We start from the raw sequence: 56,260 nt of genomic DNA, 5'->3' as shown, positions 1-56,260 counted from the left end.
ACCGGAGGAGTACGCGGCGCCGGTCACCACGTGGTCGTGGTCGACCCGGTAGCGCCAGAGTTCCCCGGGCAGCGGCGGCATCGCCTGCCCCGCCGGGACGCGCTGCACCAGCCGGACCGCCGCCGACGTGCCGACCGTCACCGCGGCCCGGCCCGGCTCGACGCAGCCCGAGCCGACGTTCGACGCCGCGCCGTCGCCCACCGGGCCGGCCCAGGGTACGTCGGCGAGCTGCGGCCAGCGCCGCGCGTACGCCGGCCGCAGCCGGCCCCGCCACCCGTTCGGCGCCAGCTCGGGCAGCTCGTCGGCGCGGCTGCCGGCCAGCTCGCACGCCTCGGCGTCCCAGTCCAGCGTCCGCAGGTCCAGCAGGCCCGTGCCGGAGGCCTGGGAGATCGACATGGGCGCCGAGTCGAGCAGCTCGCCCAGCACGTACTCGGCCAGGCCCGCGAAGCGGGCGATCCGCCCGCCGGTGTGCTCGCGCAACCAGGGCAGCCGGATCGACCAGTAGCAGCGGTGCCACCACGTGCCGGTGCGCCGGTGGAAGTCGTCCGGGTCCGCCGGGCCGGCCGCCCCCGCGAGGGCCTCGGGGCGGGTGTCCAACCAGGTCAGCACCGACCCGAGGGGCGCGCCGTCGGCGCCGACCGGGACCACCGAGTGCCACTGCGCGGACGTCGCCACCAACGACACGTCGCGCAGGTGCCCGGCGGCGGCCAGCTCGTCCAGGCACGCCGCCAGGCAGGCCAGGTAGCCGGGGCCGTCCAGCGTGCCGGTGCCGTCGTCGTGCACCACGAGGCTCACCTTGCGCCGGGCCAGCGCGCCGGGCAGCGGACGGGCGTCCGTGTCCAGCACGAGTCCGCGTACCGACGAGGTGCCCAGGTCGAGCGCGAGAATGTTCATCGCGGGTCAAGTTACCCGGTGCGCCGCGCCGCGGCGTCCCAGCGGGTGGGCCGTACGCCCGATCGGCTTTCCGGTGCCCGCCCGGGGCCGTAGGGTGATCGCATGCTCGCGCACCTGTCCTGCTGGTGGCCCGCCGACCCGGCGGCCATCCCCCGCGCGTAGCTTCCCACGCGGCCGCCCGACGAGGCGGCCGCCGGTCTCTCCCCAGCCCTCCCGGTCGCCCGCCCGGCGCCGCCCGGCCCGAGGAGACCCCATGACCGACCTGACCGAGCTGCTCGCCACCGCCGTCGGCGGCGGCGAACCCGGCCCGTTCGCGCTCGTCCGCCGCGAGGGCGCCGCGCACCTGGAGCTGTTCACCGGCGCGGTACGCACGGCGGACCGGCTCGCCGACGTCCCCCTGCCCGACGGGCCGCCCGGCCCCCGGACGCTGGCGCTGGTGCCCTACCGGCAGATCACCGAACGGGGCTTCGCCTGCGTCGACGACGGCGTACCGCTGGAGTTCCTCGAGATCGCCCGGCACGAGCGGATCGGGCTGGCCGAGGCGCTCGCCGCGCTGCCCGACGTGCCCGTACGGACCGCCGACGCCGGCTTCGACGTCACCGACGACGAGTACGCCGCCACCGTCGGCCGGGTGCTCGCCGAGGAGATCGGGCGCGGCGAGGGCGCCAACTTCGTCATCCACCGCTGCCTGCGCGCCACCGTGCAGGGCCCGCCGCTGGTCGCCGCGCTGGCCGCGTTGCGCCGGCTGCTGCGGGGCGAGCGGGGGGCGTACTGGACCTTCCTGGTGCACACCGGCACCCGGATCCTGGTCGGGGCCAGCCCGGAACGGCACGTCAGCGTCGACGACGGCCTGGTCATGATGAACCCGATCAGCGGCACCTTCCGGCACACCGGCGCGGGCGCCGACCGGGCCGCGCTGCTGCGCTTCCTCGCCGACCCCAAGGAGGTCGAGGAGCTGTACATGGTGCTCGACGAGGAGCTGAAGATGATGGCCACGGTCGCCGAGCACGGCGGCCAGGTGGTCGGGCCCTACCTCAAGGAGATGTCCCACCTGGCCCACACGGAGTACCTGCTCGCCGGCCGGGGCACGAAGGACGTCCGCGAGGTGCTGCGGGAGACCATGTTCGCGCCCACCGTCACCGGCAGCCCGATGGAGAACGCCTGCCGGGTCATCGCCCGGCACGAGCGCACCGGGCGGCGCTACTACGCCGGGGTGCTGGCGCTGCTCGGCCGCGACGACGCCGGTCGGCAGACCCTGGACGCGCCGATCCTGATCCGGACCGCCGAGATCTCCCCCGCCGGCGAGCTGCGGGTGCCGGTCGGGGCCACCCTGGTGCGGCACTCGACGGCCGAGGGCGAGGTGGCCGAGACGCACGCCAAGGCGGCCGGCGTGCTGGCCGCGCTGGGCCTCGGCCCGCAGGCGCCCGCAGGCGGCCCGGAGCCCGCCGTACGCCTCGCCGACGACCCGGAGGTACGGGCCGCGCTGGCCGCGCGCAACGCGCCGCTGGCCCGGTTCTGGCTGGACCAGCGGTCGCCGGGCGCCGGTGGCCTGCCCGGGCTGGCCGGCCGGCGGGCGCTGATCGTCGACGGCGAGGACACCTTCACCGGCATGCTGGCCCACCAGTTGGGCGCGCTCGGCCTGGCCGTGACGCTGCGACCGTGGCACACCGCCGGCCCGGTGGACGGCCACGACCTGGTGGTGGTCGGCCCCGGTCCGGGCGACCCGGGCAGCGCCACCGAGCCGAAGATGCGCACGATGCGCGGGCTGCTCGCCGGGCTGCTCGCCGAGGGCCGCCCGACCCTGGCCGTCTGCCTGGGCCACCAGTTGCTCGCCGGCCTGCTCGGGCTGGCGCCGCACCGCCGGGACGCGCCCTACCAGGGGCTCCAGCGGGAGGTGGACGTCTTCGGCACGCGCCGCCGGGTCGGCTTCTACTCCACCTTCACCGCGCGCGCCGAGGCCGACCGGCTGGCCACCCCGTACGGCCCCGTGGAGCTGGCCCGGGACGCGGCGGACGGCGCGGTGCACGCGCTGCGCGGGCGGGGGTTCGCGGGGGTGCAGTTCCATCCGGAGTCGGTGCTCAGCCCCGACGGCGTGGCCGTCCTCGCCGACCTGCTGCGCGGGCTGCTGCCGGCGTCGGCGGGACATCCGTCGACGGCGGCCGGAAGGTTGTCGGGTGCGACCGAGCGCGCATAGCCGACCCGATCGGGGGTAGGGGTGCTGCGACCGGCGGCCCGGACGGGTCGAGAGCCCCCGCCCGAGCCGCCGGTCGCGCCGGCTCAGCCGACAGACCGGCAACGCGGACTCAGCCGACCGACCGGCAGCGCCGGCTCAGCCGGCCAGGCCCGCCTTGAGCGCCGCGCCGATCTGCACCGCGCGCCTGGCGGTCAGGGCGCAGGCGCCGAGCGCGATGTCGTCCGGCGCCGTCTCGCCGTTGTTGCTGGTGTGCGAGGCGCCGTAGGGGTTGCCGGCGACGAACTGGCTCGGGTCGGTGTAGCCGGGGGTCACCACGACCCCGCCCCAGTGGTAGAAGACGTTGAACATCGACAGCAGGGTGGCCTCCTGCCCGCCGTGCGAGGTGGCCGTCGAGCAGAACGCGGCGTAGACCTTGTTCGCCAGCGCGCCCTGCGACCACAGCGGCCCGGTGGTGTCCATGAACTGCTTGAGCTGGGCGGCCATCACGCCGTACCGGGTCGGGGTTCCGAAGATCACCACGTCGGCCCACGACAGGTCGTCCAGCTGCACCTCGGGGACGTCCTGGGTCTCCATGTGGTGCGCGTGCCAACCCGAGTTGGAACGGATCGCCTCGTCGGGCGCCAGCTCGCGCACCTTGCGCAGCCGCACCTCGGCGCCCGCCTCGCCGGCGGCTTCGCACGCCGCCTGCGCCATCTGGTACGTGATGCCGGTGGCGCTGTAGTAGATCACCGCGACCTTGGTCTGGGCAGCCATCGGGTGTTCCCTCCTCATGTCGGGTCAGCTCCGGCGACTACCCGATGTTTGCGCCGTCAAACGGTCATCCGGGGATCGCGCGCCCGGCCCGCCCGCCGCGGGCGATGCTGGGAGCATGGAGATCAGAGCCGCGACGACCGACGACTGGCCGCTCATCTGGCCCTTCCTGCGGGAGATCGTGGCGGCCGGCGAGACGTACACCTGGCCCCGGGACGTCGACGAGGAGCGGGCCCGGGTGATGTGGCTGGTGCCGCCGCCGGGCCGCACGGTCGTCGCGGTGGACCCGGACGGCACGGTGCTCGGCTCGGCCAAGCTGGCGCCCAACCAGCTCGGACCGGGCGACCACGTCGCCAACGCCAGCTTCATGGTCGCCCCGGCCGCCGGCGGGCGCGGGGTGGGGCGGGCCCTCGGCGAGCACGTGCTGGGGCTCGCCCGCGCCGACGGTTACCGGGCCATGCAGTTCAACGCCGTCGTGGCGACCAACACCCGCGCGGTGGCGCTCTGGCGGTCCCTCGGCTTCGAGGTGGTCGGGCGGGTCCCGGAGGCGTTCCGGCACCCCGTCCAGGGCTTCGTGGACCTGCTCGTCATGCACCGCCGACTGTGACGTCCCGCTGCCCCGACGGGGACGGTCCCGCCGCCGGCGGTAGCTCAAGATGTCCGCAAGTTTCGATGCGTTCCGGTGCCGGCCGACCGTCGGCCCGGGGATGCTGGTCCCACGGCGCCGGCGGACCGGCAACCGCCCGGCACCGGCCACCCTGAACGGGGGATCGCGCTGCGCCGGCAGCGTCGCCGGCGAAGCGCGATCAGGAAGGCCGGATCAGCGCACCAGCGCCTCCATCAGCCGCTCCAGCTCGGCCGGCGGATCGGCGGTCAGCCCGGTGTGCACCGGCCCGGTCTGGATCATCGTGCTGCGTGGGGCGGCCAGCCAGCGGAACCGCTCCCCCAGTCGCATGCCGCCCGACGGGCCGTCGCCGGCGCAGGTCCGGTCCCAGGAGTCCAGCACGGCCGCCACCGCGGCGAGGTCGACCTGCGGGGCCAGCGCCCGCACCCGGCCGGCGTCCAGATGGGTACGCACACCGAGGAAGTCCCGCCGCTGGCAGTAGAGCAGCACGCCGACGTTGACCTGCTCGCCGCGTTCCACCCGGGGCACCAGCCGCACGACGGCGTACTCGAAGGGTTCCCTCACGCCGCGCTCCCCTGCGGCAGCCAGTCCTCCCGGCGCGCGACCCGGCGGGCCAGATGGTCCACGTACGCCGCGCGGGCCGCGTCGGCGGAGTCGAAGTCGGCGCCGGCCAGCCAGCCGTCGGGCACCAGCGCCAGCACCTCGCCCAGCACGTCCCGGGTCACCCGCGGGGCCAACTCGGCATCCGCCTCGGCCACCCGGGTCGCGTAGGACGCCAGCACGTGGTCGTCGGCCCGGTACGGCCGGTGCACCGCCGCCTCGGCGCGGGGCCAGTTGTGGTGGAAGTACAGGCAGGCACCGTGGTCGATCAGCCAGAGTTCGCGGTGCCAGACGAGCAGGTTGGGGTTGCGCCAGCTGCGGTCGACGTTCTCCACGTACGCGTCGAACCAGAGCACCCGGGAGGCGAGCGCCGGCTCGACGGGGTGCGCGATCGGGTCGTAGCCCAGCGCCCCGGGCAGGAAGTCCATGCCCAGGTTGGCGCCGCCACTGTTGCGCAGCAGCTCCTGCACCTCCTGGTCGGGCTCCGCGCGCCCGATCACCGGGTCGATGTCGAGCACCACCAGCGGCGGCACCGCCAGGCCCAGCCGACGGGCCAGCTCGCCGCAGACCACCTCGGCGACCAGCGCCTTGGGCCCCTGCCCGGCGCCCCGGAACTTCGCCACGTACGTGCCGAGGTCGTCGGCCTCCACCACGCCGGGCAGCGAGCCGCCCTCGCGCAGCGGGGTGACGTACCGGATCCCGCAGACCTCTCGGAGCACGGGACCACCCTAGTCGGGCGCACGTGCCCGCACCGCGCGCCCCGGCCTGCCGCGGCAGGGGCCGCCGGGTCAGTTGTCGAGGCGGTCGCGCAGGTCGTCGACCTCCTGCTGGATCCGGTTCACGCCGCCCTCGTCGTTGAGGAAGGTGGTGACCCCGGCGGCGAAGGCCAGCCCGATCAGCACCGCCAGGGCGCTGAGCACCAGGCCGCCGATCGCGACGCCCCGGCCGGTCACCCCGGGCCGACCGGCCATCTTGAGCCCGACGATGCCCAGGATCACCCCGATGATGCCGAGCAGCAGGCCGATCCAGGACAGGATCACGGTCAGCACGCTGATCAGCGCGGCCACCCCGAAGACCAGGGCGAAGGCGGCGGCGGCGCTGGTCTTGGCGGCCGGGCCGCCCCGGCCGGCACGGGTCGGTACGCCGGCACCCCGGGCCGGCTCGCTGGACGCGGTCATGTCGCTCCCTCCGGGCGCGCGGACGGCGCGCCTGCTGGCCGGCCGCTTTCCCGCTGTGGCGGCGGTCATGCGTCGGATGTCGGGGGTGGGCCCTAGGCTGGTGCCCCACCCGAGCGGAGGAGCCTGATGCCAGCGGAGCTGACCGGGCGCCAGGCGCTCGCGCTGCGGATGACCGGCCTGCTGCTGCGCCCGCATCCCACGGTGCGCCCCGCCGGGGTGGCGGACGTGGTGGAGTGGTTCGGGGCCATGCAGGCGCAGGACCTGGCCAGCGGCATGTGGTCGCTCGGGGTGCGGCTGCCCGCGCTCGGCCACGCCGACGTGCACGCCGCGCTGGAGCGCCGGGAGGCGCTGCGCACCTGGCCGATGCGGGGCACCGTGCACCTCGTGCCGCCGGGCGACGCCCGCTGGATGCTGGAGCTCACCGGCGTACGCTCGCTGGCCGGCGCCGCCACCCGCCGCGCGCAGCTCGGGCTGACCGAGACCGACGCCGACCGCGCGCTCGACGTGCTCGGCGCCGCGCTGGCCGGCGGCGGCCGGCTCACCCGGGCCCGGTGCCTGGCCGCGCTCGAGGCCGCCGGCATCGACACCGGCGAGCAGCGCGGCTACCACCTGCTCTGGTACGCCAGCGTCCGCGGCGTCACCTGCCTCGCGCCCAACGTCGGCACCGAGCAGACCTTCGCCCTGCTCGACGAGTGGGCGCCCGACGCGCGCCGACCGGAGCGGGACGAGGCCCTCGCGATCCTCGCCCGCCGTTACGTGCGTGGGCACGGGCCCGTCACCGATCGGGAGTTCGCCGGCTGGACGGGGCTGACGCTCACCGACGCGCGCCGGGGCTTCGCGGCGGCCGGCGACGCCCTCACGACGGTGCGGGTGGACGGGCAGGAGGCGCTCGTCGACGCGGCCCTGCTCGACGCGCCCCGCGCGCCGGTCGACGACCTGCTGGTGCTGCCCGGCTTCGACGAGTACCTGCTGGGCTTCAGGGACCGCTCGCTGATGCTGGATCCCGCCCACGCCGACGCGATCGTGCCGGGGCGCAACGGCGTCTTCCAGCCCACGGTCGTCCACGACGGACGGGTCGTGGGCACGTGGAAGCGCGCGGTCGGCAGGACCCGGGTGACGGTCACGGTGTTCCCGCTGGTGCCCCTCGACGAGCCGACCCGGGCCCGCGTGGCGGAAGCGCTGGGCCGCTACGCCGACTTCCTGGGCCTGCCGCTCCGCGTCGACTGGCCCGCTTGAGCGGAGAGCCGGCAACGGCTGCTCCCACCTCCGGGCGTCTGTCACCGGGTCCCCGCCCACTCGGCGGGGCCTGCACTCGTACAGCGTCCTGGCCTGAGCCGGGGAACCCGGTGACACGCGCGCCCGGATCAGTCGCCGCGTCAGACCCAGGTCAGTTAAGGCGGGAGGATGTCCCCCATCGCAGTCGCGTCCGGTTCAGCACCGCATTGACGGCAGCCTCCGGGGACTCCTGCACCGTCCTCGCGCGCAACTGTTCGTACAACTGGGTCGGCGGGTTCAAGCGTGACTCGGACAGCCGGCCGGACTCGTCGATGACCTCCCCACCGCCACATTCTGCGAACGCCAGGGTCGCGGCGATACCCAACACCATTGACGCCGACGTCCGCCACGGGGTCACCCACGCGAACATGCCCGTCTCCGGGTCCTCCGTCCGTAGCCCGAACTGGCTGACGCTGACGAGAACCGCAGCCTCCCAGTCCGAAACCTCGAAGCACACGTCAACGACCTCGGTCAGGGCATCAGGTTGTGCCGGCTGCACAAGATCGGGATCAATTCGCCGATTTAGCACCGCCTCCCCAACCGGCTTGCTCGGACCACCATGGAGGCGGGCCCTAGTGGCATCGCACGCTTCGACGCGCCCACGGGCGTCCGGCCAGCCGGTCAGACCGGCCAACCGGACGCCCGTAAGATCGAGCGCGTCGCGAAGGAGGAATCCACGGTTCACTCGGCTAAGCCACTCGATCGACATGAACGAAGCCTAGCTGCAGGTACCAGCAACACAACGGATCCAGCCCTGGCTGGTCTTGATGTGGATCTCCTTGACCCAACCCTGGGTGGTAATTGCTTTTATAGCGTGGGCGCCCTGCGCGATGAAGTCACGCATCCTCGCCTCGTCCAGATTGTTGGCCCGGACATAGACAATCGCATCCCTGTACTGCCCATCATTGATCAACTTCTTCTCGGCCTCGACGACGTACGTCTGGACTGCAGCCGGGCTACGGGAAGTGGTGTTCTTGAGTTGGATGGGGACGCCGTCCAACCAGCCGTCGATGGCCGGGTACTTCGAGCGAGGCGGACCCTTGAATTCCTTGCCACCGAGGTGATCACCAATTTCGTGGGCCTGTGCGCGCTCGATGTCGTCCAGGTGCTCGTCATTGATCACCTTGCAGGCGCTGGTGTTGTGGACCAGCGCCGACGCGCCCGGTACGGCGATGTAGTAGGTGTGCAGGTCGGCGACGGTGAGATTGTGGACCCGGGTCACCGCCGTCTGCCGGGCGACCGCTGCCACCTGGACCTTCGTTCCCGACGACGTACGCAGCCACTGTCCCGCTCGCAACTCACCGGCGGGTAGCCACCTGGCGAGCTCCGGCACCCAGAACGGGTGGTTTTCGGTCGCCGTCACCGTGGCGGTCGCCTCACCAGCAGAGCCATCGGTGTCCACGCTGACCTTGACGAGCTTCTTCTCACCCTCGCTGTTGATGGTCCGGACGACCGGGCGTCCGACCGTCACGTCGTTGACCGGGTCCGTGGCGAGCACCTCGTCACCGATCCGCAACTGCTCGATCGGCCGCGTCGTGCCGTCAGCTAGGACCACCGGGGTGCCGGGGAGGAAGCTGCTGGCCTTCTTGCACGACTTGCTGCCGAACTTGTACAGCTCGCGCAGCAGGTCGACGCCGCGTTTGCCACCCCCGATCCAGCCGACGATGGGAACCATCGCGGCAAGTGAGGTCAACGCTCCCTCGGTATCCCCTTCCAGATAGGCGATCAGCGCGTCGACCGCGTCGCACGGCTCCCCCACCACGGGAATGAACCCGCAGATGGTCAGCAGGAGCTGGCCGACGATCTTCCCTTCCGCCGCGTTCTTCTCGTCGTAGTACTTGACCACCCCGTCACAGAGCGGCCCGTGTCCCCACTGGATGGTGCACCAGTTGTCGCCCCGCTCGATCGCGCCGAGGAGCGGATTCTTGCAGATGCCGTGCAGGTGCAGGCGAATATCGCACTCCGCGCTACCGGTGTCCGGCTGGCCGGCCTGTCGGCGGGCCTCGGCCTCCCGACGCTGCAGGTCGATGGCGGCCTGCAGCGCCTCCGTGGCGAACTGCCGGGCCTCCGCCGCGCTCTTGCCGGCCTCCTCCGCCGAGGCGCGGGCCCGCTCGGCCGAGCGTTGCGCGTCCACCGCGTAGTTCGCCGCCCGGGAGGCCGACGTCGTCGCCTGGGCCGCGGAGGTCTCGGCGGCCCTGGCCGAGGAGCGGGCTCGGGCAGCAGCGTCCTTCGCCGTCTGGGCGGATGCTGCGGCTTCCGCCGCCGACTGTTGAGCGTCCTGCGCGGACTGCCGTGCCTGCGACGCGAACTGCTGCGCAGCCTGGGACGAAACCTCCGCCTGGCGGGCGTACTCCTCTGCTTCCGCCGCTGCCGCACGGGCCCGCGCGGCAGCCTCCGCCGCCCGGGCTGCGTCGACCCGGGCCAGCGCCGCAACGCGCGCCGCGTCCGCCACCAAGGCACGCACCTTCGCCACGTGGGCGGTGGTCTCGCCGTCACGCTGCCGTGCCTTGTACTGACCCGCGTCCAGGAAGTGCCGCAGCGCCGTCCGCGGGCCGGCCAGGGCGATCGTCGCCGCCGCCTTCACCTCCGGTCCACCGTCGGTCATGATCTGCCCGACCTTGATCCGGTCGTCCGCCTCCGCCGCCGCGTACCGCCCGACCCTGAGGAATTCGTGCCGGTCCTGGTCGGTGCCGTTGAGCGCAGCCTGTCCCGCCGTCCTCATGGTCGGCCCGCCCGCGGTGATGAGTTGGCCGATCAGGATGCGGTCGTCGTCAGCCTTGCCCGGGTAGCTGTGCGTGCGGAGGAATTCCCGTACCTCCGCGTCCGTGCCGGAGAGCGCGGCCTCTGCTGCGGCCTTGAACGCCGGCTTGGGGGCGGTGTCCGCCAGATGGGTCAGCACGGCCCGGTCGTCCTGGGCCGCTGCCAGCGGCAGTTCGTGCTGCAGGAAGGCCCGGATGTCGAGCTCGGAGCCGGTCAGCGCCCTCTCGGCCGCCGTCCGGGTCCACACCCCGCCCGTCTGCGTCAAACGCGCGGCGACCCGGCGCCCGTTGGTGAGCACCACGTCGGCCGGAGCCCCTGGTGCGGTCGCTTCGGCGAGCAGCCGACGCGTCTCCTCGTCCCGCTGCTTCTCCTGGGCCTCGTCCCACGCAGCCTGGGCTAGCCGCGCCTCCTCCTCCTTGCGTTCCACCTCAGCGGCCATGACACCCTCGGCGATGATGGCCTTCAGTCTCTCGGCGTCCGCCGCGCGGGCGTCCGCCTCCACCTCGCGGGCCTGCTCAGCCGCGGTTGCTGCGGCGTCCGCCGCAGCGAGGGCGTTCGTGGCGTGTTGGGACGCCTTCTGCGCCGCGTACGCGGCGTCTCCGGCGTGCGCGGCCGCCTCCTCCGCGGCAGCGGCCGCGTTGTCGGCATGGGTCGCCGAGGCTCTCGCCGCGGTCGTCGCCTGCCCCGCCGCAACCGCCGCCCGGCGAGCCTCGGCGGCGGCCGCGTTGGCTGCCCGCTGTGACTCCTCCGCCTTTGCCCGTGCCCGTGCGGCAGCCTCCCGGGCCTTGGCCGCTTCGGCCGCCGACACATTGGACTGCGCCGCCGCCTCATCAGCGGCGTTCGCCGCCGCGATCGAGTTGGCCGCGGCGCTCGCCGCCGCGACTCCGGCCTTGTCCGCCGCCGCTGAGGCACGCTGTGACGCCGCGGACGCGTCGGCGGCCCGGCGAGCCTGCTTCGCGGCGTCCCTGGCCACCTTCGCGGCATCGCGGGCCTGCTGAGCCTTGGTCGCGTCGGACGCGGCGTTCGACGCGGCCGTGTACGCCTTCGAGGCCGCAGACCCGGCCAGGGCGGCGGCCTGCGCGGCGCGCGCCGCGGAGGCCGAGGCTACCCGGGCCGCGGAACTCGCGGCATTGGCCGCGCCGATGGCGCGCTTGGCAGCGTCCGCGGCCCGGCCGGCCGCTGCCGCGGCCCGGGCAGCGGCAGCGGCGGCGTCCTTGGCCGAGTCCTTCGCCGCGATGGTCTCGGCGGCGGCCCGCTGCGCCGCTTCCTTGGCACGACGGGCCGACTCGACGGCACGGTCCGCCGCCTGCTCGGCGTGCAGGGTCTCCTGCGCCGCGAGCTGTCCGGCCTCCCGGGACAGGTCGGCCAGCTGCGTGACGGTCAGCATCTCCTGGTCCCGCGCCCGCGCCACGTGCTGGCCGTGGAGCAGGAACTCGCGGAGATCGTCGGCGGTGCCGTTCAGCGCCGCCTGGGCGGCGGCCTTCACGTAGGGACCACCGCCGAAGAGGATCTGCCCGACCCGGATCCGGTCGTCGATTTCGCGGGCCGCGTACTGGCCGGTGGAGAGGAACTCGGTGACGGCGTCGTCGCCGCTGGCCAGGGCCGCCTGGCCCGCGCGCTTCACCTCGTTGCCCCCGGCGTCGATGACCTGGGCGAGGCGGATCCGCTCGTCGACGGCGAACGCCGCCTCCCAACCGCCGTTGAGGAAGGCACGCCGATCCGCGACGGATCCGTTGAGGGCGTTCTCGGCGGCCTGCTTCATGGTGGTACCGCCGAGACCGGCGTACTCCTCCACCTTGACCAGGTCGTCCTGTTGCCGGGCATCGAAGTAGCCCGTATCGAGGAAGGTCGTGACAGCTTGGTCGGAGCCGACGAGGGCGTCCTCCGCCGCCCGGGCGACGTTCGCACCCCCCGTCTTCAACAGCAGGACAGCCGCATAACGGTTGTCGAGAACATCGAGCGCCTCGTCGGCTCTGGCCGGTACGCCGGCCAGGCCCGCGGTAAGGGCCACAACCAGCCCGGTCACCGTCGCGCGTCTGAACCACGACGCGGTCGCCCGCGCCTTTCGTCGGTGAATCATGCAAGCCTTCCCTGGTAAGGACGGCTCAGTTCGACCACACAGAATCGAACTGCCCCGAAAACAAAGCCGGAACTCCCACAGGTGGGCACGACGAATAACGCCGCGGTCGGCGGCGCACATCATGCGGACACGAGAGTTACCGGTGCACGTCCGTGCACCGGTGACTCGGGTGACAGATCAGGAGGTGAAGGGGAACCGCAACTCGAGGACGGTGGCCTCGCCGCGCGACTGTCCCTCGCCGACCGGCTGCCACTCGCCCGGGTCGACCTGCTCGACCTCGACCACCGTCGGGTCGTCCTTGACCTCGAGCTTGGCGGACACCGTGTTGGTGTTGTCCCCCCGGACGAAGTAGACCTTCGGGATCTCCATGGTCAGATAGCCCGAGGTCCCCTTCGGACGGAAGCAGAAGTTCCGGCCGGCCGGCAGGGTGAGGTCACTGCTCTGGACGAGAATCAGGTCGTTGGGCGGAGTGTTCGGCGTCGGCCCACAATCGGTGAGCGTCAGGTGGCCGTCACCCTTGATGAGCTTGATACCCTTTTCCGCCAACACCTTCTCGGCAGCCGGGTAGCTGTAGTCCTCTTCGATACCAGGCGGCGTGTCCTCCGCCGCCGATGGAAGCTGTCCCGCGACGACCGCCGCCGCGCTGGCAAGGAGCACCGCTCCACCACCGGCGAGAGCCGCCTTCCACGACCGAACGTTCACTGACATTGCACCCCGTTCCCCGTTGTCCCTGCCACCCGACTCGGCGGCAGGAAAGGCGCGGTACCGCCACACTCGACGTCACCGCTCACATCGGCCGCCATCGTGCCACAGGCCGCCATTACGTGGGGGGCACGTCGATGTCGGTACGGGCCGGAACCGCCGTGACCCGGCGGATCGTGCCCTGCCACAACCGTCACAGCGGCCCCACCGGTCCCTGCGTGACCTGCGGCTGCCGGCGCTGCTCCTATTCGCCGTGCCGTCGACGAATCCGGGCCGGCCGGCCGGGTATCCGGGCCGTGAACCGAGAGGGAGGAATGACGACCATGAGGCTCAACGAACAGCAGGCCAACTCGCTGTACGGGCAGGACGTCAAGGACCGCTCGGGGTCGAAGATCGGAAGCGTGGGCCAGATCTGGGCCGACGCCGCCGGTGAGCCGACCTGGGTCAGTGTGAAGACCGGCCTGATGGGCCACAAGGAGTCGATGGCTCCGCTGGAGAAGGCCCGGATCACCGACAGCGGTCTCGCGGTCGACTACGACAAGTCCACCGTGAAGAACGCCCCGGCCGTGGACGCCGGCACCGACCAGCCGCTGGACACGGATCAGATCGAGCAGCTCTACGCCCACTACCGCCTGACGCCGCAGGCTCCGCCGACGGCTGGTCGAGGACGGGCGCCGGCAGCGGGCGAGGACCTGATCCGGTCCGAGGAACGGCTGCGGGTCGGCACGGAGAGCCAGCCCGCCGGTGCCGCGCGACTGCGCAAGTACGTGGTCACCGAGGACGTGCACGCCACCGTGCCCGTCGAGCACGACGAGGTGCGCGTGGAGCGGGAGCCCATCGCCGCCCGCGACGCGCGTGGCATGCGCGCCGACATCGGCGAGGCCGAGCAGGAGATGACCCTGCGGGCCGAGCGGCCGGTGGTCGCCAAGGAGACGGTGCCCGTCGAGCGGGTCCACCTGGCCAAGGAGGAGGTCGTCGAGGAGCAGCCCATCGACGACCAGATCCGTCGGGAGCGGGTGGACGCGGACATCCCGGAGCGCAGCCGGCGACGCCGCTGACCGCTGGCACGGCAGCGGGCGGGTGGGTCGGTTCGACCCACCCGCCCGTCGCGGCGTACGTCAGTCGGCGAGCGCGCCGGCTGCCCGTCCCTCGTGCAGCGTCAGGTTGCGCCCGTTGGACGGGTCGAACAGGTGGATCTTCTCCAGGTTGAACCAGACGCGCCGGGTCTGCCCCTCCTCGACCGGGGACTCGGCCGACAGCCGGGTCACCAGGCTGGTCCCCCCGCCGCTGAAGTCGGCGCCCGCGTCGGCCGCCAGTTCCTCCAGTTCGGCGGCGCTGGCCCGCTCCCCCTCGACGCTGAAGTAGACGTACTTGTCGGAGCCCATGGACTCGACGATGTCGACCGGCGCCTCGAACTCCGTGCCCCGGCGGCGGGTGTCGTCGTCGACCAGCGCGGCGTCCTCGAAGTGCTCCGGTCGGATGCCGAGGATCAGCTCGCGCGGGGCGTCCGCACTCTCCAGCTCGCGGCGGATCCGCTCGCCGATCGGCACGTCGCCCAGCGCCGTACGCAGCTTGCCGTCCTCGACGGCGGCGTGCAGGAAGTTCATCGACGGCGAGCCGATGAAGCCGGCGACGAAGAGGTTGCGCGGGTGGTCGTACAGCTCCTGCGGCGGGCCGACCTGCTGCACCGCGCCGCCTCGCATGATCACCACGCGGTCGCCGAGGGTCATCGCCTCGGTCTGGTCGTGGGTCACGTAGACGGTGGTGGTGCCCAGCTTCTTCTGCAGGCGCGACACGACGGTGCGCATCTGCACCCGCAGCTTGGCGTCCAGGTTGGACAGCGGCTCGTCCATCAGGAACGCCTTGGGCTGCCGGACGATCGCGCGGCCCATCGCGACCCGCTGACGCTGGCCGCCGGAGAGGTTGGCCGGCTTGCGGTCCAGCAGGGCGGACAGCTCCAGGACCTTGGCCGCCTCCTCGACCTTCTGGTTGATCGTCTCCTTGTCCAGCTTCGCCAGCCGCAGCGGGAACGCCATGTTCTCCCGGACGGTCATGTTCGGGTAGAGGGCGTAGGACTGGAACACCATCGCGATGTCGCGGTCGCGGGGGGCCTTGTCGTTGACCCGCTGGCCGCCGATGCGCAGCTCGCCGGAGCTGATGTCCTCCAGGCCCGCGATCATGTTGAGGGTGGTGGACTTCCCGCAGCCGGACGGGCCGACCAGGATGACGAACTCGCCGTCGGCGATCTCCAGGTCGACGTCGGCCACCGCGACGGTCCCGTCCGGGAACTTCTTGCTCACCTTGTCGAGCACGATGTCAGCCATGAGTACCACCTATCCCTTGACTGCGCCGGAGGTCAGGCCGGAGACGATGCGGCGCTGGAAGAAGAGGACGAACAGGATGATCGGAACGGTGATCACCACGGCGGCGGCGCAGATCGCCCCGGTCGGGTCCTCGAACTGCGACTCGCCGGTGAAGAACGACAGCGCCACCGGCACCGTGCGCGCCCGCTCGGTGGAGGTCAGCGTGATGGCGAAGAGGAAGTCGTTCCAGCAGAAGATGAAGACCAGGATCGCCGTGGTGAACAGCCCCGGCGCGGCCAGCGGGGCGATGACCCGCCGGAACGCCTGGGCCTGCGTCGCGCCGTCCATCTTCGCCGCCTTCTCCAGGTCCCACGGGATCTGCTTGAAGAACGCCGACAGCGTGTAGATCGCCAGCGGCAGCGCGAAGGTGATGTACGGCAGGATCAGGCCGGGCCAGGTGTCGAAGAGGCCGAGCTGCCGCTCGATCTCGAACAGCGGCGACACCAGGGACACCTGCGGGAACATCGCGATCAGCAGGGACACCCCGACCAGCAGGCGCTTGCCGGGGAAGTCCAGCCGGGAGATCGCGTACGCGGCCATGGCGCCGAGCACCACGGCGATCACGGTGGCGATCAGCGCGATGCCGATCGAGTTGACCAGGGCCCGGACGAACTGGTCGGTCTGGAAGATCGTCCGGTAGTTGTCCAGCGTCCACTCCTGCGGGATGAAATTCCCGTCGGTCAGGGTCGCCGGCGTCTTGAACGACAGCGACATGATCCAGAGCACCGGCACCAGCGCGAAGACGACCACGATGGCGTCCAGCAGGCCCCAGCGCAGCTTGGCCCGGGTGGTGGTGTCAGCCATCTCAACGCCTCTCCCCGTCGTCGCTGCCGGGGGCAGCGGTACCGAACAGCTTCACGAAGACGAAGGCGATGATCGCCACGGTGAGGAAGATCAGCACCGACATCGTCGATCCGATGCCGAGGTTCAGGCCCCGGATCAGGTTGTTGTAGGCGAGCATCGACACCGACGAGGTCTCGTTGCCGCCCGCGGTCAGCACGAAGATGTTGTCGAACACCCGGAACGCGTCCAGGGTGCGGAACAGCAGCGCGACCAGGATCGCCGGCTTCATCACCGGCAGCATCACCTTCGTGAACCGCTGCCAGGAGGTGGCGCCGTCGGTGGAGGCAGCCTTGAGCAGGTCCTCCGGCACCAGGGCGAGGCCGGCCATGAGCAGCAGCGCCATGAACGGCGTGGTCTTCCAGATCTCGGCCAGCATGATGATCGCCAGCGAGCTGGCCCGCTCGGTCAGCGGCGCGCCGTCGCTGAACAGGTTGGCCAGGTAGCCCGTGCCCGGCGTCCACGCGTACCGCCAGGAGAAGGCGGCCACGACCGTGACGATGCCGTACGGGATCAGCGCGGCGGTCCGCACGATGCCCCGGCCGACCAGCGTACGGTGCATGATCAGCGCCAGTCCCATGCCGAGCACCAGTTCGACGGCGACGGTGACCACCGTGATCAGCGCGGTGACGCCGAACGCCGTCCACCAGAACTCGTTGGTCAGCACGGTGGCGTAGTTCTCCAGCCCCACGAACTCGCGTTCGGCGGGGAAGCGCAGGTCGTAGCGCTGCAAGGACAGCCAGACCGAGTAGATGATCGGGTACGCGGTCACCAGCACCATGACCAGCGCGGCGGGCGCGCAGAGCAGCCAGCCCAGCCGGCGCTCGGCCTTCTTGTTCTCGCTCAGCGGGGCCTTGCGGCCCCGGCCGGCGCGCTGGGCCGGCACCCTGGCGTCCCGGCCGGGCCGGGTGGCCGTCTCGTCGGCGGCCACGTCGGCGCCCGCCGGCGTGGCGTTGACGCTCATGCCGCCACCTCCGGGCGGTCGGCGTCGAGTCGCCGGATGCGCTCGATCACGGCAGGACCCCCTTCGATTCGAGGGCGTCGGCGATGGCGTCGCGCAGCTCGTCGGCGGTCTGCTCGGGCCGGATCGCCGACGGCGGCGACAGGATCGCCGACATGACGGTGGAGATGCTCTGGTACGCCGGGGTCAGCGGCCGGACCGCCGGCTCCTTGAGCTCTTCGAGGATGGTGTCCCGCATCGGGTACGCCTCGGCCATCTCCGGGTCGTCGTAGACCTTCTCGATGGTCGGCGGCACGCCGTCGTTGACGGCGGAGAACTTCTGGTTCTTCTCGTTGCGGATGCAGCGGGCCGCCTCGAAGGACTCCTCGGGGTGCTTCGAGTAGGCGCTGACCGCCATGTTGATCCCGCCGATGGTGACCTTGCTCGGCGTGTTCTCGTCGACGCCCGGGATCCGGGCCCAGCCGACCTGCTTGGCCAGCTCCGGGTTGGCCTCCTGCATCGCCGGGTAGACGAACGGCCAGTTGACCTGGAACGCGCCGTCGCCGGCCTGGAACTCCAGCCGGACCGGGTCCTCGGTGGCGTTGCTGAACGACGGCGACGTCACGCCCGACGTGGCGAAGCGCTGGAGCTGCTCCAGCGCCCGGACGGTGCCCGCGTCCATCACGGCCTGCTTGCCGTCGTCGCTGAGGATCTTGCCGCCGGCGCTCTCGGCGAGGGTGTTGTAGAGGACCACGAGGCCCTCGTACTGGGCGCCCATGGTGAGCACCTGGTACGGCTTGCCCTGCTGCTTCAGCTGCTGGGCGGTGGAGATCATCTGGTCCCACGTCTTCGGCGGCTGCGGCACCAGGTCCTTGCGGTACCAGAGCAGCTGGACGTTGGTGTTCTTCGGCGCGCCGTAGAGCTTGTCCTCGTAGCGGGCGGTCTCCAGCGGGCCGGCGAGGGTGCCCTGCTCGACCTCCGCCCGGTCCTGCCCGGTCCACTCCCTGATCCAGTCGGCGCTGGCGAACTCCTGGGTCCAGGTGACGTCGAGGCCGAGGACGTCCATCCCGCTGTCCTGCGCCGCCAGCCGGCGGACCATCTGCACCCGCTGGTCGTCGGCCTGCCGGGGCAGCACCCGGTAGACGATCTTGTAGCGCCCCTGGGCCTGCGCGTTGCAGTCGTCGACGACCTTCTGCAGGTTCTGCTCCGGCGGGTAGTACAGGTTGATCGTGGGCGTACCGCCGTCCCCGCCGGAACCGCAGGCGGCCGCCATCGGCGCCACCAGCGTCAACGCCGCGGCGGCAGCCACCGCGCGCACGCGTGGCCGCCGTCGGCGTCGGGCCTTGTCAGGGTCGCTCATCACCCCTCCCCTCGTGTCGGCCAAAGGCCGGGGTGAGGCTCCGCGCCCCGGCGCACGGCGAGCCGTCCGGGCCGTCTGACCAGCGGTTCCGTCGTCCCGGACGTTTCGTGGCCCCAACACTGCCCGACCTGCGAAGTTGCGAAACCTGACGCTGGCGGGACGGCGCCGACATCACGGGGTGTGGCGCGGATCACCGCCGTGCGGATCGACCCGGCCGCCCGTAGGCTCGGCCGATGGACGCCACCTTCTTCCTCGACCCCGCCTGCCCGTGGACCTGGCGCACCTCCCGCTGGCTCGTCGCGGTCGCCGACGCCCGGGGCCTGCACATCGAGTGGCGGGCGTTCAGCCTGGCCATCCTGAACTCGGGGCGGGTGCCGCCGGAGTACGCCGACGCCATGACCGCCTCCAGCCGCGCGCTGCGGTTGGTGGAGGCGCTGCGCGCCGAGGGCCGCCACGACGACGCCGCCCGGTTCTACGCCGAGATCGGCGCCCGCAGCCACGACGCGGGCAACCCGCTGTCGGCGAAGATCGTGGACGCGGCCGTCGAGGCGGCGGGCCTGGGTGCCGCCGCGCCGGCTCTCGACGACGACCGCTGGGACCAGGCGGTACGCGAGTCGCACGCCCTGGCGTACGCCTCGGCCGGCCCGGACATCGGCGCGCCGGTGCTCATGGTCCCGGGCGCCGAGCGGGGCATCCACGGCCCGATCCTGACCGAGGTCCCCGGCACCGACGACGCCCTGACGATCTGGGACTCCCTGCTACCCCTGATCCGGATGCCCGCGTTCCACGAGGTCAAGCGCGCCCGCCACTGACCCGCGACCGCCACCTTTCTGGTTCCTCCCGGGCTGCTCGCCCGCCCGGCCCGGGGGGTGAGCGGCTCGCCCTGTCATCACCCGACCCGGCGCCGGTTGAGCATCGCGCGTACCAGCATGACCACCCAGCCGATCGCGGCGAGCGCGCCGGCCACCGCGAGCCCGGAGAAGATCAGCCAGGTGTCGCCGCCCCGGGCGGCGAAGACACCCCTGCGGGCGCCGGTGTCGCGGGCCGCCACGGTGGCGCCCGAGGTCAACCTGTCCGGCCCGTCGTAGACGATGACGTCGTGACGCGGCGTCCCGCCCCCGTCGGGGACGAAGTCGCCGTGCCAGACGCAGTTGCGGCTGCACTCCTCGCGCAGTGCGATGAAGGTGCCCGCCGTGCCGCCACCGGACTTCGCCCGCCAGGCGGCGGCGACGTCGGGCACGGCGAGGGACAGCCCGAGGAGGGCGAGGAACGGAAGCCCGGCCCAGAGCAGCACCTTCATCCCCCAGCCAGCCGTCCCATCCGCCACGACCACACGGTAACAAGATCGGCTCTCGCGTCGTCGATCATGAGGTTGGCGTCGCGCCTCGTCCGTTTCGTCGCGGCCAACCTCATGATCGACGGGGGCGGGGGCGGGAGGGCCGGGGCGGGGGGTGGTTGCCCCTATCGGTGGGTTTGTTGTGGGAATCTCTCTTCGGCGTCGGGCAGGTTGGGCAGGATCGGTCCCAACGAGGAGGTGCCGTCGTGCAGGACACCCGCGCTCTCGCCCTGACGTTCGAGGTGAGCGGCCTGCCACCGGTCAAGACCGAGGCGCTGTCCGTCTTCGCCGCCGGGCACCGGCAGGCGACGAGGGTCCGCGCCCTGCTCGATGCGGCCTGCGCCGCGGCCCAGCGCACCGGCTGGACCCCGCTGTCCGGGCCGATCGAGGTGGACCTCGTGCTGCGCTGCCCGCCGGGGCACCGCACCTCCGACGCCAGCACCCTGCTCGGCGGGGTGTGCGCGGTGCTCCAGGACAAGAAGCGGGTGACCAGCATCGGCCTGGCGCACCTCGGCGTCCTGGTGGACGTCGCCCTCTACGACGACGACCGGCAGATCCGGCGACTGTCGTACGCGGAGAAGCCGGCGGAGGACTTCTCGTACCAGGTCCGGGTCGCCGCCGTACCGCACGTGGTTTGACCGACGGCCGCGGTGGGGTACCGCGGACGCCGACGAAGGGAGCGCCGATGTCGGAGCCACATGTCACGCTGGACCCTCGCGGGCTCGATCCCGTGCAGCAGAAGCTGCAGGGCCCGCTGGAGGACCAGCTGACCTCGGCGCTGCAGGCCGCCACGGAGCGGATCAGCGCCAGCTACGCCGGCGAGCCGGTGGAGCAGATCTGCCAGCGGCTGCTCGACGAGACGCGCTCGGGGCTGCACCCCGACATCGCCGCCGGCTTCAACCCGGACATGGACGAGTTCTGCCGGGTGGCGGTGGCGATCGTGCGCGGCGAGGTCTCCTGAGCCACGCGACATCCGACCTCGCCGGCTCCTGGGCCGACGCGGTCGACGTGTCAGCTCCGGACCCGTCCACCGAGGTGACGCGCACGCTGGCATGTTCTGGGCCCTGGCCGGGGCCGCACGCCCCCCGGGCGCACCCCCTCAGGCGGCTCGCGGGTCGACCCGCGGCGTCGGGTCTCGCGCCGAGCAGAGCGAGGAGCCGACCGCGCCGCCTCGTCGTCGGCCCGGACGGCGGCGATGTCCAGGCGGGCCCGCACCGACAGGTCCTCGTAGTCCAGCAGCTCCCGCCGGGTGGAGACGATTGCCCGGGCGGTCAGGACCGGGGCCGCAACTCCCCGATCCTGCCCCCAGCCGTCCGGCGTGGTAGCGGGCGTCGCCGGATGAGCGCGCGGGCGCGGCACGCCGCCCACGCCGGGCTCAACACGACGGGCCTGCCGCCTGCACTCAGCTCCATGGTGCCCACCTACCGGACTTCGGCGCGCCCCCGCCTCACCCCGAAGAGCCGTGAGCGCCGGATCAGGTTAGGCGCGCGTCCGTGGGCCGGACAAGGACGAACCGGGGCCGACCGGCCGTGATTGATGTCAAGGTGGAAAAGCGGCATGTCGACGTAACACGGCCCCGCGGATCGACGCTGTTTCCCGTCGGGGCGACCAGTTTCCTGCCGCCTGGACGGGTGGCCGAGCGACGATTGGCGTTCGTGGTGGCCAGGGGACTCGGTGTGCGAAGGGTATCGCTCCGAAGCTGCTCTCCGGCGAGCTGACGCGCTTTCGCGCCACGTACACGATCCGTTCCCTGCCGGGCGACCACAGGAAGGTCAATGAAGAGGGCTGCGAGTCACCGTTGATCGCGTGATCGTCTACTCTGCGCCCGTCACCTCCAACCGCCTTCCTGGACGGTCACCCATGGCATGCCAGACCTGCGGGGACGCCACGTCTCCGGCCTTCAACGAGTGCCAGCGCTGCGGCACCCCGCTCGGCCAGCCGGCGATCGCTCCGGGAGTGCCGACCTACCGGGTCCGGAGCCTGGGCACGGCCGCCGGGATCGCGGTCGGCGCGGCGAGCCTGCTGTACGTGCCGAGCGGGCTGTTCCCCGTGCTCGGCGTACGGATGGCCCGCGCGGCCGCTGAGCGGAGTGACCGGGATCTGCTGCTGGGCGCGGCGGCCGCCGAGGTGCTGCTCACCCTGCTCCACGTGCTGGCGATCCTGACCGCCGCGGTGCTGGTGATCATCTGGACGTGGCGGGTGCGGAAGAACCTGGAGGCGTTTCCAGGAGCCCTGCCGACGCTGAGCCCGGCCTGGGCCATCGCCGGGTGGCTGGTCCCGTTCGCCAACCTCGTCGTGCCCGCGCGGGTAGTGGCCAACGTGGCCCGGGACAGCCTCTGGCGTCGCACCACGCCGGCACTGGTCGGGCTCTGGTGGACGGCCTGGCTGGTGTTCAGCGTCGGGGACCGGATTGTCGCTCGTCTCGAGGAACAGCGGTACGGCCGGCTGACCGAGTGGCCCCGCAGCGAGACGGAGTTCGCCACGTACGTCCGCTTCTATCAGGACGCGCTCGGCCCCCGGCTCATCCCCACAGTCGCCTGCCTGGTTGCCGGCGCCTCGTTCGTCGTGCTGATCCGCCGGATCTCCGCGGCCCAGGAGAGCCGGATCGCGAAGGCGGCTCCGCTCTGGCCGGGGCACCCGGGCGGGATCGTGGCGGGTGCGCCCTACCCGCCGCCCCGGAGCGCGTCGGCGTACCCGGTGGACCCGGCAGGCTCGATTCCCGACCTGCCGGTCGCGCCAGGTCCGGCTTCAGCGCCGCCACCGGCCCCGCCGGTGGTGGGTGGCACGACCGGGGCATGACGCAACCGGGCCGCAACGCGCCGATCGGGCGTGGGTGAGGGACCGTCATGCGGTGGCGAAGGAGACGACCTGGGCGACCTCGCGCATTCGCAGCCCCTCGTAGAGCCGGCGCGGCACCGGGTATCCGCCGTCGCCGCGCGGGCCGACAACCGCTTGGGTGGCGCCGAGGTCACGTGCCGCCCGCATGATCTCGGCGCACAGGGCGCGCCCCAGTCCACGCCTGGCGTGGTGTGGCCCGGTCCCGACCGGCTCGAACAGGACCGACCCCGACTCCGGGTCGAACCATCCCAGCCCGAAGGCGGCCAGTGATCCGTCGGCCGCCTCGGCGACCAGGTCCAGTTCCCCGCGGTATACCGGCGTGGCCATGACCGCCAGATGTTTGTCGACCGAATAGCTCGATCCGGCCTCGTCGCCGGTCACCGGCAGATCGAGCATGCGCTTGATGCGTGCCGGGTCCCAGCAGCGGCGGTGCACCTCGACCCGCTCCGCCAGCTCGTCAGGGCGGGCTGGGCGAATCGAGTAGCCGTCGGGAGTGGGGTGCGCGTCCAGGTCGGACAGATCGGCGAGGCTCCGCCACAGCTGCGCGAACCACGGCCCACCGGACTCCCGGAAGCCCCGAGCCGTCAGCGCGTCGACGAGCTCGGCCTGCTGTAGCGGCACCTCCACCGTGACGCGGGATGCGACCCGCAGTAGCTCGTCGACCGCACCCGCCAGTTGGTGGGGGGTCGTGGTCTGCGGTGCCAGGTGCAGTGACGCCGTCGCGGGCTCCACAGTCGACGCCGGCAGCCAAACGTCGGCGAAGCCCAGGAGGGGATCGCCCCAGGCGACGGTGACGTCGGGGGCCGGGCTGCCGTCCCCGTGGGTGTGGGCCCAGGCGACGTTGCCGACGTGCAACCGCTGCTGCGGGGTCCAGGTTCGCCCGACGCAGGCCAGGCGCGCGGCGAGATCAGTGGTCCGCACCACTGCGCCTCAGAAGTGGCGCAGCAGGTCGGTGAAGGCGGACAGCCGCAGCACGCCCGGGTCGGCCGGGTCCAGCTCGTCGTGCTCCAGCACCCAGGTGTTCTCGTTGGGGATGAACACGGCATTCAGCCCGGCGGCGCGGGCGGGCCGGATGTCGGACTTCGGGGAGTTGCCGATCATCCAGGTGACGGCGGGGTCGACGCCGTGCTCCCGGACCAGCCACCGGTAGGTGTCCACGTCCTTCTCCCGCACGATGTGCGCGGCCCGGAAGTGGTGCAGCAGCCCGGAGGCGTCGAGCTTGCGCTGCTGCTCTTCGCGTTCGCCCTTGGTCAGCAGCAGCAGCTCGTGCCGGGCGGCCAGGGCGTCCAGCGCCTCGGCCACCCCCGGCATCAGCTCGACCCGGTGCGCGACCAGGGCGGCGGCCAGCTCCTCGATCTCGCGCCGCTCCGCCTCGGTCGCGGGCCGCTGCCGCAACCGCTCCAGGCACTCCCCCAGGCTGCGCAGGAACACCTTGCTGCCGTAGCCGTGCGCGACCGCGTTGGCCCGCTCGATGTCGTCCAGGATGGCCCGGGTCTCGGCCCGATCGAGGGTCGGATGGTCCAGCCACTCCAGGAAGTCGTCGATCACCCGCTCGAACAGGACGTTGTTCTCCCAGAGCGTGTCGTCGGCGTCGAAGACGAGCACCTGCCCGTCGCGCCGGCGCGGCGTGTCTCCCATGCCTCCCCTCCCCGCGATGCGGCTCCGAGCCAAGCTGGCGGGGGCGCACCCATCTGATCTTGGACAGTTCCCGTGCGGTGCGCACCGTAACTGTCCAAGATTCCGCGCGGCAAGCGGGTTGTGGGGCCGCGGGTCACGGGCCGGCGAGCAGCCCCGCCATGATCATTTCCTCGCGCTGTTCCTGCACGTCCGGGCGCAGCCGCCCACCCCGGGTCAGCATGACCGTACCGTGCAGCAGCGCCCACCCGACCTCGGCGAGGGTGTCGGGGTCGCGGCCGGCAGCCAATGGCGTCAGGGCCGCACGCAGCTCGGCGAAGGCCGCCCGGGGCGCCCCGGGCCCCGGGTCGCGGCCCAGGGTGAGGTCCGAGGTGTGGGCGAGCATCGCGTCGTAGACCTCGGGACTGGCGTACGCGAAGTCCAGGTAGGCCGTCACCACGGCCGGCCACTCCCCGCGCTCGCCCCCGGTGGCGGCGGCCCGGGCGGCGGCGAGCGCGGCGGCCAGATCAGCGAAGCCGAGCACCGCCACGGCGGACATCAACGCGGCCGGGTCCGGGAACCGGCGGTAGACGACCTCGATGTCGATCCCGATCCGCTCGGCCAGCCGGCGGTGGGTCACCGCCCCCCACCCCTCGGCCTCGGCCAACTGGCGAGCGGCCAGGACGACGCGCTCCCGTTCGGCCGGCGCGGCGTCTGCTCCCTCTGCTGACGACACGCCGCCGATGCTAACGACCGTCACCACCAGTGAAGGACTCGTGACGGATTGACGACTCTGCGCCTGGCGGGCCACCGAGGAGCGGGCCGGACGAGCCGCGCCAGGACGAGCCGAAAGCGGTGGGACGCGCGCGGCGGGACGGGCGGGACGGGACGGGACGGGGCGAGGGCGGCGGGACGGGCACGGTGGGACGGGACAGGGTGGCGGGACGGGCCGTCAGCGGCGCAGGGTGAGGATCAGGTCGGCGACCAGGGCCGTCCAGCCGGTCTGGTGCCAGGCGCCCAGCCCGGCGCCGTTGTCACCGTGGAAGTACTCGGGGAAGCAGATCAGGTCCCGCCAGTCCGGGTGGGTCTGGAAGAGCTGGGCGGCGCCGTAGATCGGCCGCCGGCCCCAGCCGTCGCGGGTGAACAGCGAGATCAGCCGCGCGGAGAGGTCGTCGGCGATCTCGTCGAGGGTCCGCTTCACCCCGGAGCGCGTCGGATACTCCACCTGGAGGTCGTCGCCGAAGAAGGCGGCATAGTCGCGCAGCGCGCTGATCAGCAGGAAGTTGGTCGGCATCCAGATCGGGCCGCGCCAGTTCGAGTTGCCCCCGAACAGGCCGCTGGTCGACTCGGCCGGTTCGTAGCCGACGCTGAACTCCTGCCCGCCGAGGGTCACCGAGAACGGCTTGTCGAGGTGGGCCCGCGACAGCGTGCGCAGGCCGTACTCGGAGAGGAACTCGTCGGTGTCGAGCATCCGGGCGAGCAGCCGGACGATCTGCTCCGGGCCGACCATGGACAGCAGCCGGTGCTGGCGGCCGTCGGGGCCGAGCCGCCGGGCGCCGATGACGTCGGCGTACTCGGGGCGGTTGGCGAGGAACCAGCGCAACCGGGCGTGCAGCTCGGGCAGCCGGTGCAGCGTGTGGGCGGTGAGCCGGGTCGTCGCGGCCAGGGGCAGCAGGCCGACGACCGAGCGGACCCTCAGGGGGACCTTCGAGCCGTCGGCGAGGCGCAGCACGTCGTAGAAGAACTCGTCCTCGGCGTCCCACAGGCCCTGCTCGTACGCGGCGGCGGCGATGTAGGCGAAGTGCTCGAAGAACTTGGTGGCGGTGTCGACCCACGTGCGGTCGTGCTCGGCCAGCACGACGGCGATGTCCAGCAGGTTCAGCGCGTACATGGCCATCCAGGCCGTGCCGTCGGACTGCTCCAGCACGCCGGCCACCGGCAGCGCCGCCGAGCGGTCGAACGGGCCGACGTTGTCCAGCCCGAGGAAGCCGCCCTCGAAGACGTTGTTGCCGACGGTGTCCTTGCGGTTGACCCACCAGGTGAAGTTGAGCAGCAGCTTGTGCATCACCCGGGCCAGGAAGTCGTGGTCCCGGCTGCCGTCGATCTCGAAGACCTTCAGCGCCGCCCACGCGTGCACCGGCGGGTTCACGTCGCCGAACGCCCACTCGTACGCGGGGATCTGGCCGTTGGGGTGCAGGTACCACTCGCGGAGCAGGAGCAGCAGCTGCTCCTTGGCGAAGCCGGGGTCGACCCGGGCGATGCTGACGCAGTGGAAGGCCAGGTCCCAGGCCGCGTACCAGGGGTACTCCCACGGGTCCGGCATGGAGATCACGTCGAAGCTCGTCATGTGCCACCAGGCGCTGTTGCGCCCGTGCCGGCGCCCGGACGGCGGCGGCGACGAGCCGGGATCGCCCTCCAGCCAGCGCTTGACGTCGAAGTGGTAGAACTGCTTGCCCCACATCAGCCCGGCGATCGCCTGCCGGGCGATCAGGGCCTCGTCCGGTGTCGCGGCGGCCGGGACGACCCCGGCGAAGAACCGGTTCGCCTCGGCCCGCCGGGCCCACACCACCGCGTCGAAGCCGTCGCCGAGGTCGGCCGGCGGTGGCGGGGTGCCGCCGGGCGGCGGGGCGGTACGGGTCAGCCGCAGCCGGATGCGCCGCTGCGCGCCGGCCGGCACGTCCAGCACGTAGTGCAGCGCGCCCTTGGTGCCCTCCCGGGCCGGGTTGACCGTCGGGGCCCCGTCGACCACGTGGTCGTTGATGCCGTCCTTCGGGTACGGGGAGCGGCCGGGCAGCCCCCAGAGCCGCTCGGCGTTGGTGTCGTTGTCGCAGAGCAGCGGCGTGGGCTCGCCGTCGCCCTCGAGCAGCAGCTGGCCGAGCACCCGGTGCTCGCCGACGAGCCGCGATCCCTCGCCGACCAGCCGGGGCACCCGGTCACCGCCGGGCAGCCCCCACGCCCAGGTGTTGCGGAACCAGAGGGTGGGCAGCACGTGCAGGGTGGCCGCCCGGTCGCCCCGGTTGGCGACGGTGACGACAATGCACAGGTCCGTCGGCGTGGCCTTGGCGTAGTCGACCGTCACCGCCCAGTACCGGTCGTCGTCGAAGATGCCGGTGTCGACCAGCTCGTACTCGGTGTCGTCCCGGCCGCGCAGCGCGTTGACCGCGACCAGCTCGTCGTACGGGAAGGCGGCCTGCGGGTAGTGGTAGCGCCAGCGCATCCACGAGTGGGTGGGGGTGGAGTCCTCGTACCACCAGTACTCCTTGGCGTCCTCGCCGTGGTTGCCGCCGTCGCCGCCGAGGCCGAACATCCGCTCCTTGAGGATCGGGTCCCTGCCGTTCCACAGGGCGAGGGCGAAGCAGAACGTCTGCCGGTCGTCGCAGACGCCCGCCATGCCGTCCTCGCTCCACCGGTAGGCTCTGGACCGCGCGTGGTCGTGCGGGAAGTAGTCCCAGGCCGTACCGTGCTCGCTGTAGTCCTCCCGTACCGTCCCCCACGCCCGCTCGGACAGATAGGGACCCCATGCGCGCCAGTCCTGCTCCCCGGCGTCGGCCTGAGCCAGCCGGAGCCGTTCGGGGTCGGGCGCGGAGTCGTCGGGGGTCGGCACGTCGGTGATCACTCGCACATCTTCGACGCCGACGGGGGACTTCACCACAGGAGCCATTCTCGTCGTGGTGTGTTGCACCCCGCCGCCGGTGGAGGAAAGTTGATCGACATTCGCTTCGGCCCGCAGGTCTGCGGCGACCCGACCGGCGGCGCCGCCCGGGAGTGGCTGGTCACCGACGGTCTCGGTGGCTACGCCACCGGCACGGTGAGCGGGCTGCGCACCCGCCGGTACCACGGACTGCTCGTGGTGGCCGGCGAGACGCCGGCGTCCCGCCGTGTGGGACTGGTCGGCCTGGACCCGGCCGTGCTGTTCCCCTCCGGCGCCCGGGTCCGTCTGGGCGCGCACGAGTGGGCCTCCGGCGACGTCGACCCGCGCGGCTTCGAGCTGCTGGAGCGCTTCGACCTGACCGACGGCCTGCCCCGGTGGCGCTGGCGCATCGGCGACGTGGTGATCGAGCGGGAGCTGGCGATGACGCACGGCCGCTCCTGCGTCGCCGTCGTGCACCGGCTGGTCTCCGGCGGGCCGGTGCGCCTCGACCTGGCGGCGGTCTGCACCTGGCGGGACGCGCACGGCGAGCGCCGCGCGGACGGCCCCGATCCACGGGTGGAGCCGGTGCCGGGCGGGGCCGTGGTCGAGGGCGCGTTCCGGCTCGCCGGGCCGGACTGGACCCCGCAGGGCCAGTGGTGGCTCGGCGCGCACCACCGGGAGGAGGCGGCGCGGGGCCTGAACCCCGACGAGGACCTCTGGTACGCGGGCCGGTTCTCGGGCGGGCTGGAGCGCCCGGGCGACACGGTGTCGGTGCTCGCCTGGGCCGGCGAGCTGGCCGAGGAGCCGCCACCGGCGACCGAGGTGGTCGCGGCGGCCCGGGTCCGCAACCGGCGGGTGGTGGCCGCGGCGAAGCCGGCCGACCCGGTCGAGGCGACGCTCACGCTGGCCGCCGACGCGTTCGTGGTCCGCACCTCCACCGGTCCGGACGTGGTGGCCGGCTACCCGTGGTTCGGCGCCTGGTCGCGCGACACGATGATCTCCTACGAGGGGCTGTTCCTCTGCACGAACCGGGCCGACGAGGGCCGGGAGCTGCTGCGGGCGTACGCGGCGACGCTGTCGGAGGGGATGCTCGCCAACACCGCCGACACCGGGCGGGTGGAGTACAACACCGTCGACGCGACCCTGTGGTTCCTGCACGCGGTCAGCCGGCACGTCACCGTCACCGGCGACACCGACCTCGGCGACGAGCTGCTGCCCGCGCTGCACGGGGTGGTCGACGCGCACCTGGCCGGCACCCGCTTCGGCATCGCCGTCGACCCGGCCGACGGGCTGCTCACCCAGGGCGGCACCCCGGGCACGGCGCTGACCTGGATGGACGCCCGGGTGTACGGGGTGCCGGTCACCCCGCGTACGGGCAAGCCGGTGGAGGTCAACGCGCTCTGGGTCAACGGGCTGGCCGGCCTGGCCGAGCTGACCGAGCTGGCGGGGCGGGACGCGGGCGAGCTGTGGCGGCTGCACGAGCGGGCCGGCGCCGCGTTCCGGGACCGGTTCCCCGCCCCGACGGGCTGGCTGCACGACGTGGTGGACGCGCCCGCGCCGGCGTACCCGCTGGGTGGCGCCGCGCACCACGACGACGACCTGCTGCGCCCCAACCAGCTGCTGGCCTGGTCGCTGCCGTACGCCCCGCTGGAGCCCGACGAGGCCACCGTGCGCCGGGTCGCCGGCGGGCTGCTCACCCCGCTGGGCCCGCGCAGCCTCTCCCCCGACGTGCCCGAGTTCGTCGGGCGGCACCGGGGCGGTCCGGCCGAGCGGGACGGCGCCTACCACCAGGGCACCGTCTGGCCCTGGCTGCTCGGCCCGTACGCCGACGCCGCCCGGCGGGCCAAGATGCCGGTCGATGACCTTTTCGTCGGCATCGAGGCCCATCTGACCGAATATGGCCTAGGATCGGTGAGTGAGACGGCCGACGGCCTCGCGCCGCACGCCGCCACCGGGTGCCCGTTCCAGGCGTGGTCGGTCGCCGAGCTGCTGCGCGCCCGCAGGAACGGCCGGTAGCGCTTTACACGACCGCAACGGCGGCGTCTCCGCCGGTTAGCCAGCCACCAGCAGGATGGGTCCCGATCCAGTCGCGACCGTCACGGGCACCGCTCCGGTGCCGTCGGCGCGCACCCGGGGACAACTCAAAGGGGGCCGCATGTCACCTGACGCCGACGTGATCGACATCCATCCCGCCCGGCCGCAGCGGGTGCTGATGCTCTCCTGGGAGTACCCGCCGGTCCTGGTCGGCGGGCTCGGCCGGCACGTGCACGCCCTGTCGGTCGCCCTCGCCGCCGCCGGGCACGAGGTCACCGTCGTCACCCGGCACAGCGAGGGCGCGCCCCTGGAGGAGTACGCCGACGGCGTCCGCGTCGTCCGCGCCGCCGAGGACCCCGTCACCTTCCCCCTGGCCACCTCCTCCCTGCTCGCCTGGACCATGGCCTTCAACCACACCCTCACCCGCGCCGCACTACGCGCCACCGAGGCCGGCACCTACGACGTCATCCACGCCCACGACTGGCTCGTCGCGCACACCGCGACGACCCTGCGCGAACACCTCGACCTGCCCCTGGTGACCACCATCCACGCCACCGAGGCCGGCCGGCACCAGGGCTGGCTGCCCGAGGAGATGAACCGCACCATCCACGGCGTCGAACACTGGCTGAGCAACGCCTCCGCCCGGGTGATCGCCTGCTCGGGCTACATGCGCGACCAGGTCACCACGCTCTTCGACGTGCCGGCCGGGCAGATCGACGTGGTGCCCAACGGCGTCGACGACCGGGCCTGGCGCGCCCGGCCGGGGGCGGTCACCGCCGCCCGGGCCCGGTTCGCCGGCGACGGCCCGCTCGTCGGGTACGCCGGCCGGCTGGTCTACGAGAAGGGCGTGCAGCACCTGGTGCACGCCGTGCCGTACCTGCGCGACCGGCACCCCGGGCTGCGGGTGGTGATCGCGGGCGACGGCCCCTACCGCGCCGAGTTGGAGGAGCAGACCCGCAGTCTCGGGCTCGGGCAGACCGTACGCTTCGCGGGCTTTCTGGACTCGACCCGGCTCCCGGCGCTGCTCGGCGCCACCGACGCGACCGTGGTGCCCAGCCTCTACGAGCCGTTCGGGATGGTGGCCCTGGAGGCCGCGGCGGCCGGCGCGCCGCTGGCCGTGGCCCGCACCGGCGGCCTCGCGGAGATCGTCGAGCCGGGCGTGACCGGGGTGACCTTCCCACACAGCGACCCGGGCGCCCTCGGCGAGGCGGTCGACCAGATCCTCGGCGACGAGGTCTTCGCCCGGCGGGTGGCCCGGCGGGCGCGCGCCATGGTCGGCCAGCGGTACGGCTGGGCGACCATCGCCGCCCGGACCGCCGGTACGTACGCGACGGCGTGCCGCGAGCACGGCCCGACGCAGGCCCGGCGCGCCGCCGCCCGGCTCGGTGGAGCCCGTCGAAAGATCACCATCCCGGAGGGGAACCTGCTCGCCGTCGGCGGCGCCGTCCGCTGAGCGGCCGGGGCGGCCTCCCCGCCGTCCGGTGGCCGACAGAACGGTCCCGTCCGCCGCCCGGCGGCGGCATACTTCCTGCCGGTGACCCACCCCTCCCCGCCACCGTCCCAGGTGGACCGTCCGGGCGATGCCCTGCGGAGCGCCGGCGAACTACAGTGGCGTAGTTTTGGCGCTCAAGATCCCTGGGGAGGGTGAGCCGACATGATGGGACCGTCCCACGCGCTGTCCGGCGCGGCGGTGTGGCTGGCCGGGTCCTGGGCGCTGCAACAATTCGCCGACTACCACCAGTCGCCGCTGGAACTCGCCGTCGGCACCGCGGTCTGCGCCGGTGGGGCGCTCTTCCCCGACCTCGACCTGTCCGGCAAGGTGACCCGCAACCAGGGCGGGGCGACCGTCGCCCGCACCTTCGGCGTGTTCTCGCTCTTCATCGCCGAGGTGATGGAGAAGGTCTCGCTCGGGGTCTACTACGCGACGAAGCTCAGCAAGGATCCGCGCCGCAACAACGGCCACCGCACGTTGACCCACACCATCCCGTTCACCCTGCTGGTCGGCTGGGGAACCACCACGCTCTGCGCCGCGTACGGCAAGTGGGCGGTCATCGGCATCCTGTTCTTCATGTTCGGCCTGGCGCTGCGCGGCCTGTTCGACAAGTGGGCGGAGCGCGCCGGCTGGGTCATCGTCACCCTCGCGTCGGCCGCCGCCGCCTGGTACACCTTCGCCAACCTGCCCGGCGGCCGGGGCTACCCGCTGATCGGCACCGCCGTGGGGGTGGGCTGCTTCGTGCACATCCTCGGCGACATGATCACCCGGGCCGGGGTGCCCATCCTCTGGCCCATCCCGATCAAGCGTCGGATGTGGACGCCGATCGGGCTGCCGAACAAGATCGCCCTGCGGGCCGGCGGCAAGACCGAGGTGGTGGTCGTCCGGACCGTGCTGACCGCGATCTCGGTGCTCGCGGCGGCCGGGCTGGTCGCCCCGTCGGTGCTGCAACGCTTCAACATCGACGTCTGACGGCCTTTCCGCGCCCGGTCAGCCCAGCGCCCCGGCGGCCCAGCGGACGAGCAGTTCCAGCACGGGCCGGCGGCCCGCCATCATCTCCGTCTCGCCGCGGGCGTCGTAGGTCTGGCTGATGGCGGAGCGGCCGAGCCGACCGAGCATCAGGGGCGCCAGCCAGAAGTACTTGGCCGCCCCCGTGAGCCGGACGGCCCGGGCCACCGCCTCCGGCGCGACGGCGCCGCGCAGCCCCTCGGCGTAGCGGTCGACCACGGTCGCGGCCACCTCGTCGAGCAGCGCGACGTCGACCAGCCCGTCGAGGAAGGTGTCCAGCACCAGGTTGGCCGCGTCCTCGCCGATCGGCCCCGGGCCGACGCCGGACCAGTCCAGCAGCACCGGGCCGTCGGCGGTGAACACCAGGTTCATCGGCCAGCAGTCGTGGTGGCAGAGCGTGCGGGGCAGCCGGTCGGTGGCGGCGAGCACCTCGTGCCGCCGGTCCCACAGCGCCCGCAGCGCGTCGCGCAGGGGGCCCGGCCAGGCGGCGACGGCGACCGGGTGCTCCCACGGCACCGGCGCGGCCACGGGCCGGCTCAGCGTGTAGTCGCGCAGCCAGTCGCGCGCCAGCCAGTCCGGCGGACGACCGTCGGGCGCCAGTTCCCGCGCCTCGGGGTCGCCGAGCCACCGGGCGTGCCCGGCGCCGAGCCGGACGGCCACCTCGCCGAGGTCGGCCGGCGTGCAGGCGATGCCCGGCCGACCGTCCGCCTCGGACAGCCACAGCGCCACCGAGCCGTCCGGCCGGTCGTCGACCGCCAGCGGCGTCGGCGCGGCCAGCCCGGCGTCGGCGTACGCGGCGGTGGCCAGGCCGCTGCGGTACGCCTCGACCTCGCGGCGCCAGTAGTTCCAGTGCCCCGGATCGTCGCTGCCGGCCCAGTGTGCCGGGGCGGGGCGGCCGGGCCGGGTGAGGAGTTTCAGCACGGCCGACCGCCCGTCCCGGCGGGTGCGCCAGATGCCGCCGGTCACCCCGTTGAGCGTGTTGTGGGTGAGCTGCTCGGCCGGCGCGTCGGCGGGGACCAGGTCGGTCGGCGGGCGGGACGCGGTCACGGGGCCCCAGCATCGCCGGGACGGGCCACCGGGGACGCGGACGGAGCGCCCGTGACCGGCGGGCCGGGGCGGCGCCAGCGGGCCAGCCACCCGGTCGCCGCCCGTGCCCACCGCACCACGGCCGAGTGGGCCACCACCGGGCAGAGCACGACCGCCGTCGTAAGGAACCAGGCCAGCGCCGCGTCGGCGACGACCGCCCCGGTGACGGCCGCGATGCCGACGACGTACAGGCCGACGAGGAGCACGGCCACCCCGCAGGCCGCCAGCGTGCGGGCGAACGCGCCACGGCGGGCGAGGGCGACGTCGCCGATGACGACCGCCGGCACCACCACGAGCAGCACCAGGACGGCACCCGGCAGGGCGGCGTCCAGCACCATGAAGGGCCTGGCCAGTGGCCCGCCCGGGCCGGCGTCGGCGACCAGGGCCAACGCGAGCCGCGCCAGGAGGCCGACCGACCCCTCGGCGACGTACACCAGCCAGGCGGCGACCGCCCCTGCGACGTGCCGGATCAACGTTCCGATCATCGGCGGACCTCCCCCGCGTCAGCGGGCCGCCGCAATGTGCCACGGCGGCGGACGCCGCGTCCGCCGACGCTAGCGGAACAGGGGCCTGGCGTGGGGGCAGTGGCGGTACCGGACGGCCGCCGACGGGTCTAGGCGCCGACGCGCTGGGGTGGGACGGTCAGCCCGTAGAGCGCCATCAGTTCCGGGGTGTCGACCCGGCTGCCGTCGGCCACCGAGTCGCAGGAGATGTCGACGATCTGGTCCTTGTGCGCGAGCAGGTAGGGCCGGGCGCCCACGTCCGCGCTGGCCAGGGTGGCGATGCCGGACCAGTGCCGGCGTCCGAACAGCATCGGGTAGCCGCGCAGCCCGTCGTAGGTGGCGCAGACCAGCACGTCGGGGTACGGCAGCGCGACCACCCGACGCACGGCGGTGGCGGTCAGGCCGGGCATGTCGACCGGCACCACCACGACCGCCTCGATGCCCTCGTCGTCGAGTGCGGCCAGGCCCGCCCGGATGGACGAGCCGACGCCGGTCCCCCACGCCCGGTTGATCACCACCGTGGCCCGGCTCAGGTCCGCCGTCTCGCGGACCTGGTCGGCCGCGGCGCCGAGCACGACCACGATCCGCTCGCAGCCCGCCTCGGTCATCGTGTCGATCATCTGGTTCACCAGGGGCTTCTCCCCCTGGTGCAGCAGCGCCTCGGGGCCGCCGATGCGGCGTCCCCCGCCCGCGGCGATGATCATTCCTGCGATCCGGTTCAGCTGGGCCCCCTCCACCGTGGAGCGGGCCGTGGCGCGAGGACACGGCCCGCTCCGTCGTACGGACATCGGGAGCAACGAGGACAAGGCGGACCGGGTAGCGGGGCGAAAAGGGAAAATAGTGCAACTGTTACCGGCCTGGAACCGCACCGCACCGCCCGTCACGGGCTGTGCGTACGGTCAGGACGGCGCCCCGGCGGCGGCCACCGCGACCGGCAGCGGGTCGCGGGGCGGACGCGACAGCAGGCGCGCCAGGTCCCCGTCAGTCCGCGCGAGGAACCCGGCCGCCGTGGCGGAGTAGATCGACATGAGCATGGCCGGCTGGAACGGCAGCAGGCCCGGGCCCGCCAGGGCGGCACGCCGCTCGCCCAACGACACCGGGCGGTACGGCACGCCCCACTCGGCGGCCAGACCGGCCGCGGTGAGCGCGACGGGCCCGGTCAGCTCGTACGTGCGGCCGCGGTGGGCGGCGGGGTCGGCGGCCACCCGCACGGCGGCGTCGGCCAGATCCTGCCGGGCCACGGCGGCCAGCGCTCCCGTGCCGAACGGGGCCGTGACCGCGCCGTCGACCGGGGCCGCCAGCTGACCGAACAGCTCGGCGTAGAGCCCGTTGCGCAGGATCGTCCAGCCCAGCCGGCTCTCCCGCAGCCGACGCTCCGTCCACCGGTGCGCGAGCGCGAAGGCCAGGTGGTCGCCGGCGCCGACCAGGCTCGTGTAGACGACGTGAGCCACCCCGTGCCGCTCCGCGGACGCGATCGCCCGGTCGTGGCGGGCGAGGACGACGTCGTCCTCGCCGTAGCCGGCGGAGACCAGCACCAGCACGCGTACGCCCGCCAGGTCCGGCCCCGCCGGGTCGTCGAAGTCCACGACCCGCCCGGCGGGGCCGAAGCGACCGGGGGTACGGGTGCCGGCGAGCGGGGCGAGGCCCCGCTCGGCCAGCCCGGCGTGGATGAGGGAACCCAGGTGCCCGGAGGCGCCGGTGACCAGCAGCATGAGGGGAGCCTTTCGGTGGTACCGAATCAGAACTAACCTCATCGTCGGGAACCACGGCAGCGGCCACAAGGAGGCACTTCGATGTCGGCAGGGCACACGGCGGTAACCGACGCGCTCGCACCCTGCGGCCTGCCGGAGCATCCGGACTGCGGCATCCGCGACGTGCTCGACCGCATCGGCGACAAGTGGTCGGTGCTCGCGATCGTCGAACTCTCCTCCGGCGTCCGCCGGTTCCGGGAGCTGCAACGGGCCATCCACGGCATCTCGCAGCGGATGCTCACCCTGACCCTGCGCCGCCTGGAGCGCGACGGCCTGGTGCTGCGCACCGCGTACCCGACCGTCCCGGTGACCGTGACCTACGAGCTGACCGAGCGCGGCAGGAGCCTGACCCACCTGGTGCGGCAGTTGGCTGACTGGTCGCTGGCGCACAAGGACGCCATCGCCGAGTCGCGGCACGCGTGGGACGCCGCCAACCCCGGATCCGGCGTCTCCTGACCCGGGCGGGAGCCGTCACGCCGCGTCGGCGTAGCAGTCCACGATGGACAGATCCAGCGGGAAGCGGACCGGGGTGTCGCCGAAGAGCAGCGCGGCGGCCTGCGCACCGCACCGGGTGACCGCGTCGGCGACGGCGTCGGCCCGCTCCGCCGGGCAGTGCACGATCACCTCGTCGTGCTGGAAGAAGACCAGCTCGCCGCCGGCGTCGGCGAGCCGGCCGCGCAGCGTCGCCAGCAGGGTCGAGGCCCACTCGGCGGCGGTGGCCTGGATGACGAAGTTGCGGGTGAACCGCCCCCGGGAGCGGGCCGCCCGCGCCCGCGGCGACTGCGGATCGCCGCCGCCGTCGGGGAGGTCGGCCTCGGCGTCGCCGAACCCGGCCGTGCCGGGCGGGCAGGTGCGCCCCAGCCAGGACCGCACCAGCCCGCCGGCCTCCCCCGTGCGGGCGGCCGCCTCCACGTAGCCGAAGGCCGTCGGGTAGTTGCGCCGCAGCACCGCCAGCGCCGGCACCGCCGCCCCGCCGGTCTGCCCGTACATCGCGCCGAGCAGCGCGACCTTGGCCCGGGGCCGGTCGCCGCCGAAGGCGTCCTGGGCGAGGGCGGCGTAGAGGTCGCCGGCACCACCGGCGGCGGCGAGCCGGGCGTCGCCGGAGACCGCGGCGAGCACCCTCGGCTCCAACTGGCCGGCGTCGGCGACCACGAACCGCCAGCCCGGATCGGCCACCACCGCCCGCCGGATCACCTTGGGGATCTGCAACGCGCCGCCGCCCCGGGTCGCCCAGCGGCCGGAGACGACCCCGCCCGGGACGTACTCCGGCTGGAACCGCCCGTCGCGCACCCAGGCGTCGCGCCAGGCCCAGCCGTGCGCCGTCCAGATCCGGTAGAGCTCCTTGTATTCCAGGACCAGCGGCACCGCCGGGTGGTCCACCCCGCGCAGCACCCAGGCCCGGGTGTTGGGCAGGTCCACCCCGGCCCGGGCGAACGCCCGCAGCAGCTCCGCCGGGGAGTCGGCGTGCAGCTGGCGTACGCCGAACGCGTCGGCGATCCGCGCGGCCAGTTCGGCCAGCCGGCGCGGCGGGCCGCCCACCGGCGACGGCTCGCCGAGCAGCTCGGCGAGGATCTCGTCGTGCACGTCGGCCCGCCAGGGCAGCCCGGCGACCCCCATCTCCACGGCGATCAGCGCGCCGGCCGACTCGGCGGCGACCAGCAGCCGGAACCGGCCGGGATGCTCGGTCGCGGCGATCCGGGCGAGCTGGTCGGCGTAGACGCGGGTCAGCGCCTCGACGCCGGGGCCCGGCGGGCCGGGCAGGGCGTCGAAGAGCGCGCCCTGGCCGTGGCCGGGCGGCGCGGCCGGACGGGGCGGCGGGTCGGGCGGCACCGGTGCGCCGGTCAGCCGGGCCCAGGCCGCCGCGAACGAGCGGGGCTCGCCCCAGCGGCCGGCGTGGCCGAGCAGCAGGGCCTCGGTCAGCTCGACGTCGTGGCAGCGCTCGACCCGCACCCCGGCACGCAGCAGCGCGGGGTAGACGGTCGCGCCGGAGGCCCACACCCAGCGCGGCCGCTCCGCCGCCTCGCGCGCCGCGACGGCCGCGGCCAGGTCGCTGACCGGCCGCACCGGACCGACGGGCAGCCCGGCGGCGTCGAGGGATTGCAGCGCTCCCCCGCCGCGCTCGTCCGAGACCACCGCCACCAGCACGGATGCGATTCTGCCTCGCCCCTGCGACACTTCACGCGCCGGCCACCCGCCGCGTCCCGGGCCGGGCGGGTCGGCGCGACCGCCGGCGACGAGACGTCGGCCGGCGGCCCGGCGGAAACGGGGCGGTGCGACGGTGCCCGGCTCGCTAGCGTAGGCCGAGTGCCACCACGGATCCCCCACCCCGAGCCCGGCACTCCGGACGTCCGGGGCCCGTTGCGGTACCTGTGGTGGCTGGTCCGCTGCCAGCCGTGGCGGGTGCTGCGCGGCAGCCTGTTCGGCACGGCCTGGATGACCGCCCTGTCGGTCCGGCCCTACCTGATCTCCCGCGCCGTGGACGACGGACTGCGCACCGGCGACACCCGGGCCCTGGCCCAGTGGGTGGCGGCGATCGTCGTCGCCGGCGTGGCGCTGTCCTGGCTGGGCATCATGCGGCACCGCACGATGACCTTCATCCGGGAGGACGCGAAGGCGCGCTCCGCCGCCGTGGTGCTCCGCCAGCTGTCCCGGGTCGGCGCCGTGCTGCCGCGCCGGGCCGCGGCGGGCGAGGTGGCCACGGTCGGCGGCACCGACATCGACCGGGTGGCGCAGGTGATGACGGTGACCGGGCCCGGCGTCGGCGCGGTGGTCGCGTACCTGGTCGTCGCCGTCGTGCTCTGGTCGATCTCGCCCCTGCTCGCGCTCTGCGTGCTGGTGGGCGTGCCGTCGGTCGTCCTGGTCGTCGCTCCCCTGCTGCGCCGGCTGGAGCGGGCGGAGTCGGTCTACCGCCAGCAGCAGGGTGAGCTGACCGCCCGGTCGGGCGACATCGTGGCCGGGCTGCGGGTGCTCGCCGGGGTGGGTGGCCGGGGCCTGTTCGCCCACCGGTACGCGGCCCGCTCCCGCGACCTGCTCGTCGAGGGTTACCGGGTCGGCGCCGTGAACAGCTGGATCGACGCGGCGACGGTGGCCGTCCCCGGGCTGTTCCTCGCGGCGGTGGTGTGGCTGTCGGCCCGGATGACGGTCACCGGCGACATCAGCGTCGGGGAACTGGTCGCCGTCTACGGCTACGTCGCGACACTCGTCGTGCCGGTCTGGTTCCTGCTGGAGGGCGGCCACCAGCTGATCCGGGGCCGGGTCGCGGCCCGCCGGATCGTCGCCCTGCTCGCCGTCACGCCGGACGACGTCGGCGGGCCACGCGACACGCCGACGCGTGCCGGCGCGGCGACGGTTCCCGGCAGCCGGCAGCCGGCCGGCCCCACCGCCCCGGTCCCGGCCCCCGCAACCCCGCCCACGGTCCCCGGCAGCCCCGCCATTCCCGTCCCGGCCCCCGCCGGCCCCGCCGGTCCGCTCACGGCCCCGGGCGGCCCCGCCGACCTGCACGACCGGTCGAGCGGGCTGACCGTGCGGGCCGGCCGCCTCACCGCGGTGGCCGCCGCCGACCCGGCCGACGCCCTCGCCCTGGCCGACCGGCTCGGCCGGTACACCGTCAGCGACGCCACCTGGGGCGGCGTGCCGCTGACCGGCGTCGGGCTGGAGCAGGTGCGGGCCCGCATCCTGGTCGCCGACCACGACGCCTACCTGTTCGCCGGGACACTGCGGGAGGTGCTGCGCGGGGCCCGGCCCGACGGTGACCGCGACCGGATCGCCTCCGCCCTGCACGCCGCGTCGGCCGAGGACGTCGTCGACGCCCTGCCGCGCGGGCTCGACACCCCGCTGGACACCCGCGCCCGCTCCCTCTCCGGCGGCCAGCGGCAACGGATCCGGCTGGCCCGGGCGTTGCTCGCCGAACCGGAGGTGCTGATCCTCGTCGAGCCGACCTCGGCGGTGGACGCGCACACCGAGGCGCGCATCGCCGCGCGGCTGCGCCACGCGCGGGCCGGACGGACGACCGTCGTGCTCACCACCTCGCCGCTGCTGCTGGGACGGGCCGACGAGGTCGCCCACCTGGTCGCGGGGCGGGTCGCCGCCACCGGCACCCACGCCGACCTGCTCGACCGGGACCCGGGCTACCGGCGGCTCGTGGCCCGTGGCGACGCCGACGCCGAGCAGGCGCTGCGGTGAGCGGGCTGCCGGTCGCCGACCGGGCCACCGTGCGCCGGGCGACACGCGGGCTGATCGCCCGGGACCGGCGCGCCGTCGCGGTCGTGCTGGCGCTGCACGCCACCGCCACGGTCGCCGGGCTCGCCCCGCCGTGGCTGCTCGGCACCATCGTCGACCGGGTGTCCGCCGGGGCCGGCGTCGCCACCGTCGACCGGCTCGCCCTGGCGATCGGCGGGGCCGTGCTGGTCCAGACGCTGCTGTCGCGGTACGCGCGGTACACCGGCCACCGCTTCGGCGAGCGCGCCGTGGCCCGGCTGCGCGAGGAGTTCGTCGAGCGCACGCTGAACCTGCCCGTCGACGTCGTCGAGCGCGCCGGCTCCGGGGACCTCGCGACCCGCAGCTCGGTCGACGTGGCGACGGTCGGCACCACAGTCCGGGACGTGGTGCCCACCATCGTCATCGCCTCGGTGCAGCTGACGCTGCTGTTCGGCGCGGTGTTCCTGCTGCACCCGCTGCTCGGGCTGGCCGCGCTCGCCGGGCTGCCGACGATCGCGCTGGTGACCCGGTGGTACCTGCGGCGCGCCAGCCCGGCGTACCTGGCCGAGGGGGCGGCCGCCGCCGAGCTGACCGAGACGCTGACGACCACCGCGGAGGGCGCCCGTACGGTCGAGGCGTTGCGCCTCGCCGACGAACGGATCGGGCACGGCACCGCGCGCATCGCCCGGGTCTGGGGCGCCCGGCGGGCGACCCTGGCGCTGCGCACCGTGTTCTTCACCGTGGTGGAGGCCAGCTACCCGCTGCCCGTGGCCGCCCTGCTGCTGGTCGGTGGGCTCCTGCTCACGCGGGGTGAGGTGTCCCTCGGCGCGGTGGTCACCGCCACGCTCTACCTGCAGCAGGCGATCGAGCCGCTGGACCGGATCCTCCAGTGGACGGAGCAGGCGCAGCGCGGCTTCGCCTCGTTCGCCCGGGTGCTCGGTGTCGGCCAGGTGCCGCCGGAGCGGCCCGGCCGGGCCGCCGCGCCGGTGGACGAGCGGCTGGTCGTCCGGGGCGCCCGGTTCGCGTACGGCGGCGGACCCGACGTGCTGCACGGCATCGACCTCGAGGTGCGGCCCGGCGAGCGGTTGGCGCTCGTCGGGCCGTCGGGGGCCGGGAAGTCCACCCTGGCGCGCCTGCTCGCCGGGATCGACGCGCCCCGGGAGGGGGTCGTCAGCGTCGGCGGCTGCCCCGTGACCGACCTGGACCCGGCCGAGCGCCGGCGGCGCATCGCCCTGGTCACCCAGGAGCACCACGTCTTCATCGGCTCGCTACGCGACAACCTCGCGTTCGCCGCCCCGGACGCCTCCGACGACCGGATGCGCGCGGCGCTGGCCACGGTCGGCGCCGACTGGTACGCCCGCCTGCCCGACGGCCTGGACACCCCCCTCGGCGACGGGGCACACCAGCTCGGGGCGGCCGAGGCCCAGCAGCTCGCGCTGGCCCGGCTGGTGCTCGCCGACCCGCACACGCTGATCCTCGACGAGGCGACCGCCGCTCTCGACCCGACCACCGCCCGGCGCACCGAGCGGGCCCTGGCCGCCCTGCTCACCGGGCGGACCGTCATCGCGATCGCGCACCGCCTCAACACCGCCCACGACGCCGACCGGGTGGCGGTGCTGGAGGGGGGCCGGATCACCGAGCTCGGCAGTCACGACGAGCTGGTCCGGGCCGACGGCCCGTACGCCGCCCTGTGGCGTTCCTGGCACCCCTGACCCGCCCGGTCTACTTCACCGCCCCGGAGGTGAGACCGGACTGGATCTGGCGCTGGAAGATCGCGTACACGACGATCATCGGGAGGATGGCGATGGTCAGGGCGGCGAAGAGACCGGACCAGTCCGCCTCGTAGCCGGCGTTCACCGAGATGTCCGCGATGCCCTGGGTGAGCACCCACTTGTCCTTGGCGTTGGAGAGCAGCACGAGCGGCAGCTGGTACTGCCCCCACTGGCCGATGATGTTGAAGATCCCGACGCTGATCAGGCCCGGCTTCGCCATCGGCATCATCACCTGGAAGAACAGCCGGGTGTGCGAGCAGCCGTCGATCATCCCCGCCTCGGCGACCGACGACGGCAGCGTCTTGAAGAACGCGGCCAGGAAGAACACCGTGAACGGCAGCGAGTAGGCGATGTAGACCAGCACCACCCCGGTGTGGGTGTCCAGCAGTCCCAGGTTCTTCACCACGAAGAAGAGCGGTACGAGGGCGAGGAAGACCGGGAACGCCAGCCCCGAGACGAACAGGTAGTAGATCGCCCGGTTGCCCCAGAACTTGTAGCGCGCCAGCACGTAGGCGGCCATCGAGCCGAGCAGCATGGTGCCGAAGGTGCTGCACGCCACCACGATCACGCTGTTGAGGAAGTAGCGCCCGACGTTGGCCTTGGTCCACGCCCGGGCGTAGTTCTCGAACCGCAGCTCCGCCGGCAGGGTCCACGGGCTGCTGAAGATCTCCGTGGTGTTCTTGAACGAGGCGAGGAAGGTCCAGAGGATCGGCACGATCACGATCACCGCCCAGACCGCGAGCGCCACGTGCCCGAGGTTGGCGAACAGCCGTACCTCCGAGCGTCGGCCCCTGCCGCCGCGCCCACCCGCGGCGCCCGGCTTCACGGTCTTCGGCGGTAGCGCCGCCGGTGTCGGCGGCAGCGTCGTCTGCGGGTTCATCAGTACTCCACGCTTTCCCGCTTGGTCAGCCGCAGCGTCAACGCCGCGAACGTGAGGGTGAGGAAGAACAGCGCCACGCCCATTGCCGAGGCGTAGCCGTACTTCGAGTAGACGAAGGCGTTGCGGTAGATCTCCATCGCCAGGACGGTGGTCGCGCCGTCCGGGCCGCCGCCGTCCACCGAGAGCACCGAGACGATGGCGAACGCGTCGAACGCGGCGATGCCCAGGTAGACCCAGGCGACCTGGAGGGTGTCCCAGAGCAGCGGCAGGGTGACCCGGAAGAAGAGCGTCACCCGGCTCGCCCCGTCCATCTCGGCGGCCTCGTAGATCTCGCCGGGGATGGAGGCCATGCCCGCCGAGAAGAGCACCACGTAGAAGCCGACCGCCTGCCAGACCAGCACGCCGATGATCGACCAGAGCGCCAGGTTCGGCCGGACCAGGAAGAGCACCGGGTCGAAGCCGAGCTTCATCAGCACGCCGTTGATCAGGCCGGACTCGTTGGGCCGGTAGACCGTCTGGAACAGCACCGCGATGATGGCCACCGCCAGGACCTGGGGGAAGAAGAACACCACCCGGTAGAACTTCGACCCCCAGACCCCCTGGCGTTGCCCACCGCTGCTCTTGCCGCCCACGTTGAGCAGGAACGAGAAGAACAGCGCGATGGCGATGGTGATCAGCGGCAGGGCAAGCAGCAGTACGCCGTGGTGCTGGACCGCCTTCCAGAAGTTGTCGTCGTCGAACAACCTCCGGAAGTTGTCGAAGCCCACCCACTGCGGGGCCGAGAGCCCTCGCCAGTTGGTCATCGAGATCTGGAACGCCTGCGCGTACGGCGCGATGACGAAGACCACGTACAGCGTGACCGGGACGAAGAGGAACCCGATCACGAACGGATACTTGCCGTGCCGCATGACCCCTACGCTCCGATCGATCAGCGCTTGAACTTGGTGATGGAGCTGTCCTTCTTGATCGCGTCGGCGCGCTTCTGGATGCGCTCCGCGAAGGCGTCCGCCTTGATCCGGCCGAACATCAGCTCGTTGGTGGCCGTGCGGACCTCCGTGTCGAGCTCCTTGTACCAGCCGTCGAAGTAGATGTTGAACACGTCCTGGCCGGCGGCCTTGAGCGCGGCCTGCGAGCTGGCCACGCCGGGCGGGAAGGCGAAGCCCTCCGAGCCGGCGGTGACCACGGTCGGGGCCTTGACCACCTCGGTGAAGCCCTTCGCGCCGGCCACCGAGAGCATCTGGCGCATGTACTCCAGGCCGCCCTTGGGGTTCTTGCTCTTGGCCGAGACGAAGTAGCCCTCACCGGCGGTCGCCCGCAGCGCCGTCGCCGGCAGCTTGTCCGAGGCGGACAGGCTCGGCACCGGCATGAGCTGGTACTCGAAGCCGGACGGGGTGTCCTTCTTCTGCTCGCCCTCCAGCCAGTCGCCGCTGGGGTAGAACGCCAGCTTGTACTGGTTCTGCCGCAGCTGCACGTCGGTGTGCTTGAGCCCCTCGAAGCTCTTGTCGACGTACTTGGCGCCGATCTCGGCCCACGCCTCGGCGGCCTGCTTGACCGCGTCCTGCTGCCAGGCGCCGTCCTCCAGGTTGTCGATGTTCTTCAGCACGTCCGTGCCGCCGATCTTCGCCGCGTGGGTGAGGATCACGTTCCACTGGTAGTACGCGGCGTTCGCCCCGGCGTAGCCGTACGGGGTGATGCCCTTGGCCTTGATCTTGTCGAGCAGGGCCGTGAACTCCGACCAGTCCTTGGCCGGCGCCCAGCCGTTGTCCTTGAACAGCTTGCCGGAGTACCAGATGCCGAAGACGGTGGAGACGTAGTACAGGACGTACGGCTTGCCGTTGAAGGATCCGACGTCGACGGTGCCCGGCACCACGGTGTCGCGGACCTTCTTGTTCGGGTCGTCGACCGACGGGGCGTCCCACAGCTCGGTGAGGTCCTGGAGCTGGCCGTCGGCGACCAGGGCGCCGAAGTCCATCAGCTTCTCGCCGGAGTTGTTCACGAACTCCGGCGGGTTGCCCGAGGCGAACCGCGGCTGGAGCACCGTGGACACGGCCTGGGTCGACTGGTGCTTGACCTCGGCCTTCGGGAACGCCTTCTTGTACAGCGGCTGGTGCACGTCGGTGGCGTACTTCTCGCCGTAGCCACCGTTGAAGATGACCACCTCGATGGGGGCGTCCTCGGCGACGCCGAGCGGGTTGGTGGCGCTCTTGGTGCCGCCCGCGACCTGCTCGTTCTTCTCGTCGCCGCCGCTGGTCGCGCAGGCGCTCAGCAGGCCGGCGGCCGGGGTGGCGAGCAGGCCCACCGCGGCGGCCCGACGCAGCACGGTCCGGCGGCTCAGGTCGGCCGGGTTGTCGGGGGTAATCGACATCGTCGTCTCTCCTTGTGTGTTCGGGTCAGGCGGTGCGCCGGAGGCGCCCGGCGTACCGCGACTCGAGGGCGTGGTTGTGCTCGTCCCCGCCGGGGACGTTGGCGGAGAGGTAGATAGGGGGTACCTCCCCGGCCTGGTGGAACCGTCGTACGACCTCGGCGGTCAGCAGCTGCGCCAGCAGCGCCGCGGTGACCGAGGAGACCGCACAGACCGCGCCGCCGCCCTCGAGCGGCAGCAGTGCGTCGCCGTACGGCGCGCCGTTGTCCAGCACGACGTCGGCGAGGTCGGCGAGGCGCCGGCCGGACGGGTGCCGCGGGGCGACCCGTGCGGTGTGCGCGACCGAGGTGACCGCGATCAGCGGGTGGCCGCGTCCGGTTGCCAGCGTCGCCAGCTCGACCACCGAGCCGTTGATGCCGGACTGGGACGCCACCACGAACACGTCCTGCGGCTGCGGGGCCGCCAACTCGTACAGCTGGTGGGCGACGGCGGGGTCGCGCTCCAGCTTCGGGTCGGCGAGCACGTCGCGCGGGGCGTCGCCGTGCAGCACCAGGTCGTGCAGGGAGAGCCGGTTGGTGGGCACCAGCCCGCCGGCACGGGCGACCAGTTCCGCGGCGAACGCCTCGGAGTGGCCGGCGCCGAACGCCTGGAGCACCCCGCCGGCGCGCAGACTGGTGGCGACCAGGTCGGCGGCGGCGCCGATCCCGTCGGCGCTGGCGTCGACGAGCCGGTCGAGCACCGGGCGGACGGCGTCGGCGTACCCCTGGGCGCTGATCATGCGGTGGCCCCCTTCGCGGCCTTGTGCCCGTCGACGGCCTGGGCGGTACGCCGGAAGGCCGCGTGGGCGCGGTCGTGGGTGCGCTGGGCGACGGCGATGTAGAGCAGGTCGAGCACGACCAGCTGCGGGTGCCGGGCGGAGAGCGCGTCGGGGCGGAAGGTGGTGGCCTGGCTGGCGGTGAGCAGCACGATGTCGGCCAGCTCGGCCAGCGGCGAACGCGGGAACCCGGTCAGCGCCACGGTGGTCGCGCCCCGGCTGCCCGCCTCGGCGAGCATCTCGATGGTCTCCCGGGTCTGGCCGGTGTGCGAGATGCCGAGTGCCACGTCGCCCTGGCGCAGCAGGGCCGCGCTGGCGAGGCCCTCGTGCACGTCGTTCCAGGCCCAGGCCGCCACCCCGATGCGGTGCAGGCTGAACTGCATCTCCTCGCCGACCAGGGCGCTGCCGCTGGCCCCGAAGATGTTCACCCGAGACGCCCCGGCGATGGCGACGGCGGCCCGTTCCACCTCGGCGAGGTCGAGCAGCGCGGCGGTGTCGTGCATGGCGCGGGTGTCGGCGGCCATGATCTGGTCGAGCACCCGGGAGAGGGGGTCGCTCGGCTGGATCTCGCGGCCGATGTCGACGGTCCAGCCCGCCGAGCGGGCCCGGCCGGTCTCCGCGGCGATGCCGAGTCGCAGGTCGGCGTAGCCCTCGAAGCCCATCGCCCGGCAGAACCGGGTGATCGTCGCCGGGGAGGTGCCGCTGCGCTCGGCCAGCTCCACGATGGTCGCCCGGGCGGCGGCCTCCGGGTCGCTGAGCACGTGCTCGGCGACGCGGCGCAGTGCCCCCGTCAGCTCGCCCGCGCCGGCCCGGACCCGCGCCAGCACGCCGTCGGAGCCGACCCCGAGCGCACCCCGCCGGTCGACCGCGCCGGCGTCGACCACCGCGGTCCCCGCGGAGGCGTCCACCTCGTGATCAACCATCGGGCACCTTTCCGAAAAGAGTGTTAACTGTTAGTGGTAAAAGTTCTTACTGAAAGCCCCTCCGTGTCAAGGCCGTGGGCGAAGTTTTCAAACTGTTACCTGGCGCACAGCCCCGGAACCTGTCCGCCCCTTGCCCGCCGCCGCCGGGCCGACCAGCATGAACGCGGCGTCGATCGAGGGGTGGGTGCGGATGTCCGACAGCGTCGTGGTCGGTCTCGACGTCGGGGGTACGTCCACGCGGGCGACCGCCCTGGCCCTCGACGGGCGGCGGCTGGGCAGCGGCCGGGCGGGCGGCGGAAACCCCACCAGCCACGGTGCCGAACGGGCGGCGGGCGAACTCCTGGCCGCCCTGCGGGAGGCGCTCGCCGACGTCGATCCCGCCCGGGTGCGGGGCGGCACGATCGGGTTGGCCGGGGCGGGCCGGCTGCTCGCCGATCCAACGGGCCGGGAAGCCTTCGACCGGGCCTGGCGCGACGCCGGCCTGCGCTGCCCGTACGCGGTGCACGGCGACGCGCTGGTCGCGTACGCCTCGGGCACCGCGAGCCCCGACGGCACGGTGCTGATCGCCGGCACCGGGGCGATCGCCGCCGGGGTCCGGGAGCTGCGGCTGGACCGGGTCGCCGACGGACACGGCTGGCTGCTCGGCGACGCGGGCTCGGGTTTCTGGCTCGGCCGGGAGGCGGTCCGCCGGCTGCTGGCCGACCTCGACCGGGGGCACGCGCCCGGCCGGCTGGCGGCCGGGGTGCTCACCGAGCTTCTCGGCTGCGCCGCCGTGGCGGCCCGCCCCCGCGACACCGTCGACGCCCTGGTCCAGGCGGTGACCCGGCGGCCGCCCGTGGAACTGGCCCGGCTCGCGCCCCTCGTGGTCGCCGCCGCCGTCGACGGCGAACCGGTCGCCCGCGGGCTGATCGACGAGGCCGCCGCGCACCTGGCGGAGAGCGCGGCGCGGATCCGACCCGCCGGCGACGGCTCCCCCATCGTCCTCGGCGGCGGCCTGCTGACGGGTGACACCCCGCTCGCCTCGGCGGTCCGGGCGCAGGTCGGCCGGCAGTGGCCGGACGCGCCGCTGCACTCGGCGGGCGACGGGGCGGCCGCGGCGGCCTGGCTCGCCGCCCGGGACCTGCCCGAGGTGACGGATCCGCAGGCCCTGCACGCCCTGCTGGTCCCGCCGGCCTGACGCTGCGCGCGGGGCGGGCAAGGGGCACACACGGCACTCGTGTCGCCGCCCCGCCGTCGACCCGCGCTCCCGCCGCGGGGGCGAGGGGTGCCTCGCACGGCGCTTTGGAGCTGAATCGTCTACGTCATCACGCGGTCGGCACCAGCGCCGCCTGACATCGGCGCCGCGTCGGCTGCACCGGTTCAGGTGAGCCGCCCGCGCCAACCGGCTGGCAAAGCAGGTCGGGTGAGTTGCTCCGCGTCGCCCGCGCCCGACGCCGGTCAGCCGCTCACACCATCAGCCCCACGGCGCGCTCGTCGCAGCGGACCGGACCACGCGCCCACCGCACCACCGTCGAGCGAATCGTCTACGACATCAGCTCGACAGCGCGCAGACCGCAGCCGGCGGACCAGCTCCGCACGCGCCGCGACGCGCTGCTGAGCTGATCAGAACCGGTCCAGTGCGAATGGGTTCACTTGAGCTGGCCGGCGGTCAGGCCGGACTGGACCTGGCGCTGGAAGAGGATGTAGACCAGCAGCACGGGGACCACCGCGATGGTGAGGCCGGCGAAGAGCTGGGCGTAGTCGCCGGCGTAGCCCTGGTTGACCGAGAGCGCGGCGAGCCCCTGGGCGAGCACCCACTTGGACTCGTCGCCCTGCATGAGCACCTGGGGCAGCAGGAACTGGTTCCAGTGGCTGAGGAAGTTGAAGATCGCGACGCTGATCAGTCCCGGACGCGCCATCGGCAGCATCACCTGGAAGAAGAGCCGGAAGTGACCGCAGCCGTCGACCAGTGCCGCCTCCGCGACGGCGGTGGGCAGGGTACGGAAGAAGGCGGTCAGGAAGAACACCGTGAACGGCAGCGAGTAGGCCGCGTAGACCAGGATCAGCCCGGTCCAGGTGCCGAACAGGCCGGCGTTGCGCACCACGAAGAACAGCGGCACGAGGGCGAGGAAGACGGGGAACATCAGCCCGCCGACGAACAGGTAGTAGACGACCTGCTTGCCCCGGAACTCGTAGCGGGCGAAGACGTACGCGGCGGTGGCGCCCATCAGCATGGTGAGGGTGACCGAGCCGGCGACCACCACCAGGCTGTTGAGGAAGTACTGGCCGATGTGCGCCCCGCTCCAGGCGCGGGACCAGTTGTCGAAGCGCAGCGCGCCGGGCAGGCTCCACGGGTCGGCCAGGATCTCCGCGTTGCTCTTGAAAGAGCTGACGAACATCCAGAGCAGCGGCAGCACGGTCAGCGCGCCCCAGAACAGCAGGAAGCCGTGCGACAGCACGTTGGCGACGCCGAGTTCGCGGCGTACCGGGCGGTCGGCGGGGCCGGGAGGCTCGGGCAGCGCCACCGGGGCCGGCTTGTCCAGAGTCGTCACGAGTACTCGATCCTGTCTCGCTTGCTGGCCCGCAGCGCCAGCACCGCCACCGTGAGGGTCAGGAAGAACATCACCACGCCGATCGCCGAGGCGTAGCCGAACTTGGTCTCGCTGCCGAACGCCGTGTCGTACATCCGCACGCCGATGACGTCGGTGGAGAAGTTGGGGCCGCCGTTGGTCATCAGCTGCACCAGGATGAACCCGTCCAGGGCGAAGATGGCCAGGTAGACCCAGGCGACCTGGACGGTGTCCCACAGCAGCGGGATGGTCACCTTCCACAGCGTGGTCAGCCGGGAGGCGCCGTCGAGCATGACGGCCTCGTAGATCTCCTTCGGGATGGCCGACATGGCCGCGCCGAAGAGCACCACGTAGAAGCCGACGTTGCTCCAGATCATCACCGCGAGGACGCACCAGAAGGCGGTCCTCGGATCGCCCAGCCAGGTGGGCGCGCCCAGACCGACGCTGTTCAGGGCGCTGGTGAGCAGGCCCTTGTTCGGGTGGTAGACCTCCTTCCACAGCAGCGCGATGATCACGACCGAGAGCACCTGGGGGAAGAAGTAGACCGTGCGGTAGAACGACGAGCCGCGCACCCCGCTGACCCCCGCCCGGCCCTTGCGGCCGCCCATGTTGAGCATGGCGGCGAAGAAGAGGCCGAGCACGATCGTCAGCACCGGAACCAGCGCCAGCAGGATCGCGTTGTTCTTCAACGCGTTCCAGACGTAGTCGTCGTTCCACAGCGTCTTGAAGTTCGCCAGCCCGACCGAGTTGGCGTCGGCCGAGTAGCCGAGCCAGTCGGTGGTGGAGATCTGGAACGCCTGCAGGTACGGCGACACGACGAAGATGACGTAGAGCAGCACCGGCGGCACCAGGAAGGTGACGATCAGCGGGTACTTGCCATGTCTCACGATGAGGTCCTACCTCTTCAGCGGCGGCCCGGTGGGGGCGGGGTGGTCCACCCCGCCCCCACCGGCCGGGGTGTCAGGCGGCCCGCTTGTACTTCTTGATCGAGCTGTCCTGGGCGATCGAGTCCGCGCCCTTCTGGCACTGGTCGAGGAACTCCGCCGGGCCGATCCGCCCGCTGAAGAACTCGCCGCACGCGGCGTCGACCAGGTTGCGCTCCAGCTTGCGGTAGTAGTTGTTGTAGACCCAGTTGAAGCCGTTGCTGCCGGAGGCCTCCAGCGCCTTCACCACCGTGTTCAGCCCGAACGGCAGCTCGACGCCCTCGCTGGCGCCGGCCACCACGGTCAGGCTGGAGACCTTCCTGGTGAAGTCCTGCGCGCCCTTCTTGGAGAGCATGACCCGGAAGAACTCCAGGCCACCGGCGAGGTTCTTGGCCTTCGCCGGGACCATGAACGGCTCGCCGGCGGTGCCCCGGACGGCCTCGAACGGCAGCTTGTCGCCGCTGCCCAGGCTCGGGGTCGGCTGGACGGTCATGTTGAACCCGGCCGGGGTGACGTCCTTCTGCTCGCTCTCCAGCCAGGAACCGCAGGAGATGAAGGCCGCCTTGCCCTGGCACCACGCGGTCTGCGACTGCTTGTGGTCGAGGCCGGGCGAGCCCTCGAGGATGTACTTGTCCTTGACGATCTGGTGCCAGGCGTCGGCCGCGGTCTTCATCGCGTCGGACTTCCAGGCGTTGGGCTCCAGGTTGTCGATCGCCGTGGCGACCGAGGGGCCGCCGAACTTGATGGCGGTGGAGATCAGCGGCCAGCTCATGTAGCGCGGGTGCAGGCCCGCGTACGTCCAGGGGGCGATGCCGGCGGCCTTGATCTGCTTGCACAGCGCGATGTGCTCGTCCCAGGTCTTGGCGTACTCCCACTTGCGCTCGCTGAAGAGCTTGGTGGAGTGCCAGATGCCGTAGACGGTGTAGGTGTAGTTCATCACCAGGAACTTGCCGTCGTACGAGCCGACCTCGACGGCGCCCGGCAGCAGGGTGTCCTTGACCGTCTTGCCCGGGATGTCGAGGCTCGGGGCGGCGAGCAGCTCGCCCAGGTCGGCGATGGCGTTCTGCGACACCAGGCCGTTGAAGTCGATCTGGTTGGCGCCGGAGTTGTTGACCACGTCCGGCGGGGTGTTGTCGACGAAGCGCGGCTGGAGGGTCTTCGCGATCTCCTGCGTCGCCGAGTGGTTGATCTTCGCCTTCGGGTACTTCTCGGTGTACATGGCCTCGTGGGCCTTCGCGTACTCCTCGCCGAAGCCGCCGTTGAAGATCACCACCTCGAGGGGCGCGTCCTCCTTGACACCGAGCGGGTTCTGCTCGCTCTTGGTGCCCTTGTAGGTGCCGGCGTCGCCCTTGTCGTCGTCACCGCCGCCCGTGGCGCAGCCGGTCAGCAGGCCGGCGGCGGGGGTGGCCAGGAGGCCGGCGGCGGCGGTGCGCCGCAGGATGTCACGCCTGTTCATGGTCTCTCCTCGGATCGGTCCGGGCGGTCGCCGGCTGGGGGTTGGTGACCGCCGCACGAGGCGCAGGGGGAATTTGTCTTCAGTTCGCAATATGTTGCTGAAGAATTTCTACGGCAGGAGGGCGCGGACTTCAACCCCCGGGGACCGAACCGTTATCAGCAGCGGCCAGCCCACGCCTGACGTACCCTCGGGGCCATGCGCCGCCTGCGGCAACTCGCCGCGCGCACCCCCGCTGGTCGGCAACGTTACGTCGACCTGCTCCGGGCGCTCGCCATCGGCATGGTCGTTCTCGGCCACTGGGCGGTCGCCGCGATCGGCGAGGACGCCGCCGGCCGGCCGACGGGGCGCTCGGCGCTGCCCGACCTGCCGTGGGCGTACCCGCTCACCTGGGTCGCCCAGGTCATGCCGATCTTCTTCCTGGTCGGCGGGTACGCCAACGCCGCCTCGCTGACCGCCCGCCGGGCCGCGGGCGTGGACGCCACCGCGTGGCTGCTGGACCGGGGCGCCCGGCTGCTGCGCCCGACCACCGCGCTGCTGCTGGTGATCACCGGCGGCGCCGCGCTCGCGTCGCTCGTCGGGGTCGGGGCGACGTTGGTGCGTACCGTCGCCTGGTTCGCCACGATCCCGCTCTGGTTCCTCGCCGCCTACCTGATCGTGGTGCCGCTGACCCCGGCGATGCACGCCCTGCACCGGCGCTTCGGCCTGCTCGTGCCGGCGGCGCTGGCCGCGCTGGTCGTCGCCGGCGACGTGGGGCGGGCGCTGGGCCCGGCCGAGCTGGCGCTGCCGAACTACGTCTTCGGCTGGCTGGCCGTGCACCAGCTCGGCATCGCCTGGCGCGAGGCCGACGCCGGGCGTCACGACGCCCACCCCGCCTCCGGGCGGGAGGGGATCCCGCCGCGCCCCGGATCCGCGCGGAACCGGCAGCGCGGACGCCGGCTGCCGCCGTCCCGGCGCGCGGGCGCGGCGGCGCTGCTGGGCGGCTTGGCCGCGACGGTGCTGCTGACCACCGTCGGACCGTACCCGGTGAGCATGCTCAACGTGCCGGGCGAGCGCCTGGACAACGCCGCCCCGCCCAGCCTGGCCCTGCTCACCCTGACCGCCGCCCAGTTCGGGCTGATCCTGCTGCTGCGCGACCCGGCGGAGCGCTGGCTGCGCCGCCCCCGCCCCTGGCAGGCGGTGATCGCGGTGAACGCGGTCGTGCTCACCGTCTTCCTCTGGCACCTCACCGCCGCGATCCTGCTGGTCGGCGCGCTGGACGCGGCCGGGTGGCTGCCGACCCCGCCCGTGGGGTCGGCGGCCTGGCTGGCCTGGCGGGTGCCCTGGGTGCTGATGCTGACCGTGGTGCTGGCCGCCCTGGTCGCCGTCTTCGGCCCCGTCGAGGCCCGCACCGGTCGCGCCGGCAGCGCCGGACGCAGCGACAGCGCCGGGCGCCACGGGGACGCCCGGCGGGCCGACAGCACCGGGCCTGCCGGGGACCCCGGGCGGGCCGGCGACGGGGCCGCGTCGGGCCGCGCGCCGGCCGGCCGCGGGTGGCGGGCCACCGCGCGCAGCGCGCTCACCGCGGCCGGTTTCGCCGCCGTGGCGTACGCCCTGGTGGTCAACGCGGAGACGCCCAGGTCGGCGCCCGAGCCGCTGGGCGTGCCGGCTCCGGCGCTGGTGGCGTACCTGGCCGGGGCCGGCACCCTGCGCCTGCTCAGGTCTGGGTGGGGAAGCCGAGGTTGACCCCGCCGTGCCGGGGGTCCAGCCAGCGGCTGGTGACCACCTTGCCCCGGGTGAAGAAGCGCACCCCGTCCTCGCCGTGCGCGTGCAGGTCGCCCAAGAGCGAGGCCTTCCAGCCGCCGAAGGAGTAGTACGCCGTCGGCACCGGGATCGGCACGTTGACGCCGACCATGCCGACCTCCACCTCGTGCTGGTAGCGCCGGGCCGCGCCGCCGTCGTTGGTGAAGATCGCCGTGCCGTTGCCGTACGGGTTGGCGTTGACCAGCTCCACCGCCTCTTCGTACGAGCCGACCCGCACGACGCCGAGCACCGGGCCGAAGATCTCGTCGGTGTAGATCGACATGTCCGGGGTGACGCGGTCGAACAGCGTCGGGCCCAGCCAGAACCCGTTCGCGTCGCCGTCGGGCTCGACGTCGCGGCCGTCCACCACCGGCACCGCGCCGGCGGCCACCCCCGCCTCGACGTACGACCGCACCCGGGCGGCGTGCGCGGCGGTGACCAGCGGGCCCATGTCGCAGCCGCGCCGGCCGTCGCCGATGCGCAGCCGGCCCATCCGCTCGGCGATCCGGGCGACCAGGTCGTCGGCGACCGGCTCCACCGCGACCAGGGCCGAGATCGCCATGCACCGCTCCCCCGCCGCGCCGAACCCCGCGTTGACCGCCGCGTCGGCGGCCAGGTCCAGGTCGGCGTCGGGAAGGACCACCATGTGGTTCTTCGCCCCGCCCAACGCCTGCACCCGCTTGCCGGCGGCGGTGCCGCGCTGGTGGACGTGCCGGGCGACCGGGGTGGAGCCGACGAACGACACGGCCTTCACCCCCGGATGCTCCAGCAGCGCGTCCACGGCCTCGGCGTCGCCGTTGACGACGTTGAGCACCCCGTCGGGCAGGCCCGCCGCGGCGAACCACTGCGCCAGCAGCAGCGCCGCGCTCGGGTCCTTCTCGCTCGGCTTGAGCACCACCGCGTTGCCGCAGGCCACCGCGATCGGGAGGAACCACAGCGGCACCATCGCCGGGAAGTTGAACGGGGAGATCACCGCGACCACGCCGAGCGGCTGCCGCAGGCTGTACGAGTCGACCTCGGTGGAGACGTTCTCGCTGAACCCGCCGCGCAGGGCGGAGGGGATGCCGCAGGCGTACTCGATGATCTCCAGGCCGCGCTGCACCTCGGCGGCGGCGTCGGCGAGCACCTTGCCGTGCTCGGCGGTGATCACCTCGGCGAGCCGGTCCCGCCGCGCGTGCACCAGCTCCCGGAAGGCGAACAGCACGGCCGTCCGCCTGGCCAGCGACGCGTCCCGCCAGAGCCGGGCCGCGCGCCCGGCGGCCTCCACCGCGACCGCGACGTCCGCCGCCGAGGCCAGCTCCACCCGGGCGGTACGCCGACCGGTCGCCGGGTCGAAGACGTCCCCGTGCCGACCGGACGAGCCGCTGAACGGCTTGCCGTCGACGAAGTGGCCGATCACGTCCACGCCGTGCTCCGCCGCGCTCACGCCGCCACCTCCGCTGCACCGGACCGGATCGCCTCGACCCCGACGACCCGGCCGCAACCGGAGACCGGCTCGATCGGCTCGTCGTGGTGGAGCGGCATCCGGGACGGGAGCACGGCCCGGTGCCGGGCCGGCAGATCGTCGGTGGTCATCGTCGCACCCTCTCAGCGGCGTTCGCGGTAACCGCACGCTGCCACCAGCCGGCGGCGGGGACAAGAGCCGGTAGGGGGCGCGGCACCGTCGTCACCGGTCCGGTCGTTCGTCGCCGGCCCGTCCGCGCGCCGCCCGGGCACCGGTACGATCCGGCGGTGCGGACCGGTGAGGAAGCGCCGCGTGGGACGCCGGCGTTGCCGACCGGCGCGGCGGGCGCGAGCGTCGAGGCGCTCGCGGCCGGCGTACGGGCCTGGGTGGGCTCGGCGCCGCTGCGCGACCTCGTCGGGCACTTCGGCGGGAAGTGGCCGGACGGGGACGTGGCGGGGGTGCTGGCCGGCCTCGACGACTTCTCCGCCCGGCACTGGGACTTCCGGGGTGGCCGGGAACGCCCGGACGCCCGGGAACCGGCCTTCGACCCGGTCACCGCGCGGCTGGTGCTCGCCACCGCCGCCGCGCTCGGCATGGTGCGTCCGGCGGCGCCGGCCCGCTCGCGGTACGCCCACGTGGTCGTGCTCGGCGGGTTGGCGCACGCCTGCCAGCGCCGGGTCGCGTACGCGGCGCACCTGCTGCGCGGCGGCACCCGCATCGGCGGCGAGGTGGCGGTGCTGGGCAGCTTCCGCCCGCTGTCCGACGTGGAGTGCCGGGCCCTGGACGCGGCCGGCGTCCCGCCCTGCGACACGGAGGTGGCGGCGCTGGACGCGGCGGTGCGGCGGGAGTTCGCGGTGGCCGCCCCGGCCGAGGAGGACGGCCACGACGCCGAGCACCCGCACCGCTCCTGGTCCTCGCGCACGTACCGGCCCGTGGGCGGCCCGCCGGTCCGGGTACTGGCCGCCCCGTCCGGCGATCCCGCCCGGCGCCGCGCACACACCGCCGACACCCAGCGGTTCTGGGCCGAGCACGTCCGCCTGCGCGCGGGCGACCCGGTGCTGATGGTGACCGCGCCGATCTACGTGCCGTTCCAGCACTGCGACGCGCTGCGCACCCTCGCCGTGCCGTACGGCTGCGCGATCGAGACCGTCGGCGTCGACCCGGCCCTGCCCGACCTGGCCGGGCTGCCCGAACCGGCGCTCACCCCGGGTCGCTACCTCCAGGAGATCCGCTCGGCCATCCGGAGTGTGCGGGCCCTGCACACGGCGCTGGGCGACGGCCGGCCGGCGCACGGCCGGGGGCCGGCG

49 protein-coding genes (2 of these 49 running past the window's edge) are annotated in these 56,260 nt (G+C 73.3%); 17 read left to right on the top strand and 32 right to left on the bottom strand.

Translation table 11 applies throughout. The features are described 5' to 3' along the window. Positions 1 to 894, bottom strand: partial view of an FGGY family carbohydrate kinase gene (locus AB0883_RS20390; RefSeq protein ID WP_366642747.1) — the 5' portion only. It extends 486 nt beyond the left edge of the window; 894 of the gene's 1,380 nt are visible here — the first part of the coding sequence; the start codon lies at positions 892 to 894; the stop codon falls past the left edge of the window. Positions 895 to 1,147: 253 nt separating this feature from the next. Here AB0883_RS20390 and AB0883_RS20385 point away from each other — a divergent pair, with 253 nt between their 5' ends. Further along, positions 1,148 to 3,088: an anthranilate synthase family protein gene (locus AB0883_RS20385; RefSeq protein WP_366642746.1), complete on the top strand. Its 1,941-nt coding sequence runs from the start codon at positions 1,148 to 1,150 to the stop codon at positions 3,086 to 3,088. Positions 3,089 to 3,223: 135 nt separating this feature from the next. Here AB0883_RS20385 and wrbA read toward each other — a convergent pair whose 3' ends face one another. Beyond that, a complete protein-coding gene (gene wrbA, locus AB0883_RS20380) occupies positions 3,224 to 3,841 on the bottom strand; it encodes an NAD(P)H:quinone oxidoreductase (protein WP_366642745.1) in 618 nt (205 codons plus the stop codon). A gap of 115 nt (positions 3,842 to 3,956) precedes the next feature. Here wrbA and AB0883_RS20375 point away from each other — a divergent pair, with 115 nt between their 5' ends. After that, positions 3,957 to 4,445, top strand: coding sequence for a GNAT family N-acetyltransferase (locus tag AB0883_RS20375; protein WP_366642744.1), 489 nt, complete (start codon positions 3,957 to 3,959; stop codon positions 4,443 to 4,445). A 213-nt stretch (positions 4,446 to 4,658) separates the two neighbouring features. On the opposite strand, the gene AB0883_RS20370 is transcribed toward AB0883_RS20375, so the two are convergent. The 3 genes from AB0883_RS20370 to AB0883_RS20360 form a co-directional block, all read right to left on the bottom strand. Beyond that, positions 4,659 to 5,027: a DUF3037 domain-containing protein gene (locus tag AB0883_RS20370; protein ID WP_366642743.1), complete on the bottom strand. Its 369-nt coding sequence runs from the start codon at positions 5,025 to 5,027 to the stop codon at positions 4,659 to 4,661. After that, complete coding sequence (locus tag AB0883_RS20365; protein WP_366642742.1) at positions 5,024 to 5,782, bottom strand: HipA family kinase; 759 nt, start codon at positions 5,780 to 5,782, stop codon at positions 5,024 to 5,026. The genes AB0883_RS20370 and AB0883_RS20365 overlap by 4 nt, the downstream gene beginning before the upstream one ends. A 69-nt stretch (positions 5,783 to 5,851) precedes the next feature. After that, the gene (locus AB0883_RS20360; RefSeq protein ID WP_366642741.1) at positions 5,852 to 6,241 is read right to left on the bottom strand and encodes a DUF4190 domain-containing protein; all 390 of its coding nucleotides are present in this window, start codon (positions 6,239 to 6,241) and stop codon (positions 5,852 to 5,854) included. A gap of 126 nt (positions 6,242 to 6,367) precedes the next feature. Here AB0883_RS20360 and AB0883_RS20355 point away from each other — a divergent pair, with 126 nt between their 5' ends. Then, positions 6,368 to 7,477: a winged helix DNA-binding domain-containing protein gene (locus AB0883_RS20355; protein ID WP_366642740.1), complete on the top strand. Its 1,110-nt coding sequence runs from the start codon at positions 6,368 to 6,370 to the stop codon at positions 7,475 to 7,477. A gap of 151 nt (positions 7,478 to 7,628) precedes the next feature. On the opposite strand, the gene AB0883_RS20350 is transcribed toward AB0883_RS20355, so the two are convergent. The 3 genes from AB0883_RS20350 to AB0883_RS20340 form a co-directional block, all read right to left on the bottom strand. Beyond that, positions 7,629 to 8,225, bottom strand: coding sequence for a hypothetical protein (locus tag AB0883_RS20350; RefSeq protein WP_366642739.1), 597 nt, complete (start codon positions 8,223 to 8,225; stop codon positions 7,629 to 7,631). Between the two features lie 9 nt (positions 8,226 to 8,234). Continuing rightward, positions 8,235 to 12,302, bottom strand: a complete 4,068-nt coding sequence (locus tag AB0883_RS20345) for a polymorphic toxin-type HINT domain-containing protein (RefSeq protein WP_366642738.1) — start codon at positions 12,300 to 12,302, stop codon at positions 8,235 to 8,237. Positions 12,303 to 12,533: 231 nt separating this feature from the next. Further along, complete coding sequence (locus AB0883_RS20340; protein WP_366642737.1) at positions 12,534 to 13,013, bottom strand: hypothetical protein; 480 nt, start codon at positions 13,011 to 13,013, stop codon at positions 12,534 to 12,536. Positions 13,014 to 13,381: 368 nt separating this feature from the next. On the opposite strand from AB0883_RS20340, the gene AB0883_RS20335 reads away from it, so the two are divergent. After that, on the top strand, positions 13,382 to 14,116 hold the full coding sequence (locus AB0883_RS20335; protein WP_366642736.1) for a YsnF/AvaK domain-containing protein: 735 nt from the start codon (positions 13,382 to 13,384) through the stop codon (positions 14,114 to 14,116). Between the two features lie 60 nt (positions 14,117 to 14,176). Here AB0883_RS20335 and ugpC read toward each other — a convergent pair whose 3' ends face one another. The 4 genes from ugpC to AB0883_RS20315 are packed head-to-tail and all read right to left on the bottom strand — an operon-like array spanning position 14,177 to position 18,561. Continuing rightward, the gene (gene ugpC, locus AB0883_RS20330; RefSeq protein WP_366642735.1) at positions 14,177 to 15,382 is read right to left on the bottom strand and encodes a sn-glycerol-3-phosphate ABC transporter ATP-binding protein UgpC; all 1,206 of its coding nucleotides are present in this window, start codon (positions 15,380 to 15,382) and stop codon (positions 14,177 to 14,179) included. 9 nt (positions 15,383 to 15,391) lie between these two features. Further along, complete coding sequence (locus AB0883_RS20325) at positions 15,392 to 16,225, bottom strand: carbohydrate ABC transporter permease (RefSeq protein ID WP_366642734.1); 834 nt, start codon at positions 16,223 to 16,225, stop codon at positions 15,392 to 15,394. A gap of 1 nt (position 16,226) precedes the next feature. Next, on the bottom strand, positions 16,227 to 17,225 hold the full coding sequence (locus AB0883_RS20320) for a sugar ABC transporter permease (protein ID WP_366642733.1): 999 nt from the start codon (positions 17,223 to 17,225) through the stop codon (positions 16,227 to 16,229). A gap of 46 nt (positions 17,226 to 17,271) precedes the next feature. After that, positions 17,272 to 18,561 (bottom strand): ABC transporter substrate-binding protein, encoded by a 1,290-nt coding sequence (locus AB0883_RS20315; RefSeq protein WP_366642732.1) that lies wholly within the window; start codon positions 18,559 to 18,561, stop codon positions 17,272 to 17,274. 233 nt (positions 18,562 to 18,794) lie between these two features. Here AB0883_RS20315 and AB0883_RS20310 point away from each other — a divergent pair, with 233 nt between their 5' ends. Further along, positions 18,795 to 19,373 (top strand): DsbA family protein, encoded by a 579-nt coding sequence (locus tag AB0883_RS20310; RefSeq protein ID WP_366642731.1) that lies wholly within the window; start codon positions 18,795 to 18,797, stop codon positions 19,371 to 19,373. 77 nt (positions 19,374 to 19,450) lie between these two features. Here AB0883_RS20310 and AB0883_RS20305 read toward each other — a convergent pair whose 3' ends face one another. Then, entirely contained in the window at positions 19,451 to 19,888 is a 438-nt protein-coding gene (locus AB0883_RS20305; RefSeq protein ID WP_366642730.1) for a hypothetical protein, read from the bottom strand. Positions 19,889 to 20,103: 215 nt separating this feature from the next. On the opposite strand from AB0883_RS20305, the gene AB0883_RS20300 reads away from it, so the two are divergent. From AB0883_RS20300 to AB0883_RS20290, 3 genes are all read left to right on the top strand, one after another. Then, entirely contained in the window at positions 20,104 to 20,535 is a 432-nt protein-coding gene (locus AB0883_RS20300; protein ID WP_366642729.1) for a hypothetical protein, read from the top strand. A 47-nt stretch (positions 20,536 to 20,582) separates the two neighbouring features. Beyond that, positions 20,583 to 20,858 carry a hypothetical protein gene (locus tag AB0883_RS20295; protein ID WP_358082131.1) on the top strand — a complete coding sequence of 92 codons (276 nt, stop codon included), beginning with the start codon at positions 20,583 to 20,585 and terminating at the stop codon, positions 20,856 to 20,858. An 899-nt stretch (positions 20,859 to 21,757) separates the two neighbouring features. Further along, the gene (locus AB0883_RS20290) at positions 21,758 to 22,696 is read left to right on the top strand and encodes a DUF4328 domain-containing protein (protein WP_366642728.1); all 939 of its coding nucleotides are present in this window, start codon (positions 21,758 to 21,760) and stop codon (positions 22,694 to 22,696) included. A 45-nt stretch (positions 22,697 to 22,741) separates the two neighbouring features. Here AB0883_RS20290 and AB0883_RS20285 read toward each other — a convergent pair whose 3' ends face one another. From AB0883_RS20285 to AB0883_RS20270, 4 genes are all read right to left on the bottom strand, one after another. Further along, positions 22,742 to 23,656, bottom strand: a complete 915-nt coding sequence (locus AB0883_RS20285; RefSeq protein WP_366642727.1) for a GNAT family N-acetyltransferase — start codon at positions 23,654 to 23,656, stop codon at positions 22,742 to 22,744. Between the two features lie 9 nt (positions 23,657 to 23,665). Further along, complete coding sequence (locus tag AB0883_RS20280) at positions 23,666 to 24,373, bottom strand: HAD family hydrolase (RefSeq protein WP_366642726.1); 708 nt, start codon at positions 24,371 to 24,373, stop codon at positions 23,666 to 23,668. A 133-nt stretch (positions 24,374 to 24,506) separates the two neighbouring features. Further along, positions 24,507 to 25,085, bottom strand: a complete 579-nt coding sequence (locus AB0883_RS20275; protein WP_366642725.1) for a TetR/AcrR family transcriptional regulator — start codon at positions 25,083 to 25,085, stop codon at positions 24,507 to 24,509. Positions 25,086 to 25,301: 216 nt separating this feature from the next. After that, positions 25,302 to 28,010 carry a glucosidase gene (locus AB0883_RS20270; RefSeq protein WP_366642724.1) on the bottom strand — a complete coding sequence of 903 codons (2,709 nt, stop codon included), beginning with the start codon at positions 28,008 to 28,010 and terminating at the stop codon, positions 25,302 to 25,304. Between the two features lie 42 nt (positions 28,011 to 28,052). On the opposite strand from AB0883_RS20270, the gene AB0883_RS20265 reads away from it, so the two are divergent. The 3 genes from AB0883_RS20265 (at position 28,053) to AB0883_RS20255 (ending at position 32,478) form a co-directional block, all read left to right on the top strand. Then, the gene (locus AB0883_RS20265; RefSeq protein ID WP_366642723.1) at positions 28,053 to 29,996 is read left to right on the top strand and encodes an amylo-alpha-1,6-glucosidase; all 1,944 of its coding nucleotides are present in this window, start codon (positions 28,053 to 28,055) and stop codon (positions 29,994 to 29,996) included. Positions 29,997 to 30,135: 139 nt separating this feature from the next. Next, positions 30,136 to 31,467, top strand: coding sequence for a glycosyltransferase family 4 protein (locus tag AB0883_RS20260; protein WP_366642722.1), 1,332 nt, complete (start codon positions 30,136 to 30,138; stop codon positions 31,465 to 31,467). 201 nt (positions 31,468 to 31,668) lie between these two features. Then, positions 31,669 to 32,478: a metal-dependent hydrolase gene (locus tag AB0883_RS20255; RefSeq protein WP_088999461.1), complete on the top strand. Its 810-nt coding sequence runs from the start codon at positions 31,669 to 31,671 to the stop codon at positions 32,476 to 32,478. Between the two features lie 18 nt (positions 32,479 to 32,496). On the opposite strand, the gene AB0883_RS20250 is transcribed toward AB0883_RS20255, so the two are convergent. From AB0883_RS20250 to AB0883_RS20235, 4 genes are all read right to left on the bottom strand, one after another. Beyond that, positions 32,497 to 33,561: a phosphotransferase gene (locus tag AB0883_RS20250; protein WP_366642721.1), complete on the bottom strand. Its 1,065-nt coding sequence runs from the start codon at positions 33,559 to 33,561 to the stop codon at positions 32,497 to 32,499. Continuing rightward, the gene (locus AB0883_RS20245; RefSeq protein WP_366642720.1) at positions 33,558 to 34,085 is read right to left on the bottom strand and encodes a hypothetical protein; all 528 of its coding nucleotides are present in this window, start codon (positions 34,083 to 34,085) and stop codon (positions 33,558 to 33,560) included. Before AB0883_RS20245 ends, AB0883_RS20250 begins: the two co-directional genes overlap by 4 nt. Before the next feature lie 128 nt (positions 34,086 to 34,213). Beyond that, complete coding sequence (locus AB0883_RS20240) at positions 34,214 to 34,807, bottom strand: nucleotidyltransferase family protein (RefSeq protein WP_366642719.1); 594 nt, start codon at positions 34,805 to 34,807, stop codon at positions 34,214 to 34,216. 195 nt (positions 34,808 to 35,002) lie between these two features. Further along, positions 35,003 to 35,815: an NAD(P)H-binding protein gene (locus AB0883_RS20235; protein WP_366642718.1), complete on the bottom strand. Its 813-nt coding sequence runs from the start codon at positions 35,813 to 35,815 to the stop codon at positions 35,003 to 35,005. A gap of 81 nt (positions 35,816 to 35,896) precedes the next feature. Here AB0883_RS20235 and AB0883_RS20230 point away from each other — a divergent pair, with 81 nt between their 5' ends. Next, the gene (locus AB0883_RS20230) at positions 35,897 to 36,310 is read left to right on the top strand and encodes a helix-turn-helix domain-containing protein (protein ID WP_121400786.1); all 414 of its coding nucleotides are present in this window, start codon (positions 35,897 to 35,899) and stop codon (positions 36,308 to 36,310) included. A 15-nt stretch (positions 36,311 to 36,325) separates the two neighbouring features. On the opposite strand, the gene AB0883_RS20225 is transcribed toward AB0883_RS20230, so the two are convergent. Continuing rightward, positions 36,326 to 38,029 (bottom strand): bifunctional 3'-5' exonuclease/DNA polymerase, encoded by a 1,704-nt coding sequence (locus AB0883_RS20225; protein WP_366642717.1) that lies wholly within the window; start codon positions 38,027 to 38,029, stop codon positions 36,326 to 36,328. Positions 38,030 to 38,158: 129 nt separating this feature from the next. Between AB0883_RS20225 and AB0883_RS20220 the strand changes: the two genes are divergently transcribed. Together AB0883_RS20220 and AB0883_RS20215 are read left to right on the top strand one after the other, a co-directional pair. Further along, a complete protein-coding gene (locus AB0883_RS20220) occupies positions 38,159 to 40,036 on the top strand; it encodes an ABC transporter ATP-binding protein (RefSeq protein ID WP_366642716.1) in 1,878 nt (625 codons plus the stop codon). Continuing rightward, positions 40,033 to 41,763, top strand: coding sequence for an ABC transporter ATP-binding protein (locus AB0883_RS20215; protein ID WP_366642715.1), 1,731 nt, complete (start codon positions 40,033 to 40,035; stop codon positions 41,761 to 41,763). Before AB0883_RS20220 ends, AB0883_RS20215 begins: the two co-directional genes overlap by 4 nt. Positions 41,764 to 41,773: 10 nt before the next feature. Here the strand turns inward: AB0883_RS20215 and AB0883_RS20210 are convergent, their stop codons facing one another. Genes AB0883_RS20210 through AB0883_RS20190 form a run of 5 tightly spaced genes read right to left on the bottom strand, consistent with a single transcriptional unit; the run spans position 41,774 to position 46,802 of the window. Continuing rightward, positions 41,774 to 42,703, bottom strand: a complete 930-nt coding sequence (locus AB0883_RS20210) for a carbohydrate ABC transporter permease (RefSeq protein ID WP_366642714.1) — start codon at positions 42,701 to 42,703, stop codon at positions 41,774 to 41,776. Next, positions 42,703 to 43,611 carry a sugar ABC transporter permease gene (locus AB0883_RS20205; protein ID WP_366642713.1) on the bottom strand — a complete coding sequence of 303 codons (909 nt, stop codon included), beginning with the start codon at positions 43,609 to 43,611 and terminating at the stop codon, positions 42,703 to 42,705. Before AB0883_RS20205 ends, AB0883_RS20210 begins: the two co-directional genes overlap by 1 nt. Positions 43,612 to 43,631: 20 nt before the next feature. Beyond that, the gene (gene ngcE, locus AB0883_RS20200) at positions 43,632 to 45,068 is read right to left on the bottom strand and encodes an N-acetylglucosamine/diacetylchitobiose ABC transporter substrate-binding protein (protein WP_366642712.1); all 1,437 of its coding nucleotides are present in this window, start codon (positions 45,066 to 45,068) and stop codon (positions 43,632 to 43,634) included. A 25-nt stretch (positions 45,069 to 45,093) separates the two neighbouring features. Continuing rightward, on the bottom strand, positions 45,094 to 45,843 hold the full coding sequence (locus tag AB0883_RS20195; protein WP_366642711.1) for an SIS domain-containing protein: 750 nt from the start codon (positions 45,841 to 45,843) through the stop codon (positions 45,094 to 45,096). Next, positions 45,840 to 46,802 (bottom strand): MurR/RpiR family transcriptional regulator, encoded by a 963-nt coding sequence (locus tag AB0883_RS20190; protein WP_121400778.1) that lies wholly within the window; start codon positions 46,800 to 46,802, stop codon positions 45,840 to 45,842. Before AB0883_RS20190 ends, AB0883_RS20195 begins: the two co-directional genes overlap by 4 nt. A 190-nt stretch (positions 46,803 to 46,992) precedes the next feature. Here AB0883_RS20190 and AB0883_RS20185 point away from each other — a divergent pair, with 190 nt between their 5' ends. Further along, entirely contained in the window at positions 46,993 to 47,979 is a 987-nt protein-coding gene (locus tag AB0883_RS20185; RefSeq protein WP_366642710.1) for a BadF/BadG/BcrA/BcrD ATPase family protein, read from the top strand. Positions 47,980 to 48,430: 451 nt separating this feature from the next. On the opposite strand, the gene AB0883_RS20180 is transcribed toward AB0883_RS20185, so the two are convergent. The 3 genes from AB0883_RS20180 to ngcE (AB0883_RS20170) all read right to left on the bottom strand — a co-directional run bounded on the left by AB0883_RS20180 (position 48,431) and on the right by ngcE (AB0883_RS20170) (position 51,730). Beyond that, complete coding sequence (locus tag AB0883_RS20180) at positions 48,431 to 49,180, bottom strand: carbohydrate ABC transporter permease (RefSeq protein WP_366643009.1); 750 nt, start codon at positions 49,178 to 49,180, stop codon at positions 48,431 to 48,433. Between the two features lie 149 nt (positions 49,181 to 49,329). Next, entirely contained in the window at positions 49,330 to 50,238 is a 909-nt protein-coding gene (locus AB0883_RS20175; protein WP_101411517.1) for a carbohydrate ABC transporter permease, read from the bottom strand. Between the two features lie 73 nt (positions 50,239 to 50,311). Next, positions 50,312 to 51,730 (bottom strand): N-acetylglucosamine/diacetylchitobiose ABC transporter substrate-binding protein, encoded by a 1,419-nt coding sequence (ngcE, locus tag AB0883_RS20170; protein ID WP_121400776.1) that lies wholly within the window; start codon positions 51,728 to 51,730, stop codon positions 50,312 to 50,314. Between the two features lie 195 nt (positions 51,731 to 51,925). On the opposite strand from ngcE (AB0883_RS20170), the gene AB0883_RS20165 reads away from it, so the two are divergent. Then, on the top strand, positions 51,926 to 53,452 hold the full coding sequence (locus AB0883_RS20165) for an acyltransferase (protein ID WP_366642709.1): 1,527 nt from the start codon (positions 51,926 to 51,928) through the stop codon (positions 53,450 to 53,452). Here AB0883_RS20165 and AB0883_RS20160 read toward each other — a convergent pair. Beyond that, positions 53,424 to 54,914 carry a CoA-acylating methylmalonate-semialdehyde dehydrogenase gene (locus AB0883_RS20160; protein ID WP_366643008.1) on the bottom strand — a complete coding sequence of 497 codons (1,491 nt, stop codon included), beginning with the start codon at positions 54,912 to 54,914 and terminating at the stop codon, positions 53,424 to 53,426. The two genes, AB0883_RS20165 and AB0883_RS20160, sit on opposite strands and share 29 nt — an antisense overlap. Before the next feature lie 17 nt (positions 54,915 to 54,931). Next, entirely contained in the window at positions 54,932 to 55,084 is a 153-nt protein-coding gene (locus AB0883_RS20155; protein ID WP_366643028.1) for a hypothetical protein, read from the bottom strand. A 156-nt stretch (positions 55,085 to 55,240) separates the two neighbouring features. Between AB0883_RS20155 and AB0883_RS20150 the strand changes: the two genes are divergently transcribed. After that, positions 55,241 to 56,260: the 5' portion of a hypothetical protein gene (locus AB0883_RS20150; RefSeq protein ID WP_366642708.1), read on the top strand. 51 nt of this gene lie beyond the right edge of the window; the window shows 1,020 of its 1,071 coding nt (coding positions 1-1,020); it begins with the start codon at positions 55,241 to 55,243; its stop codon lies beyond the right edge, outside the window.

It is taken from the genome of Micromonospora sp. NPDC047812 (genome assembly GCF_040704175.1).
GTDB lineage: Bacteria > Actinomycetota > Actinomycetes > Mycobacteriales > Micromonosporaceae > Micromonospora.
This window is presented reverse-complemented; position numbering and strand designations above follow the sequence as displayed.

What these genes read in the sequence shown, in the direction of transcription:
- AB0883_RS20190 (WP_121400778.1), bottom strand. Translation starts at nt 46,802, where the DNA reads ATGGTTGATCACGAGGTGGACGCCTCCGCGGGGACCGCGGTGGTCGAC.
- AB0883_RS20310 (WP_366642731.1), top strand. Translation starts at nt 18,795, where the DNA reads ATGGACGCCACCTTCTTCCTCGACCCCGCCTGCCCGTGGACCTGGCGC.
- AB0883_RS20375 (WP_366642744.1), top strand. Translation starts at nt 3,957, where the DNA reads ATGGAGATCAGAGCCGCGACGACCGACGACTGGCCGCTCATCTGGCCC.
- AB0883_RS20245 (WP_366642720.1), bottom strand. Translation starts at nt 34,085, where the DNA reads ATGATCGGAACGTTGATCCGGCACGTCGCAGGGGCGGTCGCCGCCTGG.
- AB0883_RS20255 (WP_088999461.1), top strand. Translation starts at nt 31,669, where the DNA reads ATGATGGGACCGTCCCACGCGCTGTCCGGCGCGGCGGTGTGGCTGGCC.
- AB0883_RS20325 (WP_366642734.1), bottom strand. Translation starts at nt 16,225, where the DNA reads ATGGCTGACACCACCACCCGGGCCAAGCTGCGCTGGGGCCTGCTGGAC.
- ngcE (WP_366642712.1), bottom strand. Translation starts at nt 45,068, where the DNA reads ATGTCGATTACCCCCGACAACCCGGCCGACCTGAGCCGCCGGACCGTG.
- AB0883_RS20385 (WP_366642746.1), top strand. Translation starts at nt 1,148, where the DNA reads ATGACCGACCTGACCGAGCTGCTCGCCACCGCCGTCGGCGGCGGCGAA.
- AB0883_RS20185 (WP_366642710.1), top strand. Translation starts at nt 46,993, where the DNA reads ATGTCCGACAGCGTCGTGGTCGGTCTCGACGTCGGGGGTACGTCCACG.
- wrbA (WP_366642745.1), bottom strand. Translation starts at nt 3,841, where the DNA reads ATGGCTGCCCAGACCAAGGTCGCGGTGATCTACTACAGCGCCACCGGC.
- AB0883_RS20210 (WP_366642714.1), bottom strand. Translation starts at nt 42,703, where the DNA reads ATGAACCCGCAGACGACGCTGCCGCCGACACCGGCGGCGCTACCGCCG.
- AB0883_RS20315 (WP_366642732.1), bottom strand. Translation starts at nt 18,561, where the DNA reads ATGAGCGACCCTGACAAGGCCCGACGCCGACGGCGGCCACGCGTGCGC.
- AB0883_RS20240 (WP_366642719.1), bottom strand. Translation starts at nt 34,807, where the DNA reads ATGATCATCGCCGCGGGCGGGGGACGCCGCATCGGCGGCCCCGAGGCG.
- AB0883_RS20230 (WP_121400786.1), top strand. Translation starts at nt 35,897, where the DNA reads ATGTCGGCAGGGCACACGGCGGTAACCGACGCGCTCGCACCCTGCGGC.
- AB0883_RS20195 (WP_366642711.1), bottom strand. Translation starts at nt 45,843, where the DNA reads ATGATCAGCGCCCAGGGGTACGCCGACGCCGTCCGCCCGGTGCTCGAC.
- AB0883_RS20295 (WP_358082131.1), top strand. Translation starts at nt 20,583, where the DNA reads ATGTCGGAGCCACATGTCACGCTGGACCCTCGCGGGCTCGATCCCGTG.
- AB0883_RS20320 (WP_366642733.1), bottom strand. Translation starts at nt 17,225, where the DNA reads ATGAGCGTCAACGCCACGCCGGCGGGCGCCGACGTGGCCGCCGACGAG.
- AB0883_RS20205 (WP_366642713.1), bottom strand. Translation starts at nt 43,611, where the DNA reads ATGCGGCACGGCAAGTATCCGTTCGTGATCGGGTTCCTCTTCGTCCCG.
- AB0883_RS20290 (WP_366642728.1), top strand. Translation starts at nt 21,758, where the DNA reads ATGGCATGCCAGACCTGCGGGGACGCCACGTCTCCGGCCTTCAACGAG.
- ugpC (WP_366642735.1), bottom strand. Translation starts at nt 15,382, where the DNA reads ATGGCTGACATCGTGCTCGACAAGGTGAGCAAGAAGTTCCCGGACGGG.
- AB0883_RS20270 (WP_366642724.1), bottom strand. Translation starts at nt 28,010, where the DNA reads ATGGCTCCTGTGGTGAAGTCCCCCGTCGGCGTCGAAGATGTGCGAGTG.
- AB0883_RS20335 (WP_366642736.1), top strand. Translation starts at nt 13,382, where the DNA reads ATGAGGCTCAACGAACAGCAGGCCAACTCGCTGTACGGGCAGGACGTC.
- AB0883_RS20260 (WP_366642722.1), top strand. Translation starts at nt 30,136, where the DNA reads ATGTCACCTGACGCCGACGTGATCGACATCCATCCCGCCCGGCCGCAG.
- AB0883_RS20350 (WP_366642739.1), bottom strand. Translation starts at nt 8,225, where the DNA reads ATGTCGATCGAGTGGCTTAGCCGAGTGAACCGTGGATTCCTCCTTCGC.
- AB0883_RS20180 (WP_366643009.1), bottom strand. Translation starts at nt 49,180, where the DNA reads ATGTTCGTCAGCTCTTTCAAGAGCAACGCGGAGATCCTGGCCGACCCG.
- AB0883_RS20155 (WP_366643028.1), bottom strand. Translation starts at nt 55,084, where the DNA reads ATGACCACCGACGATCTGCCGGCCCGGCACCGGGCCGTGCTCCCGTCC.
- AB0883_RS20165 (WP_366642709.1), top strand. Translation starts at nt 51,926, where the DNA reads ATGCGCCGCCTGCGGCAACTCGCCGCGCGCACCCCCGCTGGTCGGCAA.
- AB0883_RS20235 (WP_366642718.1), bottom strand. Translation starts at nt 35,815, where the DNA reads ATGCTGCTGGTCACCGGCGCCTCCGGGCACCTGGGTTCCCTCATCCAC.
- AB0883_RS20355 (WP_366642740.1), top strand. Translation starts at nt 6,368, where the DNA reads ATGCCAGCGGAGCTGACCGGGCGCCAGGCGCTCGCGCTGCGGATGACC.
- ngcE (WP_121400776.1), bottom strand. Translation starts at nt 51,730, where the DNA reads ATGAACAGGCGTGACATCCTGCGGCGCACCGCCGCCGCCGGCCTCCTG.
- AB0883_RS20280 (WP_366642726.1), bottom strand. Translation starts at nt 24,373, where the DNA reads ATGGGAGACACGCCGCGCCGGCGCGACGGGCAGGTGCTCGTCTTCGAC.
- AB0883_RS20360 (WP_366642741.1), bottom strand. Translation starts at nt 6,241, where the DNA reads ATGACCGCGTCCAGCGAGCCGGCCCGGGGTGCCGGCGTACCGACCCGT.